Below are 57,671 nucleotides of genomic sequence, written 5' to 3' on the forward strand. Positions count from 1 at the left end.
CGGCCTACAAATGGCACCATCACGAAGGTCGGGTCCGGTGAAGCCGCCACCCGACGTTAACCCAACCGATAGTGCATCAAATAATACTCTCCATCCGGAGAATCACCCGTCGCCTCAATGTGCCAGCCGTGGCGTTGGTAAAACGCAACCGCCCGCGCATTCTTCACCAGACACTTCAGCGCGCCTGTACTGGTAAACGTCTTCTGAACCTGTTCAAGAAGCCGGCTCCCGACCCCGAGATGTTGATACTGCGGGTCGACAAACAGGTTGTGCAGAAAGTTATCGTTTACCCAGACGGAGGCGAAACCCACTCTGTGACCGTCGTGGATCGCAACCCAGATCTGCTCGTCACGCGTTGCGGCGTCAAAATCCTCAAGCTGCCATTCAGAACCGTCCAGCCATGGCCAGGCAGCGCGTCGTGCATGCAGGTACAGCGTGCGCAGAAACGGCCGATCGTCTTCCTGCCAGGGCCGGATCATGGTATCAGCGGTGATAGAAGATATCTCCGTTATAGGCTTTATGGATTTTGCCATCCGCATCGCCAATCAGAACGTAGTTTTCGCCCATGTAGGTCCAGTGCGTACCGGCATCCGGCGCGGGAAGGTTACGCAACTGGTACTGTTTGATGGTGTACTCAGGCGTCTGATACTGCGCGGGCGCCGTATCGCCAATCTTAAATTTGGTGAAGTCGGCGATGAACTCCTGCTCTTCATAAGCCTTAATGCCGGAAGGCGCGGCGGCCGTTTGCGGGGCTGCGAATGCGGAGCCCGCCAGAGACAGTAATACACCCAGAAGCACCAATTTACGCTTAGCCATTTTTTCTCCAGTGATATCGTTACGGATACGCTTGTCTGCGGAGGACAGTGCGGCAGACAGCCCATTTTAAGTATCAAAACAGGGTGTGTTTGAAAAAAAATGTAACAAAAGTGAACGGTTTTGTGTAGTGCCAGCGGTTGTGAGTATTATTGATATGAATGCATGCTGGTGGGAATAATTCATTGTAATTATCGTTTTGCTGAATTAATTCTGAAAATACATTGTTGCCGTAATTTTATAAACTGTAGATCGTGCATTTTTTTACAGCAGGCTTTAAGATTTTCAGGAAGATTATATTTTAATTAATTGCCCGTCACGGATCGGACAATTCGTTACTTCACTTTTAGATTACGTTTAAGTATTCCCTTGAAAAGACAGTTATTTCAAGCGTGGGTTAGCGCAGGGCTGCGCCCCGTCGGGCGTTCGCCACGAGCAGGGATGATAAGTATATATAAATGAAAAACACAACAGCATTATCTGTAATATTCTTAGCAATAAGTCAGTTGGCGGGATGCGTAATTTCTCCTGGCCAAACGTTAAGTTCCGCAGGCAAAAAAATAATCGCGCCGGCCGATCTTAATAATAGCTTAGATAAACAAATCGAAATTTATCCACTTACGCCCGGATTAATTGAGAAACTACGTCCAGCAGCGGCAAAATCTCAGGCAAATCCTAATCTTGATGAGCAGGTCAAAAACTGGGAATACCGTATTGGAATCGGTGACATCCTGACGGTCACCGTCTGGGATCACCCGGAGCTTACTACGCCCGCAGGACAGTATCGCAGCGCAAGCGATACGGGAAACTGGGTCAATGCCGACGGCACGCTCTTTTACCCTTACGTGGGCAAACTGCACGTGGCGGGAAAAACGGTTTCCGAAGTGCGCGAGGAGATCACCGCGCGGCTGGATAACGTCATTGAAAGCCCTCAGGTGGACGTCAGCGTTGCCGCTTTCCGTTCGCAAAAAGCCTACGTCACGGGAGAAGTGGCGAAATCTGGCCAGCAGGCCATCACCAACATTCCGCTGACGGTAATGGACGCCGTTAATGCCGCCGGTGGGCTTACTGCCGATGCGGACTGGCGGAACGTGGTGCTGACTCACAACGGTCAGGACTCCCGACTTTCCCTGTACGCCCTGATGCAGCATGGCGATTTAACCCAGAATAAGCTGCTCAACCCTGGCGACATCCTGTTTATTCCCCGCAACGATGCGCTGAAAGTATTCGTGATGGGCGAGGTTGTTAAACAGAGCACGCTGAAGATGGATCGCAGCGGCATGACGCTGGCCGAAGCGCTCGGCAATGCCGGTGGCCTGGACCAGAATATGGCCGATGCCACGGGTATTTTTGTTATTCGCTCGGTACGCGAGTCCGGGAAAATTGCGAATATCTATCAGCTGAATGCAAAAGACGCTTCGGCCATGGTGCTGGGCACAGAGTTTCAGCTTGAGCCTTATGACATTGTGTATGTCACCACCGCACCGCTGTCACGCTGGAATCGCGTGATAACGCAGCTTGTACCAACGATTAGCGGGGTGCATGACCTCACCGAAACGGTTCGTTACATCAGATCGTGGCCGCAATAATGTTCAAATCGATATTGGTGGTTTGCACCGGAAATATCTGCCGTTCCCCTATTGGAGAACGGCTTTTACGCCAGTACTTGCCCGACAGAGACATCACCTCGGCGGGAATATTTGGCCTTGAGGGTTGCCCGGCGGATGACTGTGCCCAGGACGTAGCATGGCGACACGGGATTTCCCTGGACGGCCATGTGGCACGCAGGTTGACGCCCGGTCTGATGCAGGAGTCCGATCTCATTCTGGTTATGGAGCCGAAACACCTTCACTTTATTTCCGCCATGGCACCGGAGATCAGGGGCAAGTCGCTGCTATTCGGGCAATGGCTGGAGCCGCAGGATATCCCCGATCCCTACCGTAAAAGCCGTGAAGCGTTTGAATATGTGTTCGGACTCTTGGGTAAAGCCAGCCAGGAATGGGCACGTCGATTGGGTCAGAAAGGAATGAAGCATTAATGTCGTCTTACACAACAGACAATTATGGTGCAGCGGCACCGCAACAAAGTGAAATCGATCTTGTCCGGTTGCTCGGCGAAATGATCGACCACCGCGCGATGATTATGTGCGTGACTTTCATTTCTATCTTATGCGCGGGCCTCTATGCCTGGGTTACGCCGCCTGTTTATCAGGCGGATGCCATGGTGCAAATAGAAAGCAAACAGGATAACAGCCTGCTTAAAGGGTTAAGCCAGCTGGGCTCCGCTGTTTCAACGGATGTAGCCCCTGAAATTTTACTGCTGAAATCACGCATGATCCTCGGCGAGACCGTCGACGACTTAGGTTTGACGTTTCAGGCGAAGCAGCGCGTTTTGCCTGTTGTGGGGCGTCTCTGGCAACGCCTGCAAGGGCGGGGGCAGGGCAAAATAACCTTAGGCGAACTCCAGATCCCGCAGGTGGAGGGCAATGCGCAGGAACTCATACTGACCGTACAGGAAGCAGGAAAGTATCACCTGACGGGCGAAAACATTGAGGCTGACGGTTCGGTCGGAAAAATGCTTGTTACGCAAGGGATCGTTTTGCTGGTGACCTCGATTGACGCTGAGCCTGGCACGCAGTTTTCGCTTAAAACGCTGACGCGCCTGGAGACAATCAACGCCCTGAAAAAGAGCCTCACGGTTGCGGAGTCGGTGAAACAGAGCGGTATCGTGACCTTAACCCTGACTGGCGACGATCCTGACAAAATTGCCAGGGTGCTGAATACGATTGCTGAGAATTATCTCCAACAGAATATCGCGCGTCAGGAGGCTCAGGATTCTCGTAGTCTGGCTTTTTTACAAAAGCAGTTGCCCAAGATCAGAACGGAACTGGATCAGGCTGAAGCGCGGCTGAATGCCTACCGGGCGCAGCGCGACTCGGTGGACCTCTCTTTAGAGGCAAAATCCATACTGGATCAGGTTGTTAACGTCGAGAATCAGCTAAATGAGCTGACGTTCCGTGAGGCAGAGATCTCGCAGCTCTTCAAAAAGAATCACCCCACCTACCGTGCATTGCGTGAAAAGAGACAAACCCTTGAGCGGGAACGCGAGCGTCTGAATCAGCGGGTATCAGCAATGCCCTCCACGCAGCAGGAGATTTTACGCCTGAGCCGGGACGTTGAGTCAGGCCGCACGATCTATTTACAGCTACTGACGCGCCAGCAGGAGCTGAATATTTCCCGCTCCAGCGCTATCGGGAACGTGAGGATCATTGATAAGGCGGTTACGCTCCCGGATCCAATAAAGCCGCGAAAAGCGTTAATCATCGTTCTTGGCGCACTGTTCGGGCTCATGCTCTCAATGGGCGGCGTGCTGGTACACATGGCGTTTAAACGTGGGATTATGCTCTCCGAACAGCTGGAAATGCATGGAATTCCGGTTCTGGCTACGTTGCCTCGTTCCCAGTGGCTGTGGAAAAAAACGCATTTGCGCAGAAAAATTCCGTTTACCCGTCACTGGAAGCACAAAACGCTGGACGTGCCGTTCCTGCCTGTCGATCGGCCTGCTGATATGTTTGTCGAAGCGGTTCGGGGGCTGCGCACCAGCCTGCATTTCTCCATGATGGAGGCTGAGAATCGTATCGTGATGATTTCTGGCCCTACTCAGGACTGCGGTAAAACGCTGGTGGGGACGAACCTGGCGGCTATTGCCGGACAGAGCGGTCAGCGGGTGCTGTTTATCGATGCGGATATGCGCCAGGGCTATGTTCATAACATTTTTGGCCTGGATAACCGCCATGGGCTGTCCAGCGTGCTTGAAGGTAAATGCGACTGTACAGAGGTAATTCAGCGCTTCGAGAAGGGGGGAATCGACGTCATTACCTGCGGCCCGGAACCGCTGCGACCGCTGGAGATGTTGTTAAGCGAACGGTTCCTGGCCGTTATGTCATGGGTTAACGAGCATTATGACATCGTCATCATCGATACCCCGCCAGTGCTGGCCGTCACCGATGCGGCGCTGGTTGCCAGAGCAGCCGGAACGACGCTGATGGTGGCCCGTTTCGATAAAACCAGCGTGAAAGAGATGGAGAATACCATTAAACGTCTGCACCGCGTTGGCGTAAAGGTCAGCGGAACCATTCTTAACGATATTGTTAAGTCCGCAGCGCTGTTTTACGGCTCTGAGTGTAGCCAGTATGAATATGGTTATGGTTCGAAGAAAAAGCGGGGCGAGCATTAAGGCAGGGAAAATAATCCCTCTCCCGGGCGGGAGAGGGATAGGCATTACTTCGCCAGGACTTCCTCTGCGGTACGCTCAACCAGAGACAGCAGGACTTTGATGTCCTCCAGCGTCACGGTTGGGTTCAGCAGGGTCAGCTTCAGGCAGGTGACGCCGTTATGCTCGGTCACACCGACGTTTGCACGGCCAGACTCCAGCAGCGCGTCACCAATTTTCTGGTTCAGCAGGGCGATACCCGCGTCGTCCATCTGCACCTGTCCACGGAAGCGGAACAGCACGCTTGCCAGCTGAGGCTGCATCACCAGTTCCAGAGCAGACTGCTCTTTAACATAAGCCGCAACCTGCTGTGCCAGCGTCACGCCGTGGTCGATGATGGCCGCGTATTGCTCCTGACCCAGCGCTTCCAGGCTCATCCACAGTTTCAACGCGTCGAAACGGCGCGTGGTTTGCAGAGACTTGGAGACCAGGTTAGGCACGCCCGCTTCTTCATCGAACTCAGAGTTCAGATAAGCCGCCTGATAGCGCATCAGCTCATAATGACGCGCTTCTTTCAGCAGGAACGCGCCGCAGCTGATGGTCTGGAAGAACTGCTTGTGGAAGTCCAGGGTTACGGAATCCACCAGCTCAATGCCGTCCAGGTAGTGGCGATACTGCTCAGACATCAGCAGCGCGCCGCCCCAGGCCGCATCAACGTGCACCCAGATATTCTGCTTCGCAGCCAGCTCAGCAATGGCACGCAGCGGATCGATAGCACCCGCATCGGTCGTGCCGGCGGTGGCTACAATCGCCAGGATCTGCTCGCCGTTCGCGTTGCACTGCTCAATTTTCGCCGCCAGATCGGAGAGATCCATGCGGGAGAATTCGTCCGTTTTCACCTGCACCACGGACTGGTAACCCAGACCCATCAGCGCCATGTTTTTCTGCACGGAGAAGTGTGCGTTTTCCGAGCACAGGACGCGGATTTTACGCAGATCGCCTACCAGACCGTCCTGCTGAACCGAGTGGCCCTGACGGGCGAAGAACGCGTCGCGCGCCAGCATCAGGCCCATCAGGTTGCTCTGGGTGCCGCCGCTGGTGAAGACGCCCGCGTCGCCAGCCTGATAACCCACGCGGGTACGCAGCCATTCGATCAGTTTGATCTCAATAATGGTTGCGGACGGGCTTTGATCCCAGGAGTCCATACTCTGGTTGGTGGCGTTAATCAGCACTTCCGCCGCCTGGCTAACCACCAGGCTTGGGCAGTGCAGGTGCGCCACGCATTGCGGGTGATGAACGGACAAACTGTCTTTCAGGAAGAACTCCACGGCGCGTTCAATCGCCGCTTCGTTGCCCAGCCCTTTCGGGTTGAAATCCAGCTTAATACGGTCGCGCAGCTCCGCGACCGTTTTGCCCTGATACATCTCAGGCTGTTTCAGCCACTGCATCACAGCCTGAGTGCTTTGTTCAATCGCCTGCTGGTAAGCTTCAATGCTCTGCGCAGAGGAGAACAAAATTGGGTTTGAATCAGACATCGTATTCAACAACTCCGGTTACGCCGGGCGAACGCCCGCAGCAAGCAGCGCCTGCTCGAATTTATCCAGGAAGATTTTCAGCTCTTCGTCGCTGATCAGCAGAGAAGGCAGCAGACGCAGAACGATACCGTTACGGCCGCCACGCTCCAGAATCAGACCGGCTTCGAAGCACTTCTTCTGGATCAGCGCAGACAGCTCGCCGTCGCCAGGGAAGCAGCCCATGTGGTCAGCGGCTTCGTGCGGCTTAACGATCTCGATACCGATCATCATGCCCAGACCGCGAACGTGGCCGATGACCGGATAACGTTTCGCCATCTCTTTCAGCTGGCCCTTCAGCCATTCGCCCTGTGCGGCCACTTTGCCCGCGATGTTCTGGTCTTTCAGGATCTTCAGCGTCGTCAGGCCGGTCGCCATTGCCAGCTGGTTGCCGCGGAAGGTGCCGGTGTGGTGACCAGGTGCCCATGCATCGAACTGCTTCTTGATGCCGAGTACAGCCAGTGGCAGACCACCGCCAACCGCTTTAGACATCACGATGATGTCTGGCTCGATGCCTGCGTGCTCGAAGGCGAAGAATTTACCGGTACGGGCAAAGCCAGCCTGAACTTCGTCGAGGATCAGCAGAATGCCGTGTTCCTGAGTCACTTTACGAATGCGCTGCAACCACTCAGCCGGAGCCGGGTTCACGCCGCCTTCACCCTGAACGGCTTCCAGGATCACCGCAGCAGGTTTACGCACGCCGCTTTCGACGTCGTTAATCAGGTTATCGAAGTAGTAGGTCAGCGCCTTCACGCCCGCTTCACCACCGATACCCAGCGGGCAGCGGTACTCGTGCGGGTAAGGCATGAACTGGACTTCAGGCATCATGCCGTCAACCGCTTCCTTCGGAGACAGGTTACCGGTGACGGACAGCGCGCCGTGGGTCATACCGTGGTAACCACCAGAGAAACTGATGATACCGCTACGACCGGTCACTTTTTTCGCCAGCTTCAGCGCAGCTTCAACGGCGTCAGCGCCGGATGGGCCAGTGAATTGCAGGCAGTACTCTTTGCCCTGACCAGGCAACAGAGAGAGAAGATATTCTGAAAACGCGTCTTTCAACGGCGTGGTCAGATCCAGGGTATGTAACGGCAAGCCGCTGGTAATGACATTTTGGATGCTTTTCAGCACATCAGGATGATTGTGGCCAAGCGCGAGGGTGCCTGCGCCTGCTAAACAGTCAAGGTATTCTTTATTATCTGCATCGGTGATCCACACGCCTTCTGCTTTCGTGATCGCTAAAGGCAGTTTGCGCGGATAACTCCTGACGTTAGATTCAAACTCGGCCTGACGGGCCAGATAGGTTTCGTTGCTTTTGTGGGCATCTACGGTGTCAATACGGACTTTATCCGTCATCATATCACTCCTACAACCGCCGCTTCGTTATGAGCAACGATTGAATAAAAAGTTAAAAAACAGATGGGGCCTGAAAAAAACGCCGCCAATATAGAGCCTTTTGTCACCGGGCTCAATGGTTAATTTGTTTACTGTTTTGTGACACAGGGCACAGGGGAGGGGGTAACCTCATTTTCTGGCAAAAACTTGCAGTTTATAGCGAGTAAAAACAGTGGCTTAGATATGAATTGTCAGCATTGTAAAATCAGACAAAAGAGTGTGGCAAATTGTGCGACTGGCAGGCTAAAAGGAGGCGGGGAGCCTCCTTACGCTGTTTATTTCTGGGTAATGCTTAAAATGCCGTGTTCGCGTCCCTTCGTTTTATTCCACGACGCGTCCGTAATGCCGTTCTCATCCAGGCTTAGCGATATCACAAAACCATTACCGTGAATTTCATAAAAATTGGCGTTCAGGCGTTTAACGCTGGCTTTTTTGGCGCATTTTCCGCTTTGGTTTGCTGATATCACACGAGCCATTGCCAGCGCTCATTTGCGTGCACCCCGAGCGCTCTAACTGAGCGCGATAGTGTGCGCTAATGGCGTGTGTAGGCGAAACTGCTTTAAATACTTATGCATAGTTAGGAAGTTGTTATATGAAGTATAGAGTTTAGAAGAGGGGCCATGATAGCCCCTAAGACTTAGAATTGTCGTGAGAGAATGATGTAACCGTTAAATCTAATGCTACATTCATCCTTGTTCATTAAACTGGATGCAATGAATACATCCTTTTTAGCATCCTTATTGATATATGTGTATTTTGCTGTAATTGTTTTCACGTCGTTTTCAAAATAACTGGGTAAGTAAATTTTTTTATATATAGCTAATGTTTTATCCTTGCTCTGATCTTTAGCATAATCAATTTTTGCTAAAGATTCTGCATAAATTTTTGAGACTGGGGAAACGTCTATCAGTTCTACCTTTGCTTTGGTTTCATCTATAGTACTCGTATCAATTTTTAACTCATTTGATAGAGCATCAAACAAGGTTGATTCCATAAACAAGCCAATTGCAGCACAACCAGGAGATTTGGCATGGACTAAAATAGGTAGTAACATTAATGAAAATATTAACTGTTTTTTGAACATAGTTAATCTTCCACTACTAATATTTTATCTTTGCTTGCTGCAATAATTTTTCTGTACGGAAGATTTAAAACGATACAACCATCTGAAGCTTCTCCCGGATGCGCTGAGCTATCGCCGTGTATCATGAACCCATCACGCCCACACATCTGATTTTCTACATAGGGTGTAAGTCTCATTGTCCAGCCTTTGGTTTTGCGGTGATAGAAAGCCGATCCGAATGCATAAGTTCTATGATTTCAATCGAACCCTCCCGACCTTTTACATCAACAGAGCCTTTAATCTTATTTCCAGTATCGTCTGTTAACCACAGATAAACAGCTACAGCCATTTAAAATCCCTCTTGTTATTTATTGATATTGAACGCCAATCGTACAGCGCGTGACAGAAGGGAGGAAGTAATTTATTCAGTAAAGCATTTATAGTCAAAAGAATGGCTAAATATATCAAGCTTCGATTTAGATCATAAAGTGAATAGGCCGAGAAGTAAGGTTAAGTGAATAAGTGAGCGATAAAGTACATGCATTAAATACTTTCAACAATATTTTAGTACATTGTTATATGTTTTATTTATCTATCGCATCCTAACTGCCTTGCGTAAATCATTTCAAAAAATCTTGCACCTTACCTGCGGCCCCGGTTACACTAAACACCTAAAATTATTTATGATTAAATAATTGTTTTATAAGTAATTTGACTCGGGGTGCCCTTCCTGGTGAAGGCTGAGAAATACCCGTATTACCTGATCTGGATAATGCCAGCGTAGGGAAGTCAGATGCCTACCCGGTCATCGCTTCTTCACGTACGGCAGGAGCGAAACCATGCAGCCTGACCTGCTCGATTCACACGTTTTATTTCAATTCCGAACCCGTTCCCCGCTCACGCACTGTATGACTAACGATGTCGTACAGGCCTTCACCGCCAACGTTCTGCTTGCGCTCGGTGCGTCCCCGGCAATGGTGATCGAAGCCGAGGAAGCGGAACAGTTCGCCACGCTTGCCGATGCTCTGCTCATCAACGTTGGCACGCTCACCGCGCCGCGCGCCCAGTCGATGCGTCGGGCCATTGAGAGTGCGGTTGCTGCGGGCACCCCCTGGGTTCTGGACCCGGTCGCGGCTGGCGCGCTGGCGTTCCGCACCCGTTTTTGCCAGCAAATCGTATCGCTTAAACCTGCTGCCATTCGCGGCAATGCCTCCGAAATCCTGGCCCTTGCCGGGATGAGTGCGGGCGGTCGCGGGGTAGACACCACCGATACGGCTGCAAGCGCCTTGCCCGCCGCGCAGGCGCTCGCCCGCCAGACCCACGCCGTTGTGGTGGTCACAGGGGAAGTGGATTACATCACCGACGGGCAGCGAACCCGTACGGTCGCGGGCGGCGACCCGCTGATGACCCGCGTGGTGGGAACAGGCTGCGCGCTCTCGGCGGTCGTCGCCGCCTGTTGCTCACTGCCTGGCGACAGGCTTGATAACGCGACGGCAGCCTGCGGTTTTATGAAGCGTGCAGGATCGGCTGCTCTGTCTCAAAGCCAGGGGCCCGGCAGCTTTGCCTCTGCGTTTCTGGATGCGCTTTACGCGCTGGAGGCACAGGCATGAATCGCATCAATGCCCTGACTATTGCGGGAACCGATCCAAGCGGCGGAGCGGGGATCCAGGCAGATCTGAAAACTTTCTCTGCGCTCGGCGCTTACGGCTGCTCGGTTATCACCGCGCTGGTGGCGCAAAACACGCGCGGCGTACAGTCGGTGTATCGCATTGAGCCGGATTTTGTTGGCGCGCAGCTGGATTCGGTATTCAGCGACGTACGTATCGACACCACCAAAATCGGCATGCTGGCAGAAGCAGACATTGTTGAAGCGGTTGCTGAACGTCTTAAACATTACCGGATAAAAAACGTAGTGCTCGATACCGTAATGTTAGCCAAAAGCGGCGATCCGCTGCTCTCCGCTTCTGCTGTCGACACGCTGCGTAAAAAGCTGCTGCCGCAGGTGGCGCTGATCACGCCCAACCTGCCCGAAGCCGCCGCGCTTCTGGAAGCGCCGCACGCGCACAACGAACGTGAAATGAAAGAGCAGGGGAATGCGCTGCTGGCGATGGGGTGTAGCGCGGTGCTGATGAAAGGCGGTCATCTTGATGATGCAGAAAGCCCGGACTGGCTCTTCACTCGCGATGGCGCGCAACGTTTCACCGCGCCGCGCGTACAGACGAAAAACACCCACGGCACGGGCTGTACGCTCTCTGCCGCGCTGGCGGCGCTGCGTCCCCGTCACGCGAACTGGGCGGATACGGTGCAGGAAGCGAAGGTCTGGCTCTCGGGCGCGCTGGCAAAAGCCGATTCTCTGGAAGTGGGTCACGGTATTGGGCCGGTTCACCATTTTCATGCATGGTGGTAAGCCGTATACTGGCATGAAACCTCATGCCAGAGAAAAACAGAGATGGAACAAGCGCATACCCGGTTAATTGCCCAGCTCAAGGAACGAATTGCCGCACCGGACAACACGCCGCTGTATCTGAAATTTGCCGAAACGGTCAAAAACGCGGTGCGCAGCGGCGTGCTCGCTCACGGGAATATTTTGCCCGGCGAACGTGACCTGAGCCAGCTTGCCGGCGTATCGCGCATTACGGTGCGTAAAGCGATGCAGGCGCTGGAGGAGGCCGGGGTCGTCACCCGGGCGCGCGGCTACGGCACGCAAATCAACAATATCTTTGAATATTCGCTGAAAGAGGCTCGGGGGTTTTCCCAGCAGGTGGTACTGCGGGGCAAAACGCCCAATACGCTGTGGGTGAATAAACGTGTGGTGAAGTGCCCGGAAGAGATCGCCCGCCATCTTTCCCTTGCGCCGGAAAGCGACGTGTTTCTGCTTAAGCGCATCCGCTATGTGGACGACGATGCGGTATCCATTGAGGAGTCCTGGGTACCGGTAGGGTTAATTCCCAACCCGGACGATATTGGCGTCTCGCTTTATGATTACTTTCGCAGCCAGAATATCTTTCCGCAGCGCACCCGTTCCCGCGTCAGCGCCCGGATGCCGGACAGCGAGTTTCAGACGCATATAAAGATGGACGATAAGATACCGGTGCTGGTGATCAAACAGGTCGCGCTCGATCAACAGCACCGTCCCATTGAGTACAGCATCAGCTACTGCCGCAGCGATCTATACGTCTTTGTGTGCGAGGAGTAGTGCGTCGCGCGTGGGGGCGCAGTCTCCACCGCGATGGCTGACGACCCAGGCGGCTACGGCATTGCCAAGCTGCACCGACTCCGGCAGTGACCATCCCGCTGCCAGCCCGGCAAGTGTGCCTCCCGCATGGCTGTCACCCGCGCCGATGGTATCGACCACATCAGCAGGAAACGCCGGAACGTGTCCGGAGGCGTCACCGTCATACCAGATCGCCCCGTCTTTATCCTGGCGCACGATCAGCGCAGCGCTAAAACGCTGCTGCCACTGTTTGCCGAGCTGCTCCACGTTCACGCCAAGCCATTCAGCGGCAAGCTCTGCCTCCTGACGATTAAGCGAGACAATCGGTTTGCAGGCCATCATCCGCGCCATCAGCGGGTCGGGGATATCCGCAATACGCGGACCGAAATCAATAAAGAGCGTTACATCCTGAAGACTTTCCACCCAGGCCGTCAGCAGCTCGCCGCTGGGCGACGCCAGCTGGTAGCCGGACAAATAGATCAGGCTTTTCTCCGGCACGCTTAACCCGTCCAGCCAGCGCTGCTGCCACTGATTCTCCACGCCGCTGAACGACATAAAGGTGCGTTCACCGTCAGGCTCCACCAGCGCCAGACACCAGCCGTTATCGCCCGTTTCCGCTTCCACGGTGCTGTGCAGATCCTGCTTCGCCATGGCGTTACGGATAATATCGGCCCATACGCCGTGGCCCACGGGAAGCGCGTTTTGCGCAGCAATGCCGAGCCGCTTGAGGGCGATGGCGATATTCAGCGCGCAGCCGCCAATATTCACGCCCTGTTGCTTCAGCTCGATATCACACCCGCGCCAGGGCAGGGCGTAGGCGTCGGCAATCACGTCGATCACCGCCGCGCCCAGCACCGTTACCGGACGCGTGGCGTGAAGCGTTTCGAGACGGCGGGCAAAAGCACTCATACACCCTCCCTTTGCTCCCGGAAGTGCAGCAGCTTGTCGCAGTAGTGGCCGAAATCAAGCCGGTTGACGGCATCCAGTTCGCGCCTGAGCGCCGGATCAATGGCCTGTATACCGTGCAGCGCGCCGCAAATGGCGGTTGCCATCGCGCCGATAGTGTCAGTGTCACCCCCCAGGTTGGCGCATAAAAACGCGCAGCGGTTCGGGTCGGTTCCCGCCAGTTCGACCATCGCAATGGCCGCCGGAACGGACTCCAGGGTACTCGTGCCCGCGCCAATAAGCTGATAGATCTGCTCGCTGGCGGATTCCGTACCGTTGGCTTCGCGCACGGTTTTCAGGGCCAGCTCAATGCGTGCCGAAAGCGAGGCGCTGAAGGTGGTCGTGTTGGCCTCCTGGGCCGCGCGGGCAATACCCGGCAGGGCATCAGCGATGTTCTGCCAGCGCTCGCCGTCGATAGCGCGCGAAACCGCCCACGCGATGACCACCGCACCGGCGATGGCGAGATCCGATTTATGGGTCGGGCTGGAGGCTAACGCAACCTGTTCCACAAAGTGCGTCAGACGCGTAGCCGGCAGCAGACAGCCCAGCGGGGAGGCGCGCATCGCGGCCCCGTTGGTGACGCCGTTATTTTCCAGCTCGCTCACCGGCCTGCCGTCACGGATGGCGTTCAGGGCAATTTTGGAGGTCGGGCCAAGCACATTCTTATTGAATGCGTCGAAATCCAGCGCCCAGTTCAGAATATGCTTACCGATAACGTCAGGATTAATCTCCCCGTCGCATTCGATAATCGCATCGGCCAGGCACAGCGCCATGGATGTATCATCGGTAAACTCCGCCTGCCTGAAGTAGCAGGCGGCATTATTCTCGGCCGGGCCGGGTAAGAAACGGTCGATCCAGCCGAAGTGTGCTTTTACCCGCTTGCGCGGCCACAGCTCCGACGGCATTCCCATCGCATCCCCTAACGCCTGCCCGTAAAGGGCACCGAGAATACGGTCTTGTTTCATTTAACTTCCCCTCGTGTCAGCGCGGTATCGCCATCAACCACCTCAATTGCGGTGATCTCTTTATCCGATTCGCGGAAAAACAGCATAAACAGCACGGCAATCACCACAATCATGATTGCACCAAACGTCCACATTCCGGCCCAGTTGAAGGTCAGCCCATTCACCGGCTCTTTATATGCGAACATTTTTTCCATCATCACGCCGCCGAGACGGTAACCCAGCAGGCTACCAAAGCCCTGACAGCACAGCGTGATCAAGCCCTGCGCCGCGTTGCGCATATGCACGGGCGCTTTTTTATCCACGTAGATGTAGGCGGTGACGTAATAGAAGTCATAGCTCACGCCGTGCAGCAGAATGCCGAGGAACAGCAGGGCGTAGGTGAAGTACTGCTCGGCGCCACCGTAAACAAAGAAGCCGTAGCGAATGGCGGCGGTGATCAGGCCCAGCAGCAAGACCTTCTTAATACCAAAGCGTTTGGTAAAGAACGGCAGGGCGAGCATGAAGAAGATTTCAGAGAACTGGCCGAGGGTCATCCAGCCAGTGGCATTTTTCATCCCCACTTCGGTGAGATAGCCGTTGGCAAAGATGTAGTAGAAGGCCAGCGGCATGGCGAACAGGAACGAGCAGAAGAAGAACACCAGGAAGTTTTTGTCGCGCAGCAGGATCAGCGCGTCCAGCCCCAGCATGACTTTGAAATCCAGCTTGCCGGTGCTCTTCGGCGGGGTATTCGGCAGGAACAGCGCGAAGACGCCGAGCAGAAGGGAGCTGGCTGCGGTCATCAGCAGGGGAATATTGGTGTCGGAGATGTCGCTATAGCCCATCATCTGCGGCAGGAAGCCGCACGCCAGGCCCGAGGCAATCCAGCCGATGGTGCCCATCACGCGGATGCGCGGGAAATCGGCCTCCACGTCATCGACGTTCGCGAAGGCGATACTGTTGGTCAGCGCGATGGTCGGCATATAGGTCAGGGAGTAGGCCAGCAGCAGCGGGAAGAAGGTGCTGAACTGGGTTTGCTGTGCGGCGAAGTACATCAGGATCGCGCCGGCGAACATCAGCACCGCCAGCACCTTCTGGGCGGCGAAGAAGCGGTCCGTCAGCGAGCCGACCAGGATGGGCGAGAGGATCGCGGCGATGGCGGTACAGGCATACGACCAGCCGATTTCGCCGGCAGTAAACCCGCTCTTGCTCAGCCACAGCCACAATGGCACAAACCACGCGCCCCAGATAAACCATTCAACGAACATCATGAATGACAGTTGGACTTTCGTTTTCATTTTTTAATCCTGCATGTCAGAGGTACGCGGTTAACATACCATGTGATAATACCTTTTAAATACCTTTAAGGCGATTGTTTGATCAGTGTAACAAAAATGTTGTACACGAAACGAGCCAGCAGATTGTGCTTAAAAAAGTTGCAAATGGTGGAAAATAGAGTAAGTCGGTACCAGGCTTAGTCTGCCTGCAAAAACGTGGGTTTGGATCACACGCTCCGACATCACGTCGGACTTACGGGAGCATCACTATGACTGATATTGCGCAGTTGCTTGGCAAAGACGCCGACAGCCTTTTACAGCATCGTTGTATGACCATTCCAGCCGACCAGCTTTACCTGCCTGGCCATGACTACGTTGACCGCGTCATGGTCGACAACAACCGTCCGCCTGCCGTACTGCGAAACATGCAGACGCTTTATAATACCGGACGCCTGGGCGGAACCGGGTACCTCTCTATTCTGCCCGTTGACCAGGGCGTTGAACACTCTGCGGGGGCGTCGTTTGCCGCGAACCCGCTCTACTTCGATCCGAAAAACATCGTCGAGCTGGCGATTGAGGCGGGCTGTAACTGCGTGGCCTCCACCTACGGCGTGCTGGCCTCCGTGTCGCGTCGCTATGCCCACCGCATTCCGTTCCTCGTCAAGCTGAACCATAACGAAACCCTGAGCTACCCAACCGAATACGACCAGACGCTGTACGCCAGCGTCGAGCAGGCGTTCAATATGGGCGCGGTGGCGGTCGGGGCGACGATCTATTTCGGCTCTGAACAGTCGCGTCGTCAGATAGAGGAGATCTCCGCAGCGTTCGAGCGCGCCCACGAGCTGGGCATGGTGACCGTGCTGTGGGCCTATCTGCGCAACGGGTCGTTCAAGAAAGACGGCGTGGATTACCACGTGTCTGCGGATCTGACCGGTCAGGCCAACCACCTGGCGGCGACCATCGGCGCGGACATCGTGAAGCAGAAAATGGCCGAGAATAACGGCGGCTATAAGGCGGTGAATTTTGGCTATACCGACGACCGGGTCTACAGCAAGCTGACCAGCGACAACCCGATCGATCTGGTGCGTTACCAGCTGGCGAACTGCTACATGGGCCGCGCCGGGCTAATTAACTCCGGCGGTGCGGCAGGCGGTGAAACCGACCTGACCGATGCGGTGCGCACGGCGGTGATAAACAAACGCGCGGGCGGCATGGGGCTGATCCTCGGCCGTAAGGCGTTCAAAAAATCCATGGCCGACGGCGTGAAGCTGATCAACGCGGTTCAGGACGTCTATCTGGACAGTAAAGTCACGATCGCTTAAGTCTTTTTCCCCTCACCCTAACCCTCTCCCCAACGGGGAGAGGGGACGGTTCCGCGCATACGGGAAATGGGCCGCCACCCGGCAACACATCAGCGCAAAAGTTGACAGTCCGGCGGCAACCGGCACTGCAACGCGCCGGGCAAAACTTCGATGCGGAATCGCTCACCGCTGAGCGGCTCTCCGTCAAGGTTAAAGGTCATGCCGTGGGGGGCGATCACCTCAAACCACGCGGATGTGCCGTCGATGATGTTAGGGCTCTCCTCCGGCTGCGTCAGCGTCGTAAACAGCGCGGGCAGCAGCCCGTCGCCGGTAAAAATGCGCAGCTGAAGTTGACCGTCATTAATCAATGCTTCCGGGCAAAGCTGCTGTCCGCCGCCCGCCTGCCGCCCGTTGCCGATACCAATCACCAGCGCGTTGCCCTGCCAGTGGAAGTTCTCACCGTGGATTTCACAGCTGTCCGGCTTGAGCGTGTCCATGCGCATCAGGCCGTGAATGAGATACGAGACGCCGCCCAGCGCGGCCTTCAGCTTTTCCGGCGTTTCGCTGGTGATCCGCGTGCCGAAACCGCCCGTCGCCATATTGATAAAGCAGGTTTTTTCATTCACCTGAGCGATATCGACGGGGGTCGCTTTACCGAGGATGGCCAGTTGCAGCGCTTTTCCTAAATCCTCAGGTATGCCGGCGCTGGTGGCAAAATCATTGGCGGTACCGAGCGGTAAAATGCCCATCACCGGGCGTTCTGCTGTGTTGAGGTCAATCAGCGCGCCGGCGATTTCGTTGATCGTTCCGTCGCCGCCGCCGGAAATAATGGTTTCAGCGCCTAACCTGATGCCCTCGTCGATATAGCGTGCCGCATCGCCTTTTTCAAAGGTCACCCGCACGTGAATGCGCGCGCCATCTTCACGCAATTCGGTAATCGCCTGGCGCAACAGATCGTTGCCTGCACTTTTGCCGTTGAGAATTAATAAACTGTCTGGATAGGTTGCCATCCGGTTTGCTCCCTTTTTTAACTATAGAAAGAGTGTATCCCAGAGAAGAACAAAGCGGGTAAGAACAGGATGAAAGGCAAAAAATAAGCCCGCGTAAGGGAGATTACGCAGGCTAAGGAGGTGGTTCCTGGTACAGCTAGCATTTATGGGTTATGTTTTTCAGCGGGGGGATAATACCCGTATTGAACGAAGCGGTATGTGATCCGATTCTAAGAATTATCCCAGCGTGAAAAAATCCCGTTGATTGACTATTTGCCGTGTGGATTTCGGGTATTTTCACCTTCAAAATTACGCATCAGCAGCGCAAACTCCAGCTCTACCTCTTCAGGTACCGGCAGCCAGACCACATGGCCATCGCCCGGTGCGACCTCAATCGCCTCACCTTTTTTGTTTTCCAGGTGCTCCAGGCGGAAGTTCATGTTGCCCTGCGGCGTCATCAGCTCCAGGCTGTCGCCTTTGGTGAATTTGTTTTTTACGGCGACGGCAGCCAGCGGGCCTTTACGCTCGCCGGTGAAGTCACCGACAAACTGCTGGCGTTCAGAAATCGAGTAGCCATGCTCGTAGTTCTGGTAGTCGTCGTGGGTGTGACGACGCAGGAAACCTTCGGTATAGCCGCGATGCGCCAGACCTTCCAGCGTTTCCAGCAGGCTGGTGTCGAACGGTTTACCGGCGGCGGCATCGTCGATGGCTTTGCGATACACCTGCGCGGTGCGGGCGCAGTAGTAGTAGGACTTGGTGCGGCCTTCGATTTTCAGCGAGTGCACGCCCATCTGGGTTAAACGCTCCACGTGTGCGATGGCGCGCAGATCCTTCGAGTTCATGATGTAGGTGCCGTGCTCGTCTTCAAAGGCGGTCATGTACTCGCCCGGACGTTTGGCTTCTTCAATCATAAACACGCTGTCTGTCGGCGCGCCGATACCCAGCGTTGGCTCAACGTTGGTGACCGGGATCGGCTCGTGTTTATGCACGATGTTCCCGATCTCATCCTCTTTGCCTTCCTGAACGTTATATTCCCAGCGGCAGGCGTTGGTGCAGGTGCCCTGGTTCGGGTCACGCTTGTTGATATAGCCAGAGAGCAGGCAGCGGCCGGAGTAGGCCATGCACAGCGCGCCGTGGACGAAGATTTCGATCTCCATATCCGGCACCTGGGTGCGGATCTCTTCGATCTCTTCGAGAGACAGCTCGCGAGACAGAATGACGCGGGTCAGCCCCATCTGCTTCCAGAATTTCACCGTCGCCCAGTTGACGGCGTTAGCCTGCACCGAAAGGTGAATGTCCATCTCCGGGAAGTTCTCCCGAACCAGCATGATTAAACCCGGGTCCGACATGATCAGCGCGTCCGGCCCCATCTCCACGACCGGCTTCAGGTCGCGAATGAACGTTTTCAGCTTGGCGTTGTGCGGCGCGATGTTCACCACCACGTAGAATTTTTTGCCCAGGGCATGCGCTTCGTTAATGCCGAGCTGAAGATTCTCGTGGTTGAATTCGTTGTTACGCACGCGCAGCGAGTAGCGCGGCTGGCCCGCGTAGACGGCGTCGGCACCATAGGCGAAAGCGTAACGCATATTTTGCAGCGTTCCCGCCGGGGAAAGGAGTTCCGGTTTAAACATGTTTGTTCTCGTTCTGATGACAGGTCAGATCCGCATACACCTGGTGCAGCGGTAAGGGGAGATCCCCCACTTTAAGGGCGGGCATTGTAGCGCTGCGGGGCGGGGAGGTAAAGTTCTTGTGCCGGGTGACGGCTTCGCCTTACCCGGCCTGGATTGTCCCGCAGCTGACTAGGCAATCCTGCACGCGTCCGCTTCCCATCGATACCCCACGCCGTACACCGCACGAATAAACGACTGGTCGGCATCCAGCGACTCCAGCTTGCGGCGCAGGTTTTTGATGTGGCTGTCGATGGTGCGGTCCGTCACCACGCGGTAATCGTCATACAGATGATTGAGCAGCTGTTCGCGGGAAAACACTTTCCCCGGCTCGTGGGAGAGCGTTTTCAGCAGGCGGAACTCCGCAGGGGTGAGGTCCAGCAGCTTGTTGCGCCAGCTCGCCTGGAAGCGGCTTTCGTCGACAATCAGCGGGCTTTGCGCATCCAGCACCTGCAATTCACGCTGCGGCTTGCAGCGGCGGAGGATGGTTTTCACGCGAGCAACCACTTCGCGCGGGCTGTAAGGCTTGCAGATATAATCGTCGGCGCCGATTTCAAGCCCCAGCAGGCGGTCGATCTCTTCAATTTTGGCCGTCACCATCACGATGGGTACGTCGGAGAAACGACGAATTTCACGGCACAGGGTCAGGCCGTCAGTACCAGGGAGCATCAGATCCAGCAGGATCAGATCCGGCGGCGTCTGGCGCACGTAGGGCAGCACCTGGTCGCCGTGGCTGATAAGCGTGGGCGCGTAGCTCGCGGTACGCAAATAGTCAATCAGCAGTTGCCCCAGTTTAGGTTCGTCTTCCACGATCAAAATGCGCGGTGTGTTGTCGTCAATCGGTAACTCGGTCATGCTTCCCTCGATAAATCCCGTTCCAGAGGTAACTCTACTGTAATGCTAACCCCGCCAAAAGGCGAATGGGCGGCGCGGATGGTGCCGCCGTGGGCTTCCACAATGTTAACGCAAATCGCCAGCCCAAGGCCGGAACCGCCGCTGGCGCGGTTGCGGGAACCTTCGGTGCGATAGAAGCGCTCGAACAGTTTTTCCAGCTGCGCATCCTTCACGCCAGGGGCGGAGTCCGCGAAGGTCAGGGCAAAGCGCCCGTTTTCCTGCTTGCCGGAGATATGCAGCGCGCCGCCGCCGTCGGTATAGCGAAGGCTGTTCTCCAGCAGATTATTGAATAATTGCATCAGGCGATCTTTGTCGCCAAACACCACCGCGCTGTCCGGCAGCGAGAGGTTGATTTTCAGGTCACGGCTGGCGAAGCGTTCGCGGAACGCGCCGGTCACGACTTCAAGAATATTGATCACGTCGATTGGAGCTTTCTGGTAGGCCAGGGCGCCTTCGTCGGACATGGAAAGCTGATGCAGATCGTCCACCAGCTTGGTCAGCGTACCGACTTCCGCCTGTAACGAGGCCACGGACTCGGGAGTGAACTGCCGCACGCCGTCCTGAATCGCCTCCAGCTCGCCGCGCAGCACCGCCAGCGGGGTGCGCAGCTCGTGCGAAATGTCGGCCATAAAGTCGCGGCGCATCTGCTGGTTTTTCTCCAGCGTGCTGGCGAGCTGGTTAAAGTCCTGCGCCAGCTTGCCCAGCTCGTCCTGACTGCGGGTGTCCACGCGGGTCGAGAAATCACCCGCCGCCAGCTTGTGTGTGCCCTCAACAAGGCGCTTAACCGGCGCCAGCAGGCCGCGCGCCAGCGGGAAGGTGGCGAGCGCGGCAAGCAGGGTAGAGAGCGCGACAATCAGCCAGCTGGTCTGACGCTGCTGGCGGTCAAAGTTGATGTCGGTGTTGCGCGTCAGCCGCTCGACCGGCGAGGCGATAACCCAGCCCACCGTGGCACCGTTCGAGGTGATGGCGCGCTTTGTGCCGTCCGGCGGTACCGGCGAGCGCGGGCCAACGAGCACGCGCATCTCCTGATCAATCACCCAGAACTGGGTGCGCCAGCCGTGCGGCGGCATCCCCGGCCCCGGGCGGTCGTCGTCATTATCGTGCTCCAGCGAGCGCAGAATTTGAAATATAAAGCGGTCATTATTGCGCAGAAAACGCCAGTTACCGTGCAGGCTGTACTGCTCGCCCAGCGCGTCGCTTAAGCCCTGTAAGCGCTGTTCGTTACCGTGCTTGATGTAGTCAATAAACCCGCGCTCAAAACTGACCCGCACCGCCCAGTGCATGGTTATCAGCAGGACAATACAGGTGGCGAAAATCGCCACAAAAAGCTTACCGGTGATCCCCGGACGCCAGAATTTCATGGTGCACTCCTTTTGCCGCGTCGGAGCACGACATTTTTGGTCGTGTCATTCGGTACTCTGGCAAAGATAAAAGCGGGCAGGGCGACGATCGCCGCCATGCTGAGGTAGGTGTATAAAAAGACCTGATGCGCGACGGGGGTGTCGACGCTGAGGTGGTGCTGGCCGTACATGCCGAGCAGCAAGCCGGCCACCGTGACCCCCACGCTCATGGAGAGCTGCATGATCATCGACAGCAGGCTGTTACCGCTGCTCGCCAGCTCGTCCGGCAGATCTTTCAGCGTGAGGGTGTTCATCGACGAGAAGCGCATGGAGTTGACGATCCCCTGGCAGAACAGCACCAGCGGCAGGACGTAGTACCAGCCCATCAGCGCCACGGTCATAAACAGCAGGGTGACCAGCGCCAGCCCGAGCGTGGCGGCCACCAGCACGCGGCGGTAGCCAAAGCGGTTTACCACCTGCACCACTATACGCTTCATCCCCATGCTGCCGAGCACCATCGGGATCATCATCAGCCCCGCGTGGAACGGCGAAAAGCCCATCCCAATCTGTAAAAATACCGGCGTCATAAACGGCAGCATGCCGCTGCCGATACGTCCGGCGAAGCTGCCCAAAAGCCCCAGACGGTAGGTTGGGGTGTTAAACAAGTTCAGGCTGAACAGCGCCCTGTCGTTGCCTCTGGCATGCCACAGATACCAGAGAATAGCGGTGACACCCAGCGCCACCAGCAGGGCGAGCGACAGGGACGAAATCCCCAGCCCTTTTTGCCCGTCCAGCGCCAGGGTGAGCGTCGCCATGCCGGCGGCCAGCAGGATGAAGCCAAAGAAATCAAAGCGCCGGGTCTGCATTTTATAGTTCGGCATCAGCGTCAGGGTGGCAATCGCGCCGATGATACCGACCGGCAGGTTAATCAGGAAGATCCAGTGCCAGGAAGCGTACTCCACCAGAATACCGCCCAGCGCCGGGCCAAGCAGCGGGCCGACCTGACCGGGCAGGGTGACAAAGGTCATCGCTGCCATATACTGCGCGCGCGGAACAATTTTCATCACCGTTAGCCGCCCGACGGGCACCATCATTGCGCCGCCGACGCCCTGTAGCACGCGCGCCATCACCAGCTGGTCAAGAGTATTGGCCTGAGCGCAAAACAGCGACCCGGTGGTAAACAACACGATGGCGGTGAAGAAGATGTTCCGCACGCCGACCTTATCCGCCAGCCAGCCGCTGGCGGGCAGCATCACGGCGACCGTCAGCACGTAGGCGACAATCACCATATGCATATGCAATGGGCTCTCCCCCAGGCTTTTTGCCATCGAGGGGAGGGCGGTGTTCACGATAGTCGTGTCCAGCGACTGCATAAAGAAGCCGAACGCGACTATCCACAACTGCCAGCGAACGTTACCGGGAAGGTCGGTCATTTACTCGGTCACCGTGGTTCTCTTTTTACGCGAAAAACGCAGCCGCAGCCGGTCGAAGAACAGATAGACCACCGGCGTGGTGTAGAGCGTCAGGAGCTGGCTCATCACCAGGCCACCGACGATCGTGATCCCCAGCGGCTGACGCAGTTCAGAGCCGTCGCCGCCGGAAATGACCAGCGGCAGCGCGCCGAAGAGTGCCGCCAGCGTGGTCATCATAATCGGGCGAAAACGCAGCAGACAGGCCTGGAATATCGCCTCGTCCGGCGTCAGGTTGCCGTTGCGCTGGGCGTCCAGCGCAAAGTCGACCATCATTATCGCGTTTTTCTTCACGATGCCAATCAATAGCATGATCCCGATGAGCGCGATAAGACTGAATGGGGCACCGAACAGCTCCAGCGCCAGCAGTGCCCCCACGCCCGCAGAGGGAAGCGTGGAGAGAATGGTCAACGGATGCACGTAGCTTTCATACAGCACGCCCAGCACGATATACACCGTGGCAATGGCCGCCAGAATCAAAATGACCTGCGAATTCATGGTGTCCTGGAACACCTGCGCTGTACCGGCAAAACTGCCGCGCACGGAGGAGGGTACCCCGAGCTGGGTCATGGCGCGGTTAATGGCATCGCTGGCCTCAGACAGCGACGAGCCGGTTGGCAGGTTAAACGAGACGGTCGAGGCGGCGGAAAGCCCCTGGTGGTTCACCGACAGCGGCGCGTTCGAGGGCTGCCAGCTGGCGAAGTACGACAGCGGTATCGCCTTACCGTCATCATTGATCACAAACATCTTATCCAGCGCGCTGATGTCCTGGGTGTAGCGCGGATCCACCTCCATCACCACCTTGTACTGGTTCATCGGCTGATAGATGGTGGAGACTTCACGCTGCCCGAAGGCGTTGTTCAGCAGGCTGTTGGCCGCCTCCACGTTAATGCCCAGGCGGGCCATGGTTTCACGATCGTAGGTGAGCGCCATCTCCGCACCGTTGTTTTGGCTGTCAGAGTTCACGTCAGCCAGCTGCGGCAGAGCGGCCAGCGCTTTTCGGATCTTCGGCTCCCACTCGCGCAGGGCAGCTAAATCGTCCGAGAGCAGGGTGTACTGATAGCTGGCGTTGGCCTGTCGTCCGCCGACGCGGATATCCTGAACGGCCATCAAAAACAGGTTCGCCCCCGGCTCTTTGGCGAGCTTCACCCGCAGACGGTCAATGATCTGCTGCGCCGTTTCGTGACGTTCACCGCGCGGCTTAAGGGTAATAAACATCATCCCGCTGTTAACGCGCGAGCCGCCGGTAAAGCCGGTGACGTTGTCTACGGCCGGATCCTCACGGATGATTTTCATAAAGTCCTGAAGCTTGCCGCGCATCGCCTGGAACGAAATGCTCTGGTCCGCCTGAATACCCCCCATCAGCACGCCGGTATCCTGCTCCGGGAAAAAGGTTTTCGGGATGGTGATGTACATCCAGACGTTGAGCACGATGGTGCCCATCAGCACCAGCCCGACAATACGCGTGTGGTTCAGCACCCATTTCAGCGATTTGCCATAGCCTGACTGCATTGCCATCAGGACGCGGCCAAAGCCTTTCCGGCGCGGCTGCGAGTGCGGTTGGCTGCGCTTGAGCATCCAGCCGCACATCATTGGCGTCAGCGTTAGCGAAATCACCAGTGAGATACCGATGGCGACGGAAAGCGTGACGGCAAATTCGCGCAGCAGTCGTCCCGGCAGGCCGCCCATCAGCAGCAGCGGCAGGAACACCGCCACCAGCGACAGGCTCATGGACAGTACCGTAAAGCCCACTTCACGCGTACCCTGAAGCGCCGCCTGGAGCGGCTTCATGCCCGCTTCCAGATGGCGCGAGATATTTTCCAGCACCACGATGGCGTCATCCACCACAAACCCGGTGGCAATCGTCAGCGCCATCAGCGACAGGTTGTTAAGGCTGAAGCCGCACAGGTACATGGCGGCAAAGGTGCCAATCAGCGACACCGGGACCGCCACCGCCGGGATCAGCGTGGCGCGACCCGATCGCAGGAACAGGAACACCACCAGGATCACCAGCGCGACGGAAATAATCAGGGTCTGCTCCACCTCTTCGAGCGAGGCGCGGATGGTAGGGGAGCGGTCCTGCGCAATCTGGAGATCGATCGCCGCCGGAATGGTTTCCTGAAGCTCCGGCAGCCGCTCGCGGATGCTGTTCACCGTCTGGATGATGTTGGCTTCCGGCAGCTTGCGGATCATCAGCAAAATGGCCGGTTTGGCGTTGGTCATCCCGGCGTTGCGCACGTCCTGCACCGAATCGGTAACGCTGGCGACGTCGCTCAGGCGCACCGCCGCGCCGTTGTTGTAATGAATAATCAGCGGCTGATACTCGGCGGCGGTTTTCAGCTCGTCGTTGGTCTGGATCTGCCAGCGGTGGCTGCTGTCCTCAATCGCCCCCTGCGGTTTACGCACGTTGGCGTTGCTGATGGCGGAACGCACGTCGTCCAGCGACACGCCCTGGTTAAAGAGCGCCTGCGGATTCAGGCCCACGCGCACGGCGGGCAGAGAGCTGCCGCCGACGTCCACGTCGCCCACGCCGTCAATCTGGGCAATGGTCTGCGCCAGTTGCGTGGAGGCAAAATCGTACAGCTCGCCCTGGGAGTAGGTCTCCGACGTGAGCGTCAGGATCATGATCGGCGCATCGGACGGGTTGGCCTTGCGGTAGGTCGGACGGCTCGGCATGCCGCTCGGCAGCAGGCTTTGGGCGGCGTTAATCGCGGCCTGCACGTCACGCGCCGCGCCGTTGATGTCCCGGTCGAAGTTAAATTCCAGAATGATGCGCGTGCTGCCCAGCGAACTGCTGGAGGTCATCTCGTTAACCCCGGCAATTCGCCCAAGCGATCGCTCAAGCGGCGTGGCCACCGATGAGGCCATGGTTTCCGGCGATGCACCCGGCAGCGAGGCGCTGACCATGATCACCGGGAAATCCACCTGCGGCAGCGGCGCCACCGGCAGCAGGCGGAAGCCCAGCACGCCGCACAGGGTGATGGCGACGGAGAGTAAAATCGTCGCCACCGGACGGTAAATGAAGAGGGCGAAAAACTTCACTTACGCCTCCTCTTCACGTTTCGGGAAGCGGCTTTTCGTCCACAGCGCCAGACGGTCGAACAGCAGGTAGATGACCGGCGTGGTAAACAGCGTCAGCACCTGGCTGACCAGCAGGCCGCCCACCATGCCGATACCCAGCGGACGGCGCAGCTCTGCCCCCACGCCGGTGCTCAGCATCAGCGGCAGGGCGCCCAACAGGGCCGCCAGGGTGGTCATCAGGATCGGACGAAAACGCAGCAGGCAGGCCTGGAAAATGGCCTCGCGCGGCGCCATACCCTGTTCGCGCTCGGCGGCCAGCGCAAAGTCGATCATCATGATGGCGTTTTTCTTCACGATCCCGATAAGCAGGATGATGCCAATGATCGCAATCACGTCCAGCTCGCTCCCCGCCAGCATCAGCGCCAGCAGCGCCCCCACGCCCGCCGTCGGCAGGGTGGAGAGGATGGTGATCGGGTGGATAAAGCTTTCATACAGCACGCCAAGCACGATATACATCGCCACCACCGCCGCGACGATCAGCCAGACGGTGCTGCCCAGCGCGGCCTGGAACGCCAGCGTACTGCCCTGGAACTGGGTCTGAATATCGGACGGGAAGCTCAGTTCCTTCTCCGCGCCCAGAATGGCCTCCACCGCTTCGCCCAGGGAATAGCCGTCCGGCACGTTGAACGAAATGGTGGTAGACGGGAACTGATCGAGATGGTTAATCGACAGCGGGGCGTGACGCTCTTCCACCGTGGCAATCGCGTTGAGCGGCACAATACCGCCATCTTTGCTGGTCAGGCGCACCGAGTCCAGGGCGGCCAGCCCCGGCGTGTTCTCGGTGTTGTGTTCCAGCACCACGCGATACTGATTCGCCTGGGTGTAAATGGTGGAGATCAGACGCTGGCCAAAAGCGTTATACAGCGCGTTATCCACGTCGGACATGGTAATGCCCAGACGGCTGGCGGTGTCGCGGTTGACGTTCACGTACGCCGCCAGCCCTTTGTCCTGCCAGTCGCTGCTGACGTCAGAAACCTGCGGCAGCGCTTTCAGCTTGTCCACCAGCTGCGGCACCCAGGTGCTGAGCGCATCAAGCGAGGTGGCCTGAAGCGTGAACTGGTACTGCGTGCGGCTCACCTGCGTATCAATGGTTAAATCCTGAATCGGTTGCAGGTACAGCTGAATGCCCGGCACGCGCGCCACGGCGCGTTGCAGGCGCTCGATCACCGCGTTGACGCGATCGTCGCGGTCATCAAGCGGTTTGAGGTTAATTTGCAGGCGGGCGCTGTTAAGTGATGGGTTGGTGCCGTCCACGCCCACGTAGGCGGTCAGGCTTTCCACCGCCGGATCTTTCATGATGATTTCCGACACCTGCTGCTGGCGCTGCGCCATATTCGCGAAGGAGACCGACTGCGGGGCCTGGAGCGTGCCCTGAATAATGCCGTTGTCCTGAATCGGGAAGAAGCCTTTCGGAATGAAAATCCACAGCATGACGCTGAGCGCCAGCGTGCCGAGGGCCACGCCGAGCGTCGCCCACGGATGGTTCAGCACTTTTGCCAGCACGCGACCGTAGGCGGCAATGATGCGCTCGAACATCCGCTCGGAGGCGCGGGAGAAGCGGTTTTGCTTGCGCAAAGAGTCATGGCTCAGCATGCGGGCGCACATCATCGGCGTCAGCGTCAGCGACACCACGGCAGAGATCAGAATGGCGACGGCCAGCGTCACGGCAAATTCGCGGAACAGGCGACCTACGATATCCCCCATAAACAGCAGCGGGATCAGCACCGCAATCAGCGAAAAGGTCAGCGAGATGATGGTAAAGCCAATTTCTCCCGCGCCCTTCAGCGCGGCGGCTAACGGCTTTTCACCTTTTTCGATATAGCGCGAGATGTTCTCGATAACGACGATGGCATCGTCCACCACGAACCCGGTGGCGATGGTGAGCGCCATCAGCGTCAGGTTGTTAATCGAAAAGTCGAGAAATACCATTACCGCGAACGTTCCCACCAGCGAGAGCGGCACGGCAACGGCGGGAATGATGGTTGCCGGAACGTTGCGCAGGAACAGGTAGATGATCATGACCACCAGCGCAATCGCCAGCATCAGCTCGAACTGCGTGTCCGATACCGAGGCGCGAATGTTGGTGGTGCGATCCGACAGCACCTTCACGCTGACCGATTTCGGCAGGCTTTCCACCAGCTGCGGCAGCATGGTGCGAATGCTGTCGGCAGTATCAATAATGTTCGCGCCCGGCTGGCGCTGAACGTTCATGACGATCGCCTGCTGCTTATTGGCCCACGCCCCGAGCCAGCTGTTTTCAGCCCCTTGCTCAACGGTGGCAACGTCCCCGAGGCGGATTGGCGCGCCGTTTTGATAGGCCACAATCAGCTGGCGGTATTCATCGGCGGACTGCATCTGGTCGTTGGCGGAGAGCGTGACCGCGCGGGTTGGGCCGTCCAGCGAGCCCTTCGCTGAGTTAACGTTGGCGCTGCTGATGGCGGTGCGAATGGTTTCACTGGTTAACCCCAGCGCGGCAATGGCCTGGGCATTAAGCTTAACGCGCACGGCGGGGCGTTGTCCCCCTGCGAGCGTCACCAGCCCGACGCCGGTCACCTGCGAAATCTTTTGCGCCACGCGGGTTTCGACCATGTCCTCCACCTGCGTCATCGGCATGGCGGAGGAGGTGACGGCAAGCGTCATGATCGGCGGGTCTGCCGGGTTCACCTTGCTGTAAACCGGCGGGTTCGGCAGGTCAGACGGCAGCAGGTTGGTGGCGGCGTTAATGGCGGCCTGCACCTCCTGTTCCGCGACGTCCAGCGACAGCGCGAGCTGGAACTGAAGCGTGACGACGGAGGCGCCGCCGGAGCTCTGGGAGGACATCTGCTTCAGGCCAGACATCTGGCCGAACTGACGCTCCAGCGGGGCGGTGATTGCGGACGTCACCACGTCCGGACTGGCGCCCGGATAGAGGGTGACAACCTGAATCGTCGGGTAGTCTACTTCCGGCAGCGCCGACACGGGCAGAAAACGGTAGCCAATGATCCCGGCCAGCAGGATCGCCACCATCAACAGGGTCGTCGCAACCGGACGTAAAATGAACAGGCGTGATGGCCCACCTGTAGAGCTCGGCGGCATCACCTGCATCAGGCTTTTGCTCCTGTAGTCTGAGCTTCCACCACCTCGACCTGCGCCCCTTCGGTCAGACGGTCAATACCGTCGGTCACGACGCGGTCGCCTGCGGACAGCCCGGCGTCGATCACCACCGTCTGGCTGTCCTGGATGCCGGTTTTCACCAGGTGTTTGCTGACCTTGTTTTCACTGTTCAGCACCCAGACAAAGTTGCCTTCACTGCCCATTTGCAGAGCCGCCGTCGGGATCACTACCGCGTTTTCTTCGGTCGCGACCAGCATACGCGCGTTGACGAACTGATTCGGGAACAGGGCATCGTCCTGATTGTTGAAGCGCGCCTTCAGCTTGATGGTGCCGGTGGTGGTGTCGATCTGGTTATCCAGGCTCAGCAGCGAACCTTCGCTCAGCTTCTGCTTGTTGGTGCGATCCCAGGCCTCCACGACCAGCCCTTTACCGGCTTTCTGCGCCTGGACCACCGTCGCAATGTCGCTTTCCGGCAGGGTAAAGACGAGATCGATAGGGTGCGTCTGGGTGATCACCACAATGCCCGTGGTGTCGCCGCTTGAGATTTGGTTGCCGATGTCCACCTGCCTGAGGCCGACGCGCCCGTCGATGGGGGCAACGATCCGGCTCCAGTCCAGCTGGAGCTGGGCGCTGGCGACCGCGGCTTCGTCGGCTTTAATGGTGCCCTGCGATTCGCTGACCAGCGACTGCTGGGTATCCAGCTCCTGGCGCGACACGAGGTTGGTTTTTACCAGCTGCTGATAGCGGGTTAAATCGCGGCGGGCGTTGGCGAGGGTGGCTTTGTCTTTCGCGAGCTGCCCCTGCGCCTGCGCCAGGGCCACCTTAAACTGGCTTGGGTCGATTTCCGCCAGCAGATCGCCGGCTTTGACCTGCTGCCCTTCCTGGAAATGAATGGCCATCAGCTGACCGTCCACGCGGCTGCGCACCGTCACGGTGTTAGCGGCGGTGATGGTTCCCAGCCCGGAGAGATAACGAGGTACCGCTTTAGTCACCGCCGTTGCCGCCTGCACCGGCGCCAGCGCGCCGCCGCGCATGCCGTGGCGACCACTGCCCGCAGGGCGCTGTGAGGGGCTACTGGCGCCAGCCGGTGCCGGGGAATTCGCGGACTGACTATGCCAGTACCAGGCGGCGGCAAGGACCACCACAATCAGACCAGCGGCGATTGCCCAGCGGGATTTGTTACTGCCTTTCATCGTTATACGTTCTCATCCTGAAACTCTTTCGGGGAATGATACTAGTTTAGTCAGCTAACACAGCGGAAAAATGAAGGAAATATGGAAGACTGTCAGGAATGGTCTGAGTGTGGCGCGCTGTTTCGCCGGGTGGCGGCTTCGCCTTACCCGGCCTACAAGATCCTCGAAACGTAGGCCGGGTAAGCGCAGCGCCACCCGGCACAACCGCATTAGCTAAACACCACCTGCGCCCAGCGCGCCAGCCCTGCCGTAACGGAGCCAAAGTCATCGCCGCCGGCAATGGGGATCCCCGGCAGCTGTTCCGCCAGCGCCTTCTTGATCAGCGGTGAACGGGCGCTACCGCCGGTCAGGTAAATCACGTCCGGTTTCTCTTTGCCGTTCTCCAGCGCCAGCTGTACCTGCTCCAGAATACGCTGTAGCGGCTGGGCCAGCGCCAGTTCCAGCCCTTCCCGGGTAATGGTCGTTGCCAGATTGTCGCTAATAAACGGCAATGAAACGGCCTGCTTCGGACGATCGGAAAGGGCAATTTTGCTCTCTTCTGCGGTGCGCACGACCCGATAGCTCAGGCGCTGGCGCCACACTTTATAGAGCAGGGCGACCTTCCCGGCATCCTGTGCGTCGCGCACCAGATCGTTGAGGTAACGGCCATTCGCGGTGCTGTAAAAATCACTCTGCGCAGGGACGTCGTTGATGGCAATCGCGTTCCACCACGGCAGGATCGGCAGGGCGATGCCTTTCTCGGTTTGTCCGCCCATGCCGAGCAGCGGCATCAGGCTCTTGAACGCCAGGGCGATATCCAGATCGTTACCGCCGACGCGGCAGCCGCTGTGCCCCAGCAGGCTGTTTTCACGATCGCGACGGTGATGCCATTGCGGCCCCATGAGCAGCAACGAACAGTCCGTCGTACCGCCGCCGATGTCCACTACCAGCACCCGCTTCTCTTCCGTCAGCGTGGCCTCAAAATCCAGCCCCGCCGCAACCGGCTCATACTGGAACACCACGTCGCTAAAGCCCGCCCGGTGCGCCGCACGCTCGAGGATCCCCTGCGCCTGCTGGTTGGCTTCATCACCGCCCAGCCCCTGGAAGTTGATCGGGCGACCAATCACCGCCTGGGTGATGGTCTCCGGCACCTGCGACTGCGCCTGATTGCGGATATGCAGCATCATCGCGCAGACCAGATCTTCAAACATCGCCACCTGCTGCGGCTTCAGGCCGCTGGCGCCGAGAAAGGATTTAGGCGATTTAACGAAGTAAATCTCTTCCGGATCGTCAATGTACTGCCCGAGCGAAGAGAGGCCGAACTGCACGCTGGAAGGGGTAACGTCGATATCTTCCTCGCGGTTAAAACTGACCGCACGGCGCAGCAGCGCCTGTGATTCTGCCGCCGTGGCCGGAACCTGATGATGGCGGAACAGCCACTCGCTCACCGCTTCACGCGTGGGCGCGCAGAGCATTGACGGCAACAGCGTACTGCCGTTTTCCATTTTCAGGAGCTGCGGTTGTCCGTTTTGCATTATCGCAACCGAGCAGTTTGCGGTGCCGTAGTCGAATCCAATAAACACAATAAATCCCCATGCCGGTGAGAAGGGGCGAGACTTTAGCGAAATGTCTGCCAGGCGACAACAGGAATATGAAAGCAAGGCGCAACGCTATCTTTCGGTTTATGCTGAGATAAATAAAAAAGGAGAGACGATGTACACCCTGAACTGGCAACCGCCCTACGACTGGCAGTGGATGTTTGGCTTTCTTGCCGCGCGTGCGGTCACCGGGGTAGAGACCGTCACGGAGGCTTACTACGAGCGCAGTTTTGGCTATGCGGGGCAGCAGGGCGTTTTTCGGGTTACGCCGGACAGCGCAACCCATACGCTGGCGGTGTCGCTCAGCCCTGGCCTGATCCCAGTGGCGGACATCTGTCTCGACCGCATTGCCCGCCTGTTCGATCTTGATTGCGATCCGCAGCAAATTGCGCAGACGCTGGGCGATCTCGGCGCGGCGCGTCCGGGGTTACGTTTGCCGGGGGCGATGGATGCATACGAACAGGGCGTGCGCGCCATTCTCGGGCAGCTGGTGAGCGTGGCGATGGCGGCAAAACTGGCGTCGCGGGTGGTGGCGCTGTGCGGTGAACCCATCGAGGATGCGCCGGGCTACCTGTGCTTTCCTCCGCCAGAAGCGCTGGCCGCGGCAGATCCGCTGGCGTTAAAAGCCCTCGGGATGCCGCTCAGGCGTGCGGAGTCGCTGATTCATCTGGCGCAGTCGGTGGTGGACGGGGAATTCCCGCTGTTCCCGCCTGCGGACGTGGAGGCCGGGATGAAGGCGCTACAGCAGCGGCCCGGCATCGGACGCTGGACCGCTAACTATCTGGCCCTGCGCGGCTGGCAGGCAAAGGACGTTTTCCTGCCGGATGATTATCTGATTAAGCAGCGTTTTGCCGGCATGACGCCCGCGCAGATCCGTCGCTATGCCGAGCGCTGGCAGCCGTGGCGCTCGTACGCGCTATTACATATCTGGTACACCGACGGCTGGTCGCCGTCAGTTGATGGCGAAATAGCTGGTATTCAGCAGTAAATCGAGCGGCTGCGCTTCCCCGATGGTATCGCCGTAAATAAAGTCAACGCCGATGCCCGACAGCGTATCCATCATGATCGACTGGTGGCACGGCCCGGCAATGGTTTTTAGTCCCAGACGCCGGGCGTGGCCCTGAATGATAGTTACCATCATCTCGTCCATCAGATTGCCGTGGACGTTGGTCACCACGTCTGCATCCAGCAGCAAATAATCAGCGGTGGTGGCGCTGAGCTGACTGAAGACGTTCATGTCGCGTCCGACGCGGGTCAGCACCACGCGGCAGCCGGCATGACGAAGCTTTTGCAGACCCTGCTGCACGTTTTCATCCGTGTTGTTCAGCACATCGACGGCGATTGCCAGATGCAGCAGCCGCGCCGGCATCGGGCCTTTGGTAATCAGGTCGAGCAGTTCATTTACCAGCGTGACGCTGGCTAACCCCGCCTCTGAGAGCGGCAGCGCGACGCCCATACCTTTGGCCGCCACCTGCGCGGCATAGGTACGGAAAAACTCGCTGAATATCCGTCGGTCAAGGGCGTGCAGCAGCTCCGCCTCTCCGAGCCCGGCGCGGAAGGCATGCTCTTCCAGCACTTCTCCCTGGCTGGTCCACAGCCGCAGGGAAATCAGCCAGAAGCTGCTGCTCTCGGGAATGCGCGGCGAGGCGACGCTGCGCGCGATCATCAGCAGATGATTATCTTTAATCATGTGCCACTGCTCATCCAGCGACATCATGCTGCGCGTGCTGTGGATCCGCTCCTGCTGGGGTTCATAGACGGTGACCACGCCGCGCCCGCTGTTTTTCGAGGCGTAACAGGCAATGTCGGCCTGAGACATCACTTCCGCAGCCTGATAATTGCTGTCGTCAATCAGCGTGATCCCCGCGCTGGCGCCAATGCGGTGCAGGCGTCCTTCCCAGGAAAAATGGTAACTGTTGATGGCGTCAATCAGCCGGCCCGCAATGTAGCGTGCACTTTCGACGTTGCAGTCCGGCAGCAGCAGGCCAAACTCGTCGCCGCCCAGACGCGCCAGCACGTCGCTGGAGCGCAGCATGGTCAGCATTAGCGAAGAAAGCTCGCGCAGGAGGGCGTCGCCCGCCGCGTGGCCTGCCGTATCGTTTACCGCCTTAAAGCGGTCAAGGTCGAAAAAGACCAGCGCGTGACGCTGGTGGGTCTCCTGGACCGTCTGCAACAGGCGCTTCAGGTGATTTTCGAAGCTGACGCGGTTCGCCAGGTGGGTAAGGGCATCATGGGAGGCGCTGTAGCTCAGCTGGCGCAGCATTTTGCGCGATTCGGTTACGTCCTGAATCACCAGCACCGAGCCGATAGTATGGCCGTCCAGGGTGCTGAGCGGGGTAATGCTGTAGTGAATGTCGAAACTGCCGCCGTTCCGGCAGTTAAGCACCACGTCCTGTTCGATATCGGTACGGGACATGTCGCCGCTGTGGATGTTTTCCATTAACGGTCCCTTCTCGCCGAAGGTAATGTGCAGCACCTCCAGAACGGGCTGACCCAGCGCTTCGCTTTGCGACCAGCCGCTCATCTTTTCGGCGACCGGGTTCATAAAGGTGATGTTCATGTCGACGTCGGTACACAGCACCGCTTCGCCGATGGAGTCGAGGGTGATATGCAGGCGCTCTTTTTCCTGGAACAGCGCCTCGTTCAGCTGCTTCACCTCGGTCATATCCATGTTGATGCCTAACAGCCGCTCCACTTCGCCCTGTTTGTTCAGCACCCGGTTTGCCAGGGAACGAATGTGGCGAATGCCATCCTTGACGCGAATGCGAAATTCCAGCTTGAAGGGCACCCTGGCCTGGAGTGATTCACGCAGCACCCGTTCGGCGTTCGCGCGATCTTCAGGCACGATGGCGTCATGCCAGAGCTGCCAGGAGGGCTTTATGTGCGCAGGGATCTCGTACAGCTCAAACATTCGTTTATCCCAGCTAATCACGTCTGGCTCAAGATCCCACTCCCAGATGCCAATCCCACCGGCTTCGTTAGCGAGGGTGATACGTTCCATCAGGCGCTTATTCACCCACTCGGTCTGTTTCAGGTCGTTAATGTCTTCAATCTGAGCAATAAAGTAGAGCGGCGTACCGTCGGCATGTCGCACGACGGAGACGGCCAGCAGCGCCCAGACCACCTCGCCGTTGCGGGTGTAGTAACGTTTTTCGAGGCTGTAGGTGTTGATCTCGCCGTGGATCAGCTGTTCGAGCTGTTCCAGGTCGGTATTTAAATCTTCCGGCCAGGTTAACTGCTGGAACGTGAGCGACTGGAGCTCCGACTGGCTGTAACCGAGGAAATTGCACAGCGCCTTGTTGGCCTGGAGCCACTGGCCCTCAATGCTCACCAGCGCCATGCCTATCGCGGAATATTCCATCGCATTACGAAAACGCTCTTCGCTTTCCGTGATGTGTTTACGCTCGGCCCGGAAGGCATACATCACCATCGTCATAATGTTGGCGGGAAGCAGCATCATCAGGAAGGGGAGCCAAGGCGCGTTGAAGGTGACGATCATGCTGGAGGGCGTCATGGAGAGCGGGTTTCGCGCCATCATCAGGGATACCATCATGATGGTGAATAAAAAGATCAGGAACGCTTCCATACGCGGCAGGCGCACCGCGCTCCACATCAAAAGAACGATGATGCAGGTGAACGGCCACGGCAGCCAGGTAATTGCCGTCCAGCTCAGAACCAGCGTAACGACCAGGGTCACCAGCGTTTCCAGCAGCAGTTTTGGGTTGCGATGGCGCAGCAGATAATGCGGCTTAAACAGCAGACCTAACGGCACCAGCGCCAGTGCGCCAATGGATTCTGAGAGAACCCAGAAAAGAAAATTACGCAGCGGCTCTGCGCTCGGCACCAGAAAATGCACCAGAATGCCGCCCACCAGCGGCGGCACCACGGCACTGCCGAGGGCGAGTCGGACCCAGTCGTTGAGGTTTTGCAGCGGGTTATACCACGGGAGAAGCTTACGCAGTAACAGCGCGCCGATTGTGGCTTCAATGATATTGATCGCCGTGTAGGTGATGCTGATCGATTCCCATGAGAACAGCATCCACGAGGCAAAAATATTGCCAAAGGAGCAGGCGAGCGCAATGCCGGGCCACATTTTTCCCGCGTGGCGGTAAAACGCCACCATCATGATTGAGGTCGGAAACCACAATGGCGCCAGCAGCGTACCGAAGCGAGTCAGTTCAAGGGAAAATAAGGTGAAGATGAACGTGACCAGACCCAGACAGACAAGCCGCAGTAAAGGATGTGGGGTAGTGACCAAAACCCGCTGGTATTGTTTATTCATTACCGCTCTATCCAGGGACGCCGTGTTGTCAGGAGCCAGGTCCGGACGCGTAAAAGTAATAATTTGGTTTATGCTAGTACAAACATTTTACAATTCATATGCTGAGTGCTCAGATTTTGACTTCATAGACTTATAAAATAGTGACTCTGCGAAGAAGGGGGTGGAAATGGCGATTAAACGCGCGTAAAAATTTCGCTAAAGGCGAGAAGGGGCGCTTTTCAGCCCGCCTCGCATAACCTGCGCATTCGACTGGTATCACGCCCCCGAAATCCCTATAATTGCCGCGTTTGACGCTCCGGCGTCGTCCTTCCTTACATCCAGGTTAATCAGGTCGCTAAATTTATGACTGATAAGTCTCATCAGTGCGTCATCATAGGCATCGCCGGCGCATCGGCTTCAGGTAAAAGTCTTATTGCCAGTACGCTTTATCGCGAACTGCGTGAACAAGTGGGTGATGAGCATATCGGTGTTATTCCCGAAGACAGCTATTACAAAGATCAATCCCATCTTTCGATGGAAGAGCGCGTAAAAACCAACTACGACCATCCCAGTGCGATGGATCACAGCCTGCTGTTCCAGCATCTGGAAGCGCTGAAGCGCGGCGAGGCGATTGAACTGCCCGTCTACAGCTACGTGGAACATACCCGCACTCAGGAAACGATCCGCATCGAGCCCAAGAAAGTCATTATCCTTGAAGGGATTTTGCTGCTCACCGACGCCCGTCTGCGCGAATCAATGAACTTCTCGATTTTCGTCGACACCCCGCTGGATATCTGCCTGATGCGGCGTATCAAACGCGACGTTAACGAACGCGGCCGTTCCATGGACTCGGTGATGGCGCAGTATCAGAAAACCGTTCGCCCGATGTTCCTGCAATTTATTGAGCCTTCAAAACAATACGCCGATATTATTGTTCCTCGCGGCGGTAAAAACCGTATTGCTATTGACATCTTAAAAGCGAAAATCAGTCAGTTTTTTGAATAAGCCGCGTGAATTGTGTACCGTTCAGAGATAACCTGGTTTTGCCCTGATGCCGTAAAGCTTCAGGGCGCGATGCACGAAAGGAGAAAGTGCCATGCGTCTTTGTGACCGCGATATAGAAGCCTGGCTGGATGAAGGCCGCCTGTCTATCACCCCGCGTCCGCCGGTTGAGCGTATTAACGGCGTGACCGTCGATGTGCGTCTGGGGAATAAATTCCGCACCTTCAGCGGCCACACGGCACCGTTTATCGACCTCAGCGGGCCGAAAGACGAAGTCAGTGCGGCGCTGGATCGCGTCATGAGTGACGAAATCGTCATTGAAGAAGGCGAGGCGTTTTATCTCCATCCTGGCGAACTGGCGCTGGCGGTGACCTTTGAGTCCGTCACGCTGCCGGCGGATCTGGTGGGCTGGCTTGACGGACGCTCTTCCCTGGCGCGTCTGGGCCTGATGGTGCACGTTACCGCGCACCGTATCGATCCGGGCTGGTCTGGCCGTATCGTGCTGGAGTTCTTTAACGCCGGTAAACTGCCGCTGGCGCTTCGCCCGGGTATGATGATTGGTGCGTTGAGCTTCGAACCGCTGACCGGCCCGGCAGACCGTCCTTATAACCGCCGTCAGGACGCAAAATATCGCGACCAGCAGGGTGCGGTTGCCAGTCGTATCGATAAAGACTGATCTGTGAGTTCACTGAGGAAGCCATGAGAAGAGTTCTGACAACGCTGATGATTTTGCTGGTGGTGCTGGTGGCTGGCCTTTCAGCGTTGGTGCTGCTGGTTAACCCGAACGACTTCCGGGCCTATATGGTGCGACAGGTTGAAGCGCGCAGCGGGTATGAACTCAAGCTGGACGGGCCGCTGCGCTGGCACGTCTGGCCTCAGCTCAGCATTCTCTCCGGACGCATGTCACTTACCGCGCCGGGCGCCGCGCAGCCGCTGGTGACCGCGGATAACATGCGTCTTGATGTCGCGCTCATCCCGCTCTTGTCCCATCAGCTCCAGGTCGAACAGGTGATGCTGAAGGGCGCGGTGATCCAACTTACGCCACAAACCGAAGCCGTTCGTCAGGCGGATGCCCCGGTCGAACCGCATGAAAACACCTTGCCTGACGTCCCGTCTGACGCTGGCTGGTCGTTCGATATTGGTAGTCTGAAGGTCGCTGACAGCGTGCTGGTTTTCCAGCATGAGGACGACGAGCAGATCACCGTACGCAATATCAACCTCAGGATGGAGCAGGACGCCAGCCATCACGCCACCGTGGAGTTCTCCGGGCGGATCAACCGCAATCAGCGCGATCTCAACCTGTCGATGAACGCGAACGTAAACGCTTCGGACTACCCGCATCAGCTGACGGCGGATATTCAGCAGCTCAACTGGCAGCTGACCGGCGCGGATTTACCCACAAAAGGGATCGCTGGCCAGGGTACGATGCAGGCGGTCTGGCATGAAGAGCGCAAACAGCTGGAACTGAACGCGCTAAACCTCCAGGCGAACGACAGTACTCTTAAAGGACAGGCGAGCGTTACGCTTGATGAAAAACCTAAGTGGGTGCTGGATCTGCAATTCGACAGGCTGAACCTTGAGAATCTGCTCCCGTCGCAACCGGTGAACGCAGCCGATGAGGGAGTCACGCAGGTAGGGCAAAGCCAGGTCACGCAAACGCGTCCGGTGATCTCCTCCAATCTCGATCGGCCTGACTACAACGGCCTGCGAGGCTTTACCGCCGACATCCTGCTAAAAGCGAATAGCGTGCGCTGGCGTGGGATTGATTTTACCGACGTCAGCAGCCAGATGTTCAACCACAATGGCCTGCTGGTTATCTCTGAGCTCAGCGGAAAAATGGGGGCCGGGAATCTCTCCCTGCCGGGCACGCTGGACGTACGCAAAGACGTTGCCAGCGCCGCGTTCCAGCCGCGTCTGGAAAACGTTGAGATTGGCACCATCCTGAAAGCCTTTAACTATCCGATTGCCCTGACGGGGCAGCTGTCGCTGGCGGGGGATTTCTCCGGCACGAAGATCGATGCGGACGCCTTCCGCCGGAGCTGGCAGGGGCGGGCGCACGTTGAGCTGAAAGATTCGCGCATGGAAGGGCTGAACTTCCAGCAGCTGGTGCAGCAGGCGGTAGAGCGCAGCAGCAGCGTGAAGGCAAATGAAAACTACGACAGCGCCACCCGTCTCGACAGCTTTACCAGCGAGCTTGCCCTCGACAACGGTCAGCTCTCGCTCGACGAGATGCAGGGAACCTCGTCTCTGCTGGCGCTGACCGGAAACGGTGCGCTGGATCTGGTGAAAGAGACGGCTGACACCCGCTTCAACGTCCGCGTGAAGGCCGGCTGGGAAGGTGAAGGCCAGCTTGTTGAGTTCCTGAAAGAGACGCCAATACCGCTGCGCGTCTACGGAAAGTGGCAGGCGCTGAACTACAGTTTGCAGGTCGATCAGATCCTGCGTAAGCATCTTCAGGATGAAGCGAAACGTCGGCTGAATGACTGGGCGGACCGCAATAAAGAGTCCCAGTCAGGTAAGGACGTGAAAAAGCTGCTCGATAAGCTCTGATGCCTGTTGTGCCGGGTGGCGGCTTCGCCTTACCCGGCCTACAAAAGCCAGACACCGTAGGCCGGGTAAGCGAAGCGCCACCCGGCTTTTTTACACCTCAAAATCCCTCTCATCGTCACCGCGCAGCGGGATCAGCTGCACCTTCTGCACGCGATGGCTTTCCACCTGCAAGGTTTTAATCATGTAATCCCCCACCTGAACCTCTTCGCCCGGCTGCGGAATACGTTGCAGATATTCCATCAGCAAACCGGCGATGGTGTGGTATTCGCGCTTCTCGTCCAGCGGAAGCGGAACGAACTGCACCAGATCTTCAAGCGGCATGTGGCCGTTAGCGGTCCAGCTGCCGTCGGCGTTTTTCTGAATATCGTGGCGCGCGTCGATCTCATCCACCTCATTTGGCAGATTACCGGCGATGGTTTCCATAACGTCGCTGAGCGTCACCAGCCCTTCCACAGAGCCAAATTCATCCACGACAAATGCGAAGTGGGTACGCGCGTTACGGAACTGTTCCAGCGCGGAGAGCAGCGGCAGCGCTTCCGGGAAAACCAGCGGCTGGCGGACCAGCGCGCGCAGGTTGAGCGGCTCACCGTGAAGCTGCTGTTGCAGCAGGTCGATCACGTGCACCACGCCCAGCAGCTCTTCTTCCTCGTCCCCGCCGGTGACGACCACGCGGGTGTGCTGGTTTTTATCCAGCAGGGCGCGGATCTGCTCTTCCGGCGCCGTCAGATCTATATGCTCAATGTCGTGACGGGAGGTCATGATGCTGCTGACGGAGCGCTGGTTGAGATTGAGCACGCGCTCTATCATCCGGCGCTCCTGCGGGTTGAAGATCTGCCCGTCGCTATGGTCGGCAAGCATCGCCGCGGACTCGGCGTCCAGCTCGGCATCCTCTTTCCTGCCGCTCAGCAGGCGCATCACCGTATCGGCGGTGCGCTGTCGCAGCGTCTGGTTTGCGGAGAGAAAGCGGCGGCGGTTGAAGATGGCCAGCTGGTTCAGGAACTCTATCAGCACCGAGAAGCCAATTGCGGCGTACAGGTAGCCTTTCGGGATATGGAAGCCGAAGCCATCCGCAACGAGGCTAAAGCCAATCATCAGCAGGAAGCTGAGGCACAGGATCACGATGGTCGGGTGGCTGTTTACAAATCGCGTCAGGGCCTTGCTGGCGAGCACCATCAGGGTGATGGCGATGATCACGGCGGCCATCATCACGGCCAGGTGGTCAACCATCCCGACGGCGGTGATCACCGAGTCGAGAGAGAAGACGGCGTCCAGCACCACGATTTGCGCGACCACCGGCCAGAATTTGGCGCCGCGTCGCTGGGTGGGGTTTTCGCTGTCTTTCCCCTCCAGCCGCTCGTTAAGCTCAACGGTGGCCTTGAACAGCAGGAACAGCCCGCCGAAAAGCATGATCAGATCGCGGGCGCTAAAGCTCAGGCTCTGAACGGTGAAAAGGGGTTTGGTCAGCGTGACCAGCCAGGAGATAGAGGCCAGCAGCAGCAAACGCATCACCATGGCGAGCAGAAGGCCCGTCACGCGGGCGCGGTCGCGCTGCGAGGGAGGCAATTTATCCGCAAGGATGGCGATAAACACCAGGTTATCAATCCCGAGCACTAATTCAATGACGACGAGCGTCACCAGCCCGGCCCAGATTGATGGATCGGCAATCCATTCCATAGTAAACGCAATACCTTCTGTTATATGACGAATGTCACACTTCGATCATGGATAAAGCCGACCAAAATTGCAATGCCGGGGTGAGATTTCTCTTAATGCTACACTGAGGTAAAACCGCTTTAGGGCGCGCTGTAAATAAGTTAATTGCGAAGATTTAATTACAATGAACGATATTTAGGATATATCGCAGTAAATGGTTTGGCGCGCAATTTTGTCAATATAAAGAAAATCCGAAAACCTCAAAACTTTGCTCTTAATATTAATCTTAAAAACGAATATTAGGACGGTTGTCTCCTTGCCTGCTATTAGGTTAGCTGCAACAATTCTCCCAGCATCAAATGTTAAATTTCCTTGTTGCTATTTTTGTTTCGGTCTTTAGTGAAGGTAATTCATTATCAACCGTGCCTTTGACGTGGTTGATATATTCTACAAAAGGCCATGTTCAGAAGGGTGTCTATCCATAACGCATTGTTTAGTCAGTGTATTGGTAACTGAAAGCCAAGGGCGGTAGCGTGCCTGAAAGCGTGTGAATCAGCCTCAATTATTCTGTCAATAGCCAACAGATGAATAAGCTTACTTTAGGACTGATGCCAGTTATATTGCTAAATGATTAACTGCATTCTGATTGTCACCACGACCCGCGCTTATTTAAATTGCACAGGATAATTACTCTGCCAAAGTGATAAATAATCAATGATGAAATCCAAAATGAAATTGATGCCATTATTGGTGTCTGTGACCTTGATGAGTGGTTGCACGGTCTTTCCCGGCAGCAATATGTCAACAATGGGCAAGGATGTGATTAAGCAGCAGGACGCTGACTTTGATCTCGACAAAATGGTGAATGTTTACCCATTAACCCCACGTCTGGTAGAACAATTGCGCCCGCGTCCAAACGTTGCTCAGCCAAATATGTCGCTGGACCAGGAAATTGCCTCTTACCAGTACCGCGTGGGGGCGGGTGACGTTATTAACGTGACCGTCTGGGATCACCCGGAACTGACCACGCCTGCGGGCCAGTACCGCAGCTCAAGCGATACCGGTAACTGGGTCCAGTCCGATGGCACCATGTTCTATCCGTACATTGGTAAAGTGCACGTTGCGGGCAAAACGCTTGCTGAGATCCGTAGTGATATTACCGGCCGCCTGGCGCAGTACATTGCTGACCCGCAGGTGGACGTTAATATCGCCGCGTTCCGCTCCCAGAAAGCGTATATCTCCGGCCAGGTTAACAAATCCGGCCAGCAGGCTATCACCAACGTACCGCTCACCGTTCTGGACGCGATCAACGCCGCGGGTGGTTTAACCGACGGCGCCGACTGGCGCAACGTGGTGCTGACCCACAACGGCAAAGAGCAGCGCATTTCGCTTCAGGCGCTGATGCAGAACGGCGACCTGACCCAGAACCGCCTGCTTTATCCGGGCGACATTCTTTACGTGCCGCGCAATGACGATCTCAAAGTGTTCGTGATGGGCGAAGTGAAGAAACAGAGCACCCTCAAGATGGACTTCAGCGGTATGACCCTGACCGAAGCGCTGGGCAATGCGGAAGGCATCGATCTGACCGCCTCCAACGCCAGCGGCATCTTCGTGATCCGTCCAATCAAAGGCGAGAACGCGAAGGGCAAGATTGCCAATATCTACCAGCTGGACATGTCCGACGCGACGTCTCTGGTCATGGCAACGTCGTTCCGTCTCCAGCCATACGATGTGGTCTACGTCACCACCGCGCCGGTTGCCCGCTGGAACCGTCTGATCAACCAGTTGCTGCCTACCATCAGTGGCGTTCGCTACATGACGGATACGGCGAGCGACATTCATACCTGGTAAGCCGCGATGTTTAACAAAATTCTGGTGGTGTGCGTGGGGAACATTTGCCGTTCCCCCACGGCTGAAAGGCTGCTGAAGAATTACCAGCCTGCGTTAACGGTCGACTCCGCAGGGCTTGGCGCGCTGGTTGGAAAAGGTGCCGACGAGCGTGCATCGAGCGTAGCCCTTGAACATAACCTCTCACTCGACGGGCACGTTGCCCGTCAGGTCTCTGGTCGGATGTGCCGGGAATATGACCTGATCCTCGCGATGGAAAAACGCCACATTCACGCGCTGTGCGATATCGCACCGGAGATGCGCGGCAAGGTGATGCTGTTCGGTCACTGGGATGGTGAGCGCGAAATTCCCGATCCGTATCGCAAGAGCCGCGAGGCCTTTGAGGCGGTATACACCTTACTAGACCAGTCTGCCCGCCAGTGGGCGCAGGCACTGAAAGCTCAGCAGGGATAACAATGACAGAAAAAACAAAACCTTCTGCCGCCCCGACGTCGGGCAGTGATGAAATCGATATCGGTCGTCTTGTCGGGACCGTTATTGAAGCGAAATGGTGGGTGCTGGGTATTACCGCCGTTTTTGCCGTGGCGGCGATCGTTTATACGCTGTTCGCGACGCCGATTTATAGCGCCGATGCGCTGGTGCAGATCGAACAAAACACCGGTAACTCACTGGTTCAGGATATCGGCTCGGTGCTGGCCAATAAGCCACCGGCGTCGGAAGCCGAAATTCAGCTGATCCAGTCGCGCCTGGTTCTGGGCAAAACGGTTCACGATTTGGGGCTGGATATTGCGGTCACCAAAAATACCTTCCCGGTGTTTGGCGCAGGCTGGGATCGCCTGATGGGGCGCAGTAACGATACGGTAAAAGTCACCGACTTCGTGATTCCCAAAGGGGCAGGGGACCAAACCTTTACCCTGACCGTGCTGGGACCGAAACAGTATCAGCTGACCAGCGACGCGGGCTTGAGCGTGCGCGGTGAGGTGGGGCAGATGCTGACCAAAGACGGCGTGAGCATCCGGGTTGGCGCCATCCACGCGCACGAGGGCGGTGAGTTTACGGTCACCAAGTTCTCCACGCTCGGGATGATCAACAATCTGCAAAACAACCTGACCGTTACCGAAAACGGCAAGGACACCGGTGTTCTGAGCATGACCTTCACCGGTGAAGATAAGGATCAAATCCGCGACATCCTGAACAGCATCACCCGCAATTATCTTGAGCAGAATATCGAGCGCAAGTCTGCGGAGGCCGCGAAAAGCCTGGCGTTCCTCAGTAAACAGCTGCCGGAAGTGCGCGCCCGTCTGGACGACGCCGAGAACAAGCTGAACGCGTACCGTCAGGATAAAGACTCCGTCGACCTGCCGCTGGAGGCGAAATCGGTTCTCGACTCCATGGTCAATATCGACGCGCAGCTGAACGAGCTGACCTTCAAAGAGGCGGAAATTTCCAAGCTCTACACCAAGCGTCACCCGGCGTACCGCACGCTGCTGGAGAAACGCCGCACGCTGGAAGAAGAGAAGGCGAAGCTGAACGACCGCGTGACCGCGATGCCGAAGACGCAGCAGGAAATCGTGCGTCTGACGCGTGACGTGGAATCTGGCCAGCAGGTGTATATGCAGCTGCTGAACAAACAGCAGGAGCTGAAAATCACCGAAGCCAGCACCGTCGGCGACGTGCGTATCGTTGACCCGGCGATCACCCAGCCGGGCGTGCTGAAGCCGAAGAAGGCGCTGATTATCTTCGGCAGCATTATTCTCGGCCTGATGCTCTCCATCGTCGGCGTGCTGCTGCGCTCCCTGTTCAACCGCGGTATCGAAAGCCCGCAGGTGCTGGAAGAGCACGGTATCAGCGTTTACGCCAGCATCCCGCTCTCCGAGTGGCAGAAGTCGCGTGACAACGTCAAAACCGTTAAGGGCGTGAAGCGTTACAAACAGAGCCAGCTGCTGGCCGTGGGTAACCCGACCGACCTGGCGATTGAAGCGGTGCGCAGCCTGCGTACCAGCCTCCACTTCGCCATGATGCAGGCCAAAAACAACGTCCTGATGATGACCGGTGTGAGCCCGTCAATCGGTAAAACCTTCGTCTGCGCCAACCTGGCGGCGGTGGTGAGCCAGACCAACAAGCGCGTGCTGCTGATCGACTGCGATATGCGTAAGGGCTACACCCATGAGCTGCTGGGGACCAACAACGTTAACGGCCTGTCCGAAATCCTGCTCGGGAAAGGGGAAATCAGCGAGAGCGCCAAGCCGACGTCGATTCCGAAATTTGACCTGATCCCGCGCGGTCAGGTGCCGCCGAACCCGTCTGAACTGCTGATGAGCGAGCGCTTCACGCAGCTGATCGAGTGGGCGAGCAAAAACTATGACCTGGTGCTGATCGATACCCCGCCAATTCTGGCCGTCACTGACGCCGCCGTCGTGGGGCGTCATGCGGGCACCACGCTGATGGTTGCACGCTATGCGGTGAACACCCTGAAGGAAGTGGAAACCAGCCTGAGCCGCTTCGAGCAGAACGGCATTGAGGTGAAAGGGGTCATCCTGAACTCCATCTTCCGCCGCGCGACCGGGTATCAGGATTACGGCTATTACGAGTACGAATACAAGTCTGACTCTAAATAACAAAACACACCCCACACCCCACACCCCTCACCCCGGTCCTCTCCCCTCAGGGGGGAGGGTTAGGGTGAGGGGTGGGGGCAGGAGGAATACATGAGCACACAACGCCCTTTGATTTCTATCTATATGCCGACATGGAATCGTCAGCAGCTGGCGATCCGCGCGATTAAATCGGTCCTGCGTCAGGATTACGATAACTGGGAACTGATTATCGTGGATGACTGTTCCTCCTCTTACGAACAGCTGCAAAAATTTGTTGAAGACCTTAACGATCCGCGCGTGGTGTACACGCACAACGCCATCAACTCCGGGGCGTGCGCGGTGCGCAATCAGGCGATTATGCAGGCGAAAGGGCAGTATCTCACCGGTATCGACGACGATGACGAATGGACGCCAAACCGCCTGTCGATTTTCCTGTCGCACAAGGCGCAGCTGGTGACTCACGCGTTTCTCTATGCCAACGACTACGTCTGTCAGGGCGAGGTGTATTCGCAGCCGGCCAGCCTGCCGCTGTATCCGAAATCACCCTATTCCCGCCGCCTGTTCTACAAGCGCAACATTATCGGTAATCAGGTGTTTACCTGGGCCTGGCGCTTTAAGGAGTGCCTGTTCGATACCGAGCTGAAGGCCGCGCAGGATTACGACATCTTCCTGCGCATGGTGGTGGAGTACGGCGAGCCGTGGAAGGTGGAAGAGGCCACGCAGATCCTGCACATCAACCACGGGGAGATGCAGATCACCTCGTCACCGAAAAAATTCTCGGGCTACTTCCATTTTTACCGCAAGCACAAGGACAAGTTTGACCGTGCCAGCCGGAAGTATCAGCTCTTTACCCTCTATCAGATCCGCAATAAGCGCATGAACTGGCGCACGCTGCTGACGCTGCTGTCGGTGCGTAACGGCAAGCGTCTGGCTGACGGGCTTCGGGGGAAATAATGTTTCTGGAAGATTGCCGCGCAAACAGCTGGAGCCTGCGTCCGTGCTGCATGGTTCTGGCCTACCGTATTGCGCACTTTTGCTCGGTGTGGCGCAAGAAAAACGTACTGAACAATATCTGGGCCGCGCCGGTGCTGGTGCTGTATCGCATCATCACCGAATGCTTTTTTGGCTATGAAATTCAGGCCGCGGCCACCATTGGTCGCCGCTTTACCATTCATCACGGCTATGCGGTCGTCATCAACAAATTCGTGGTCGCGGGTGATGATTTCACCATTCGCCACGGGGTGACCATCGGCAACCGCGGGCCGGACAGCCTGGCCTGCCCGGTCATCGGCAATAACGTCGAGCTGGGGGCGAACGTGGTGATGATTGGCGATATTAGCGTAGGCAATAACGTGACGATTGGCGCAGGCAGCGTGGTGCTGGACAGCATTCCGGACAACGCGCTGGTGGTGGGTGAAAAAGCCCGCGTGAAGGTGATTAAATGAACATTCTGCAATTTAACGTGCGCCTCGCAGAGGGCGGGGCGGCAGGCGTAGCGCTGGATCTGCACCAGCGTGCGCTGCAAAAAGGACTCCAGTCGCGCTTCGTTTACGGTTACGGCAAGGGCGGCAAGAAAAGCGTCAGCCATGATAACTATCCGCAGGTGCTGAAGCAGACGCCGCGTCTGACCTCCATCGCCAATATTGCGCTGTTCCGCCTGTTTAACCGCGATCTGTTTGGCAACCTGAATAATCTTTACCGCACCGTCACCCGCACCAGCGGCCCGGTTGTGCTGCACTTCCATGTGCTGCACAGCTACTGGCTGAATCTGGATGAGGTGGTGGCGTTTTGCGGCAAGGTGAAGGCGCACAAGCCGGATACCCGGTTCGTCTGGACGCTGCACGACCACTGGAGCGTGACCGGACGCTGCGCGTTCACCGACGGATGCGAGGGCTGGAAAAACGCCTGCCAGAAATGCCCCACGCTCAGCAACTACCCGCCGGTGAAGGTGGATCGCGCGCATCAGCTGGTTGAGGGCAAGCGTCAGCTGTTCCGCAATATGCTTTCGCTCGGCTGCACGTTTATCTCTCCAAGCCAGCACGTGGCGGATGCTTTTAACAGCCTTTACGGGGCAGGGCGCTGCAAGATCATCAACAACGGTATTGATGTGGCGACGGAAGAGATCCTGGCCGAACTGACGCCCGTGGCCGTTACCGCCGGCAAGCCGAAAATTGCGGTCGTCGCCCATGATCTGCGCTACGACGGCAAAACCAACCAGCAGCTGGTGCGCGACATGATGGCGCTCGGCGACAAAATTGAACTGCATACCTTTGGCAAATTCTCGCCGTTCGAAGGCGCTAACGTGGTGAATCACGGGTTTGAAACCGACAAGCGCAAGCTGATGAGCGCCCTTAACGGCATGGACGCGCTGGTGTTCAGCTCCCGCGTGGACAACTACCCGCTGATCCTGTGCGAAGCGCTCTCCATTGGCGTGCCGGTGATTGCCACCCACAGCGACGCGGCGCGGGAAGTGCTGGAGAAATCGGGCGGTAAAACGTTCGCCGAGCAGGAGGTGCTGCCGCTGGTGCAGCTGTCGAAGGCCGATATTGCGCAGGCCGTTTTTGGCACGGACCTGGAATCGTTCCGCAACCGCAGCCGCAAGGCATACAGCGGACAACAGATGCTGGAGGAGTATGTCTCGTTCTATCAGAATCTGTAGTTATCTGCTGCTGCCGCTGATCTACCTGCTGGTCAACGTTAAGATTGCCCAGCTCGGTGAAAGCTTCCCGATCACCATCGTCACCTTCCTGCCGGTTCTGCTGCTGCTGTACGTTGACAAGCTTAACCTCAAAAAGCTGATGATTGCGCTGGGGATCGGGTTTGGCCTGACAGCGTTTAACTACATCTTTGGTCAGTCGCTGGATGCCAGCAAATATGTCACCTCCACCATGCTGTTTGTTTATATCGTTATCATTATTGGCATGGTATGGAGTATTCGCTTTAAAACTATTTCTCCGCACAATTATCGGAAAATCCTCAGGTTCTTTTATATTGCCGTTGGGCTGATTGTTATGCTTGCGGCAATGGAGATGGCGCAAATTATTCTCACGGGCGGCAGTAGCCTGATGGAAATAATTTCGAAATATCTTATATACAGTAACAGCTATGTACTGAACTTCATTAAGTTTGGTGGCAAGCGTACTACCGCGCTCTATTTTGAACCGGCGTTTTTTGCTCTGGCATTAATCTCAATTTGGCTCAGCATCAAACAGTTCGGTATCAAAACCCCCAAGACCGATGCTATGATTCTTGCAGGAATCGTTCTGTCTGGGTCGTTCTCAGGGGTAATGACGTTTATCCTGTTTTACCTGCTTGAATGGGCGTTCCAGTACCTGAACAAAGAGGCGATTAAGAAAAAACTGCCGCTGGCGATAATCTCTCTGACGGTATTTTTAGTGGGCGTCATATTCGCGTTTCCGTACATTTCAGAACGTCTGGGTGATTTGGGAACGGAAGGTTCGTCGTCCTATTATCGCATCGTGGGTCCACTGGTGATGGTGGGTTATTCCTTAACCCATATTGATGGCGTAGTAAGATTCGGCTCACTTTACGAATATGTTGCATCATTCGGAATCTTTAACGGTGCGGACGTCGGAAAAACCATAGACAATGGTCTGTATCTGTTAATTATTTATTTTTCCTGGTTCGCCGTACTATTGACACTGTGGTATCTGTTTAAAGTTTTCAAAATGATGATTAACGCGTTTGGTGATAACCAGAACTTTCGCGTGCAACTTTATCTGTTCACACCGGTGTCGCTGTTTTTTACCGGGTCAATATTTAGCCCGGAATATGCTTTCTTAATTGTCTGTCCGTTTATTTTGCGCAAAGCGCTCAATATTACGCGCGTATGACGAAATGAGGTGATTTATGTTTCTTAGCGTCATTACTGTCGCCTTTCGTAACTACGAAGGGGTGGTAAAAACCTGGCGCTCGCTGCGCAACCTGGCGCGCGATCCGAGCCTCACGTTTGAGTGGATCGTGGTCGATGGCGGCTCGAACGACGGCACGGCGGAGTTTCTGGAAAAACTCAACGGCGAGTTCAACTTACGTTACATCAGCGAGAAAGATAAAGGCATTTACGATGCGATGAATAAAGGCATCAGCATGGCGCAGGGGCGCTACGCCATTTTCCTTAATTCCGGCGACGTGTTCCATGAGGATGTGGCGCTGTTTGCCCGCCAGCTGGCGCGCCAGAAAGAAGATGCGATGTTTATCGGCGATGCGCTGCTTGATTTCGGTGAAGGGAAAAAAGTGCTGCGCGGCGCGAAGCCAGGCTGGTATATCTACCACAGCCTGCCGGCCAGCCATCAGGCTATTTTCTTCCCGATGAGCGGCCTGAAAAAACAGCCTTACGATTTGCGCTATAAAGTGTCATCAGATTATGCCCTGGCCGCCAGCCTGTACAAATCCGGCTACCCGTTCCGTCGAATTAAAGGACTGGTATCTGAATTTTCAATGGGCGGCGTGTCAACTTCAAATAATCTGGAATTGTGTCAGGATGCCAAAAACGTGCAGCGTAAAATATTACGCGTGCCGGGGTTCTGGGCGGAATTATCTTATTTCTTACGTCTGAAAACGACGGGTAAAGCGAAAGCCTTATATAACAAAGCCTGAGATATAAGGAAACGTAATGCAGGAATTAAATGGATTCTCCGTGCCGAAAGGTTTTCGGGGCGGGAGCGGTATTAAGGTTCAACTGTGGTGGGCCGTTCAGGCAACGTTATTTGCCTGGTCCCCGCAAATACTGTACCGCTGGCGCGCATTTTTACTGCGCCTGTTTGGGGCAAAAATAGGAAAAAACGTAGTCATTCGTCCTTCGGTGAAAATTACTTATCCCTGGAAATTAACGCTTGGGGATTACGCCTGGGTAGGGGATGACGCAGTGTTATATACCCTTGGCGAGATTACGATTGGCGCAAATTCGGTGGTGTCACAGAAGTGTTATTTGTGCACCGGCAGCCACGATTTTATGAGCCCGCATTTTGATATTACCGCTACGCCTATTGTAATCGGTGAAAAATGCTGGCTGGCAACGGATGTTTTTGTTGCACCCGGTGTTTCTGTTGGCGATGGCACGGTAGTCGGTGCCCGCAGCAGCGTTTTTAAATCGCTACCGGCAAATAAAGTTTGCCGTGGCAACCCCGCAGTGGTGATACGCGAACGCGTTGAAACTGAAAAACTTTGATAAGTACAGAGGAATATAAACATGTCTAAAGTCGCTCTCATCACCGGCGTTACCGGACAAGATGGTTCTTACCTGGCAGAATTGCTGCTGGAAAAAGGGTATGAAGTTCACGGTATTAAGCGTCGTGCCTCTTCATTCAACACCGAGCGTGTCGATCACATTTACCAGGATCCGCATGCGGCAAACCCGAAATTCCATCTGCACTACGGCGACCTGACCGATACCTCCAACCTGACCCGCATCCTGCAAGAAGTGCAGCCGGATGAAGTGTACAACCTGGGGGCGATGAGCCACGTTGCGGTTTCTTTCGAGTCCCCGGAATACACCGCCGACGTGGATGCGATGGGTACGCTGCGTCTGCTGGAAGCGATTCGCTTCCTCGGTCTTGAGAAGAAAACCCGCTTCTACCAGGCATCCACTTCCGAGCTGTACGGCCTGGTGCAGGAAATCCCGCAGAAAGAGACCACGCCGTTCTACCCGCGTTCCCCGTACGCTGTGGCGAAACTGTACGCTTACTGGATCACCGTGAACTACCGTGAATCCTACGGCATGTACGCCTGTAACGGCATTCTGTTTAACCACGAATCTCCGCGTCGCGGCGAAACCTTCGTGACCCGCAAAATCACCCGCGCAATCGCCAACATCGCTCAGGGCCTGGAGTCTTGCCTGCACCTCGGCAACATGGATTCCCTGCGTGACTGGGGCCATGCGAAAGACTACGTGAAAATGCAGTGGATGATGTTGCAGCAGGAGCAGCCAGAAGACTTCGTGATTGCGACCGGCGTGCAGTACTCCGTACGTCAGTTCGTTGAGATGGCTGCGGCACAGCTGGGCATCAAGCTGCGCTTCGAAGGCACCGGCGTGGAAGAGAAGGGCATCGTTGTTTCCGTGACCGGCCACGACGCACCGGGCGTGAAGCCAGGCGACGTGATTGTCCAGGTTGATCCGCGCTACTTCCGTCCTGCTGAAGTGGAAACCCTGCTGGGCGACCCAACCAAAGCGCACGAGAAGCTGGGCTGGAAACCAGAAACCACCCTGCAAGAAATGGTATCCGAGATGGTGGCCAAAGATCTTGAAGCAGCGAAAAAACACTCCCTGCTCAAGTCTCATGGCTACGAGGTTGCCATCGCGCTGGAGTCCTGAGAATGACAAAACAACGTATTTTTGTCGCCGGTCATCGCGGAATGGTGGGTTCCGCGATTGTTCGCCAGCTGGAACAGCGCGGCGACGTCGAGGTGATTGTTCGCACGCGCGACGAGCTGAACCTGCTTGACAGCAAAGCGGTGGAGGATTTCTTCGCCAGCGAACGTATCGACCAGGTGTATCTGGCGGCGGCGAAGGTGGGCGGCATTGTCGCTAACAACACCTACCCGGCAGATTTCATCTACGAGAACATGATGATTGAGAGCAACATCATTCACGCGGCGCATCTGCACAACGTGAACAAGCTGCTGTTCCTCGGTTCATCCTGTATCTACCCGAAGATGGCGAAGCAGCCGATTGCCGAAAGCGAACTGTTGCAGGGCACGCTGGAAGCCACTAACGAGCCGTATGCGATTGCCAAAATTGCCGGGATCAAGCTGTGTGAATCCTACAACCGTCAGTATAACCGCGACTATCGCTCGGTGATGCCGACCAACCTGTACGGACCGCACGATAACTTCCACCCGAGCAATTCCCACGTGATCCCGGCGCTGCTGCGTCGCTTCCACGAGGCGACTGCCGAAAACGCCCCGGACGTGGTGGTGTGGGGCAGCGGGACGCCAATGCGCGAGTTCCTGCACGTGGACGACATGGCGGCTGCCAGCATTCACGTGATGGAGCTGGATCGCGAGGTGTGGCAGGAAAACACCGAGCCGATGCTGTCGCACATTAACGTCGGGACCGGCGTGGACTGCACCATTCGCGAGCTGGCGCAGACCATCGCGCAGGTGGTGGGCTACAAGGGCCGCGTGGTGTTTGACGCGACCAAACCGGACGGCACGCCGCGCAAGCTGCTGGACGTGACCCGTCTGCATCAGCTGGGCTGGTATCACGAGGTCTCACTGGAGCAGGGGCTGGCCAGCACCTACCAGTGGTTCCTGGAAAACCAGCACCGCTTCCGGGGGTAATGATGTTTTTAAGTCAGGAAGATTTTGCCACGGTGGTGCGTTCCACTCCGCTCATCTCAATTGATTTGATCGTGGAGAACGAACGCGGCGAGTTCTTGCTGGGGAAACGAACCAATCGTCCTGCACAGGGCTTCTGGTTCGTGCCCGGCGGGCGCGTGCAGAAGGATGAGACGCTGGCAAATGCCTTCGGGCGTCTCACTCTGGCGGAACTGGGCCTGCAACTGCCGATGGCAGCGGGCCAGTTTTACGGGGTCTGGCAGCACTTCTATGACGACAACTTTTCAGGCACCGGCTTCACCACGCACTACATCGTGCTGGGGTTCCGCCTGAAGGTGAGTGAGGCAGACCTGCGTCTGCCTGATTCTCAGCATGACGATTACCGCTGGTTAACGCCAGAGGCGCTGCTGGCAAGCGACAACGTCCATGACAACAGTCGGGCGTACTTCCTCGCGGAACGTCAGGCCGAGGTGCCAGGCCTATGAAAATCCTCGTCTACGGAATTAACTACTCGCCGGAATTAACCGGTATCGGGAAATACACCGGCGAGATGGTCGAGTGGATGGCGAGCCAGGGACATGACGTGCGGGTGATTACCGCCCCGCCGTACTACCCGGAGTGGAAGGTAGGCGAACGCTATTCCAGCTGGCGCTATCGCCGCGAAGAGGGGGCCGCGACCGTCTGGCGCTGCCCGCTCTACGTGCCGAAACAGCCCTCGACGCTGAAACGTTTAATTCATCTGGGCAGCTTTGCCCTGAGCAGTTTCTTCCCGCTGATGGCGCAGCGTCGCTGGAAGCCGGATCGCATCATCGGCGTGGTGCCGACGCTGTTCTGCACGCCGGGCATGCGCCTGCTGGGAAAACTCTCCGGCGCGCGCACCCTGCTGCACATTCAGGATTATGAAGTGGACGCCATGCTCGGTCTGGGGATGGCCGGGAAAGGCAAGGGCGGCAAGGTGGCGAAGCTCGCTAGCGCCTTTGAGCGCAGCGGCCTGCACAACGTGGATTATGTTTCGACCATCTCGCGCTCGATGATGAACAAGGCGCAAGAGAAGGGCGTCCCGGCGGAAAAGGTGATCTTCTTCCCGAACTGGTCCGAAGTGGCGCGCTTCCGCGATGTAACAGAACACGATGCGCAGGCGCTGCGCGCGAAGCTCGGCTTGCCTGCGGAACAAAAAATTATTCTTTACTCAGGCAACATCGGTGAAAAACAGGGGCTGGAGAGCGTGATTGACGCCGCGCTTCAGCTGAGCGAACACCCGTGGATGTTTGTGATTGTCGGGCAGGGCGGCGGTAAGGCGCGGCTGGAGAAAATGGCCAGCGAGCGCGGACTGACCAACATCCGCTTCTTCCCGCTTCAGTCTTATGACGCGCTGCCCGCGCTGCTGAAAATGGCGGATTGCCATCTGGTGGTGCAAAAACGCGGCGCGGCGGATGCGGTGCTGCCGTCCAAGCTGACCAATATTCTGGCAGTGGGCGGAAACGCGGTGATTACGGCAGAAGCCGGAACCGAATTAGGCCAGCTGTGCAACAGCTACCCGGGCATTGCCGTTTGCGTGGAGCCGGAATCGGTCCCTGCGCTGGTAACCGGAATTGAGCAGGCACTCGCCATGCCAAAAGAGAACACGGTGGCACGTGAATATGCCGAACGCACGCTCGAGAAAGAGAACGTGCTGAGCCAATTTATTGCAGATATACGGGGATAAATCATGAGTCAAACCACTTTGTATCCGGTCGTAATGGCGGGTGGATCCGGGAGCCGGTTGTGGCCACTGTCCCGCGTGCTTTATCCAAAACAATTTCTGTGCCTGAAGGGCGACCTCACCATGCTGCAAACGACGGTTAACCGTCTGCACGGCGTGGAGTGCGAAAGCCCGGTGGTGATCTGCAACGAACAGCACCGCTTTATCGTTGCCGAGCAGCTGCGCCAGCTGAACAAACTGACCGAAAATATCATTCTGGAGCCTGCCGGTCGTAACACCGCGCCCGCTATCGCCCTTGCGGCGCTGGCGGCGAAACGCAGCAGCCCGGACTGCGATCCGCTGATGCTGGTGCTGGCGGCTGACCACGTTATCCAGCAGGAAGACGCCTTCCGCGACGCGGTTCGGGCGGCCATTCCTTATGCAGAAGACGGCAAGCTGGTGACCTTCGGCATCGTGCCGGACCTGCCGGAAACCGGCTATGGCTACATTCGCCGCGGCAGCGTAACGCCGGGCGAGGGCGACAGCGTGGCCTTTGACGTGGCGCAGTTTGTCGAGAAACCTAATCTGGAAACCGCGCAGGCGTACGTGGCCAGCGGTGAATACTACTGGAACAGCGGCATGTTCCTGTTCCGCGCCGGGCGCTATCTGGAAGAACTGGAAAAATACCGTCCGGATATCTTAAGCGCCTGCGAAAAAGCGATGGCGGTGGTGGATCCGGACCTCGATTTTATCCGCGTGGATGAAGACGCCTTCCTCGCCTGTCCGGAAGAGTCCATCGACTATGCGGTGATGGAACGCACGGCAGATGCGGTAGTGGTGCCGATGGATGCGGGCTGGAGCGACGTCGGCTCCTGGTCATCACTGTGGGAGATCAGCGCGCATACCCCGGAGGGTAACGTCCATCACGGTGATGTTATCAGCCACAAAACGGAAAACAGCTACGTTTACGCCGAGTCTGGCCTCGTCACCACGGTCGGGGTGAAAGATTTGGTCGTGGTGCAGACCAAAGACGCGGTGCTGATTGCCGACCGTAACGCCGTGCAGGACGTGAAAAAAGTGGTGGAGCAGATCAAGGCCGACGGCCGTCACGAGCACCATATCCATCGGGAAGTCTACCGTCCGTGGGGGAAATATGACTCCATCGACGCGGGCGAACGTTACCAGGTGAAGCGCATTACCGTGAAGCCGGGTGAGGGCCTGTCGGTGCAGATGCATCATCATCGCGCCGAACACTGGGTCGTGGTGGCGGGTACCGCCAAAGTGACCATCGACGGTGAGGTGAAGCTGCTCGGCGAAAACGAGTCCATTTATATTCCGCTGGGGGCAACGCACTGCCTGGAAAACCCGGGGAAAATTCCGCTCGACTTAATTGAGGTGCGCTCCGGCTCCTATCTGGAGGAGGACGACATCATCCGCTTCCAGGATCGCTACGGGCGCGTGTAGCACTCCGCATCATGCCCGGTGGCGCTGCGCTTACCGGGCCTACGAATGACAAAAATAAATTTGGCCATTAATTGGTCAGGGCCAACTGTTGCCTGAAAAAGGGGTCATCATGGAAAAATTAACCTGTTTTAAAGCCTACGACATTCGCGGCAAGCTGGGCGAAGAGCTGAATGAAGACATTGCGTGGCGCATCGGCCGCGCCTACGGCGAATACCTGAAGCCACAAACTATCGTGCTGGGCGGCGACGTGCGTCTGACAAGCGAATCCCTGAAGCTGGCGCTGGCGAAAGGGCTACAGGACGCGGGCGTCGACGTGCTGGATATCGGCCTTTCCGGAACCGAAGAGATCTATTTTGCCACCTTCCACCTCGGCGTGGACGGCGGTATCGAAGTGACGGCCAGCCATAACCCGATGGACTACAACGGCATGAAGCTGGTGCGCAAGGGCGCGCGTCCTATCAGCGGCGACACCGGCCTGCGCGACGTGCAGCGTCTGGCCGAGGCCAACGACTTCCCGCCGGTGAATGAAGCCAGCCGCGGCAGCTATAAGCAGATCAACCTGCAAAAAGAGTACATCGACCACCTGCTGGGCTACATCAACGTGGCAAACCTCAAGCCGCTGAAGCTGGTGATCAACTCCGGCAACGGCGCGGCAGGCCCGGTTGTCGATGCACTTGAAGCCCGCTTCAAGGCGCTGAACGTGCCGGTAACGTTCGTCAAAGTGCACAACACGCCTGACGGCAACTTCCCGAACGGTATTCCTAACCCGCTGCTGCCGGAGTGCCGCGACGACACCCGCAACGCGGTGATCGAGCACGGTGCCGATATGGGTATCGCCTTTGACGGCGACTTCGACCGCTGCTTCCTGTTCGACGAAAAAGGGCAGTTTATCGAAGGCTACTACATCGTTGGCCTGCTGGCGGAAGCGTTCCTTGAGAAAAACCCGGGCGCGAAGATCATTCACGATCCGCGTCTTTCCTGGAACACCGTTGACGTGGTGAAGGCCGCGGGCGGCGAGCCGGTGATGTCCAAAACCGGTCACGCGTTTATCAAAGAGCGCATGCGCGAGGAAGACGCCATCTACGGCGGCGAGATGAGCGCGCACCACTATTTCCGTGATTTTGCCTACTGCGACAGCGGGATGATCCCGTGGCTGCTGGTGACCGAACTGCTGTGCCTGAAAGGGCAGAGCCTGGGTGAGCTGGTGCGCGACCGCATGGCGGCATTCCCGGCCAGCGGCGAGATCAACAGCAAGCTGGCACAGCCCGCCGAGGCCATCGCCCG

The 57,671-nt window shown here is 57.0% G+C and carries 45 protein-coding genes, 2 pseudogenes and 1 riboswitch (1 of these 48 running past the window's edge); of the genes and pseudogenes, 26 read left to right on the top strand and 21 right to left on the bottom strand.

The features are described 5' to 3' along the window. Window positions 1-56 precede the first annotated feature (56 nt). A complete protein-coding gene (locus E0L16_RS18500) occupies window positions 57-533 on the bottom strand; it encodes a GNAT family N-acetyltransferase (protein ID WP_112791526.1) in 477 nt (158 codons plus the stop codon). Beyond that, window positions 484-816, bottom strand: coding sequence for an RcnB family protein (locus E0L16_RS18505; protein ID WP_063868328.1), 333 nt, complete (start codon window positions 814-816; stop codon window positions 484-486). Before E0L16_RS18505 ends, E0L16_RS18500 begins: the two co-directional genes overlap by 50 nt. Before the next feature lie 455 nt (window positions 817-1,271). Between E0L16_RS18505 and E0L16_RS18510 the strand changes: the two genes are divergently transcribed. From E0L16_RS18510 to E0L16_RS18520, 3 genes are read left to right on the top strand one after another with little or no spacing between them, the layout of a single operon-like run. Next, window positions 1,272-2,402, top strand: coding sequence for a polysaccharide export protein (locus E0L16_RS18510; RefSeq protein WP_107533375.1), 1,131 nt, complete (start codon window positions 1,272-1,274; stop codon window positions 2,400-2,402). Beyond that, window positions 2,402-2,851: an arsenate reductase/protein-tyrosine-phosphatase family protein gene (locus E0L16_RS18515; RefSeq protein WP_107533374.1), complete on the top strand. Its 450-nt coding sequence runs from the start codon at window positions 2,402-2,404 to the stop codon at window positions 2,849-2,851. The genes E0L16_RS18510 and E0L16_RS18515 overlap by 1 nt, the downstream gene beginning before the upstream one ends. After that, window positions 2,851-5,049: a polysaccharide biosynthesis tyrosine autokinase gene (locus E0L16_RS18520; RefSeq protein WP_112792437.1), complete on the top strand. Its 2,199-nt coding sequence runs from the start codon at window positions 2,851-2,853 to the stop codon at window positions 5,047-5,049. Before E0L16_RS18515 ends, E0L16_RS18520 begins: the two co-directional genes overlap by 1 nt. Before the next feature lie 44 nt (window positions 5,050-5,093). Here E0L16_RS18520 and E0L16_RS18525 read toward each other — a convergent pair whose 3' ends face one another. The 5 genes and pseudogenes from E0L16_RS18525 to E0L16_RS22250 all read right to left on the bottom strand — a co-directional run. Then, a complete protein-coding gene (locus E0L16_RS18525) occupies window positions 5,094-6,560 on the bottom strand; it encodes a pyridoxal phosphate-dependent decarboxylase family protein (protein WP_102749971.1) in 1,467 nt (488 codons plus the stop codon). A gap of 18 nt (window positions 6,561-6,578) precedes the next feature. Continuing rightward, on the bottom strand, window positions 6,579-7,955 hold the full coding sequence (locus E0L16_RS18530) for a diaminobutyrate--2-oxoglutarate transaminase (RefSeq protein ID WP_014884533.1): 1,377 nt from the start codon (window positions 7,953-7,955) through the stop codon (window positions 6,579-6,581). 311 nt (window positions 7,956-8,266) lie between these two features. After that, window positions 8,267-8,546, bottom strand: a pseudogene (locus E0L16_RS18535) (hypothetical protein); the annotation flags it as partial. Window positions 8,547-8,628: 82 nt separating this feature from the next. Beyond that, the gene (locus tag E0L16_RS18540) at window positions 8,629-9,075 is read right to left on the bottom strand and encodes a Shiga toxin A subunit (protein ID WP_165498425.1); all 447 of its coding nucleotides are present in this window, start codon (window positions 9,073-9,075) and stop codon (window positions 8,629-8,631) included. A gap of 217 nt (window positions 9,076-9,292) precedes the next feature. After that, window positions 9,293-9,403, bottom strand: a pseudogene (locus E0L16_RS22250) (type VI secretion system tube protein Hcp); the annotation flags it as partial. A gap of 358 nt (window positions 9,404-9,761) precedes the next feature. Then, a riboswitch (TPP riboswitch) is annotated at window positions 9,762-9,858 on the top strand. Between the two features lie 35 nt (window positions 9,859-9,893). On the opposite strand from E0L16_RS22250, the gene thiM reads away from it, so the two are divergent. Genes thiM through E0L16_RS18560 form a run of 3 tightly spaced genes read left to right on the top strand, consistent with a single transcriptional unit; the run spans window position 9,894 to window position 12,250 of the window. Next, entirely contained in the window at window positions 9,894-10,664 is a 771-nt protein-coding gene (gene thiM, locus E0L16_RS18550; RefSeq protein ID WP_131637746.1) for a hydroxyethylthiazole kinase, read from the top strand. Then, window positions 10,661-11,461: a bifunctional hydroxymethylpyrimidine kinase/phosphomethylpyrimidine kinase gene (thiD, locus tag E0L16_RS18555; RefSeq protein ID WP_131637748.1), complete on the top strand. Its 801-nt coding sequence runs from the start codon at window positions 10,661-10,663 to the stop codon at window positions 11,459-11,461. Before thiM ends, thiD begins: the two co-directional genes overlap by 4 nt. Window positions 11,462-11,503: 42 nt before the next feature. Then, the gene (locus E0L16_RS18560; protein WP_112792434.1) at window positions 11,504-12,250 is read left to right on the top strand and encodes a GntR family transcriptional regulator; all 747 of its coding nucleotides are present in this window, start codon (window positions 11,504-11,506) and stop codon (window positions 12,248-12,250) included. On the opposite strand, the gene E0L16_RS18565 is transcribed toward E0L16_RS18560, so the two are convergent. From E0L16_RS18565 to E0L16_RS18575, 3 genes are read right to left on the bottom strand one after another with little or no spacing between them, the layout of a single operon-like run. Further along, window positions 12,224-13,177 carry a PfkB family carbohydrate kinase gene (locus E0L16_RS18565; RefSeq protein ID WP_131637750.1) on the bottom strand — a complete coding sequence of 318 codons (954 nt, stop codon included), beginning with the start codon at window positions 13,175-13,177 and terminating at the stop codon, window positions 12,224-12,226. The genes E0L16_RS18560 and E0L16_RS18565 overlap by 27 nt on opposite strands. Next, window positions 13,174-14,178: an ADP-ribosylglycohydrolase family protein gene (locus tag E0L16_RS18570; protein ID WP_131637752.1), complete on the bottom strand. Its 1,005-nt coding sequence runs from the start codon at window positions 14,176-14,178 to the stop codon at window positions 13,174-13,176. Before E0L16_RS18570 ends, E0L16_RS18565 begins: the two co-directional genes overlap by 4 nt. Further along, window positions 14,175-15,452, bottom strand: coding sequence for a nucleoside permease (locus tag E0L16_RS18575; protein ID WP_003859236.1), 1,278 nt, complete (start codon window positions 15,450-15,452; stop codon window positions 14,175-14,177). Before E0L16_RS18575 ends, E0L16_RS18570 begins: the two co-directional genes overlap by 4 nt. A 248-nt stretch (window positions 15,453-15,700) precedes the next feature. Between E0L16_RS18575 and fbaB the strand changes: the two genes are divergently transcribed. Next, window positions 15,701-16,753, top strand: a complete 1,053-nt coding sequence (gene fbaB / locus E0L16_RS18580; protein WP_022648654.1) for a class I fructose-bisphosphate aldolase — start codon at window positions 15,701-15,703, stop codon at window positions 16,751-16,753. A gap of 89 nt (window positions 16,754-16,842) precedes the next feature. Here fbaB and yegS read toward each other — a convergent pair whose 3' ends face one another. The 9 genes from yegS to yegD form a co-directional block, all read right to left on the bottom strand. Beyond that, window positions 16,843-17,742, bottom strand: coding sequence for a lipid kinase YegS (yegS, locus tag E0L16_RS18585; protein WP_131637754.1), 900 nt, complete (start codon window positions 17,740-17,742; stop codon window positions 16,843-16,845). A gap of 248 nt (window positions 17,743-17,990) precedes the next feature. Then, on the bottom strand, window positions 17,991-19,352 hold the full coding sequence (gene trhP / locus E0L16_RS18590) for a prephenate-dependent tRNA uridine(34) hydroxylase TrhP (protein ID WP_063868340.1): 1,362 nt from the start codon (window positions 19,350-19,352) through the stop codon (window positions 17,991-17,993). A 168-nt stretch (window positions 19,353-19,520) separates the two neighbouring features. Beyond that, window positions 19,521-20,243 carry an envelope stress response regulator BaeR gene (gene baeR / locus E0L16_RS18595; RefSeq protein ID WP_063450271.1) on the bottom strand — a complete coding sequence of 241 codons (723 nt, stop codon included), beginning with the start codon at window positions 20,241-20,243 and terminating at the stop codon, window positions 19,521-19,523. Beyond that, window positions 20,240-21,643 (bottom strand): envelope stress sensor histidine kinase BaeS, encoded by a 1,404-nt coding sequence (gene baeS / locus E0L16_RS18600; RefSeq protein WP_063450270.1) that lies wholly within the window; start codon window positions 21,641-21,643, stop codon window positions 20,240-20,242. Before baeS ends, baeR begins: the two co-directional genes overlap by 4 nt. Next, window positions 21,640-23,055 (bottom strand): MFS transporter, encoded by a 1,416-nt coding sequence (gene mdtD, locus E0L16_RS18605; RefSeq protein ID WP_063450269.1) that lies wholly within the window; start codon window positions 23,053-23,055, stop codon window positions 21,640-21,642. Before mdtD ends, baeS begins: the two co-directional genes overlap by 4 nt. Further along, window positions 23,056-26,133, bottom strand: coding sequence for a multidrug efflux RND transporter permease subunit MdtC (gene mdtC, locus E0L16_RS18610; RefSeq protein WP_063868343.1), 3,078 nt, complete (start codon window positions 26,131-26,133; stop codon window positions 23,056-23,058). It abuts the gene before it with no gap. After that, window positions 26,134-29,256, bottom strand: a complete 3,123-nt coding sequence (locus E0L16_RS18615; protein ID WP_107533364.1) for an MdtB/MuxB family multidrug efflux RND transporter permease subunit — start codon at window positions 29,254-29,256, stop codon at window positions 26,134-26,136. Further along, a complete protein-coding gene (locus E0L16_RS18620) occupies window positions 29,256-30,458 on the bottom strand; it encodes an MdtA/MuxA family multidrug efflux RND transporter periplasmic adaptor subunit (protein WP_131637756.1) in 1,203 nt (400 codons plus the stop codon). Before E0L16_RS18620 ends, E0L16_RS18615 begins: the two co-directional genes overlap by 1 nt. Window positions 30,459-30,667: 209 nt before the next feature. Continuing rightward, on the bottom strand, window positions 30,668-32,020 hold the full coding sequence (yegD, locus tag E0L16_RS18625) for a molecular chaperone (protein ID WP_131637758.1): 1,353 nt from the start codon (window positions 32,018-32,020) through the stop codon (window positions 30,668-30,670). Between the two features lie 130 nt (window positions 32,021-32,150). On the opposite strand from yegD, the gene alkA reads away from it, so the two are divergent. Next, entirely contained in the window at window positions 32,151-33,023 is an 873-nt protein-coding gene (gene alkA, locus E0L16_RS18630; protein ID WP_131637760.1) for a DNA-3-methyladenine glycosylase 2, read from the top strand. On the opposite strand, the gene E0L16_RS18635 is transcribed toward alkA, so the two are convergent. Continuing rightward, window positions 32,988-36,317 (bottom strand): diguanylate cyclase, encoded by a 3,330-nt coding sequence (locus tag E0L16_RS18635; protein ID WP_131637762.1) that lies wholly within the window; start codon window positions 36,315-36,317, stop codon window positions 32,988-32,990. The genes alkA and E0L16_RS18635 overlap by 36 nt on opposite strands. Before the next feature lie 342 nt (window positions 36,318-36,659). Here E0L16_RS18635 and udk point away from each other — a divergent pair, with 342 nt between their 5' ends. The 3 genes from udk to asmA all read left to right on the top strand — a co-directional run bounded on the left by udk (window position 36,660) and on the right by asmA (window position 39,848). Further along, a complete protein-coding gene (udk, locus tag E0L16_RS18640) occupies window positions 36,660-37,301 on the top strand; it encodes a uridine kinase (RefSeq protein WP_000130320.1) in 642 nt (213 codons plus the stop codon). Window positions 37,302-37,392: 91 nt separating this feature from the next. Beyond that, window positions 37,393-37,974: a dCTP deaminase gene (gene dcd, locus E0L16_RS18645; protein ID WP_006811250.1), complete on the top strand. Its 582-nt coding sequence runs from the start codon at window positions 37,393-37,395 to the stop codon at window positions 37,972-37,974. 23 nt (window positions 37,975-37,997) lie between these two features. Next, complete coding sequence (gene asmA, locus E0L16_RS18650; protein WP_131637764.1) at window positions 37,998-39,848, top strand: outer membrane assembly protein AsmA; 1,851 nt, start codon at window positions 37,998-38,000, stop codon at window positions 39,846-39,848. Between the two features lie 90 nt (window positions 39,849-39,938). Here asmA and E0L16_RS18655 read toward each other — a convergent pair whose 3' ends face one another. Then, window positions 39,939-41,522, bottom strand: coding sequence for a TerC family protein (locus tag E0L16_RS18655; protein WP_063868350.1), 1,584 nt, complete (start codon window positions 41,520-41,522; stop codon window positions 39,939-39,941). Between the two features lie 693 nt (window positions 41,523-42,215). Between E0L16_RS18655 and E0L16_RS18660 the strand changes: the two genes are divergently transcribed. The 15 genes from E0L16_RS18660 to cpsG form a co-directional block, all read left to right on the top strand. Then, window positions 42,216-43,352: a polysaccharide export protein gene (locus E0L16_RS18660; protein WP_131637766.1), complete on the top strand. Its 1,137-nt coding sequence runs from the start codon at window positions 42,216-42,218 to the stop codon at window positions 43,350-43,352. Window positions 43,353-43,358: 6 nt separating this feature from the next. Beyond that, window positions 43,359-43,802 (top strand): low molecular weight protein-tyrosine-phosphatase Wzb, encoded by a 444-nt coding sequence (gene wzb / locus E0L16_RS18665; protein WP_063450260.1) that lies wholly within the window; start codon window positions 43,359-43,361, stop codon window positions 43,800-43,802. Between the two features lie 2 nt (window positions 43,803-43,804). Beyond that, the gene (gene wzc / locus E0L16_RS18670) at window positions 43,805-45,967 is read left to right on the top strand and encodes a tyrosine-protein kinase Wzc (RefSeq protein ID WP_131637768.1); all 2,163 of its coding nucleotides are present in this window, start codon (window positions 43,805-43,807) and stop codon (window positions 45,965-45,967) included. Window positions 45,968-46,057: 90 nt separating this feature from the next. Further along, window positions 46,058-46,900 carry a colanic acid biosynthesis glycosyltransferase WcaA gene (wcaA, locus tag E0L16_RS18675; protein ID WP_006811246.1) on the top strand — a complete coding sequence of 281 codons (843 nt, stop codon included), beginning with the start codon at window positions 46,058-46,060 and terminating at the stop codon, window positions 46,898-46,900. Further along, a complete protein-coding gene (wcaB, locus tag E0L16_RS18680) occupies window positions 46,900-47,391 on the top strand; it encodes a colanic acid biosynthesis acetyltransferase WcaB (RefSeq protein WP_063866528.1) in 492 nt (163 codons plus the stop codon). The genes wcaA and wcaB overlap by 1 nt, the downstream gene beginning before the upstream one ends. Then, complete coding sequence (gene wcaC, locus E0L16_RS18685; protein ID WP_131637770.1) at window positions 47,388-48,605, top strand: colanic acid biosynthesis glycosyltransferase WcaC; 1,218 nt, start codon at window positions 47,388-47,390, stop codon at window positions 48,603-48,605. Before wcaB ends, wcaC begins: the two co-directional genes overlap by 4 nt. After that, the gene (gene wcaD, locus E0L16_RS18690) at window positions 48,580-49,800 is read left to right on the top strand and encodes a colanic acid polymerase WcaD (RefSeq protein WP_063450255.1); all 1,221 of its coding nucleotides are present in this window, start codon (window positions 48,580-48,582) and stop codon (window positions 49,798-49,800) included. The genes wcaC and wcaD overlap by 26 nt, the downstream gene beginning before the upstream one ends. 16 nt (window positions 49,801-49,816) lie before the next feature. Then, window positions 49,817-50,563: a colanic acid biosynthesis glycosyltransferase WcaE gene (wcaE, locus tag E0L16_RS18695; protein ID WP_063450254.1), complete on the top strand. Its 747-nt coding sequence runs from the start codon at window positions 49,817-49,819 to the stop codon at window positions 50,561-50,563. 16 nt (window positions 50,564-50,579) lie between these two features. After that, window positions 50,580-51,134 carry a colanic acid biosynthesis acetyltransferase WcaF gene (gene wcaF, locus E0L16_RS18700; protein ID WP_063450253.1) on the top strand — a complete coding sequence of 185 codons (555 nt, stop codon included), beginning with the start codon at window positions 50,580-50,582 and terminating at the stop codon, window positions 51,132-51,134. A 21-nt stretch (window positions 51,135-51,155) separates the two neighbouring features. After that, on the top strand, window positions 51,156-52,277 hold the full coding sequence (gene gmd, locus E0L16_RS18705; RefSeq protein WP_003863514.1) for a GDP-mannose 4,6-dehydratase: 1,122 nt from the start codon (window positions 51,156-51,158) through the stop codon (window positions 52,275-52,277). Between the two features lie 2 nt (window positions 52,278-52,279). Next, window positions 52,280-53,245 (top strand): GDP-L-fucose synthase, encoded by a 966-nt coding sequence (gene fcl / locus E0L16_RS18710; protein ID WP_063450251.1) that lies wholly within the window; start codon window positions 52,280-52,282, stop codon window positions 53,243-53,245. 2 nt (window positions 53,246-53,247) lie between these two features. Beyond that, a complete protein-coding gene (locus E0L16_RS18715) occupies window positions 53,248-53,727 on the top strand; it encodes a GDP-mannose mannosyl hydrolase (RefSeq protein WP_131637820.1) in 480 nt (159 codons plus the stop codon). After that, window positions 53,724-54,947 carry a colanic acid biosynthesis fucosyltransferase WcaI gene (gene wcaI / locus E0L16_RS18720; protein ID WP_112793236.1) on the top strand — a complete coding sequence of 408 codons (1,224 nt, stop codon included), beginning with the start codon at window positions 53,724-53,726 and terminating at the stop codon, window positions 54,945-54,947. The genes E0L16_RS18715 and wcaI overlap by 4 nt, the downstream gene beginning before the upstream one ends. 3 nt (window positions 54,948-54,950) lie before the next feature. Further along, window positions 54,951-56,387 carry a mannose-1-phosphate guanyltransferase gene (gene cpsB / locus E0L16_RS18725; protein ID WP_063450248.1) on the top strand — a complete coding sequence of 479 codons (1,437 nt, stop codon included), beginning with the start codon at window positions 54,951-54,953 and terminating at the stop codon, window positions 56,385-56,387. A gap of 109 nt (window positions 56,388-56,496) precedes the next feature. After that, window positions 56,497-57,671: the 5' portion of a colanic acid biosynthesis phosphomannomutase CpsG gene (cpsG, locus tag E0L16_RS18730; RefSeq protein ID WP_063450247.1), read on the top strand. 196 nt of this gene lie beyond the right edge of the window; 1,175 of the gene's 1,371 nt are visible here — the first part of the coding sequence; the start codon lies at window positions 56,497-56,499; its stop codon lies off the right edge, out of view.

This window comes from Enterobacter quasihormaechei (assembly GCF_004331385.1).
Taxonomy (GTDB): Bacteria; Pseudomonadota; Gammaproteobacteria; order Enterobacterales; family Enterobacteriaceae; genus Enterobacter; species Enterobacter quasihormaechei.

Coding starts and splice junctions, on each gene's coding strand:
- asmA (WP_131637764.1), top strand. CDS start 37,998: ATGAGAAGAGTTCTGACAACGCTGATGATTTTGCTGGTGGTGCTGGTG.
- E0L16_RS18635 (WP_131637762.1), bottom strand. CDS start 36,317: ATGAATAAACAATACCAGCGGGTTTTGGTCACTACCCCACATCCTTTA.
- E0L16_RS18565 (WP_131637750.1), bottom strand. CDS start 13,177: ATGAGTGCTTTTGCCCGCCGTCTCGAAACGCTTCACGCCACGCGTCCG.
- yegS (WP_131637754.1), bottom strand. CDS start 17,742: ATGGCAACCTATCCAGACAGTTTATTAATTCTCAACGGCAAAAGTGCA.
- E0L16_RS18525 (WP_102749971.1), bottom strand. CDS start 6,560: ATGTCTGATTCAAACCCAATTTTGTTCTCCTCTGCGCAGAGCATTGAA.
- fcl (WP_063450251.1), top strand. CDS start 52,280: ATGACAAAACAACGTATTTTTGTCGCCGGTCATCGCGGAATGGTGGGT.
- E0L16_RS18500 (WP_112791526.1), bottom strand. CDS start 533: ATGGCAAAATCCATAAAGCCTATAACGGAGATATCTTCTATCACCGCT.
- alkA (WP_131637760.1), top strand. CDS start 32,151: ATGTACACCCTGAACTGGCAACCGCCCTACGACTGGCAGTGGATGTTT.
- trhP (WP_063868340.1), bottom strand. CDS start 19,352: ATGTTTAAACCGGAACTCCTTTCCCCGGCGGGAACGCTGCAAAATATG.
- thiD (WP_131637748.1), top strand. CDS start 10,661: ATGAATCGCATCAATGCCCTGACTATTGCGGGAACCGATCCAAGCGGC.
- fbaB (WP_022648654.1), top strand. CDS start 15,701: ATGACTGATATTGCGCAGTTGCTTGGCAAAGACGCCGACAGCCTTTTA.
- E0L16_RS18510 (WP_107533375.1), top strand. CDS start 1,272: ATGAAAAACACAACAGCATTATCTGTAATATTCTTAGCAATAAGTCAG.
- wzb (WP_063450260.1), top strand. CDS start 43,359: ATGTTTAACAAAATTCTGGTGGTGTGCGTGGGGAACATTTGCCGTTCC.
- E0L16_RS18575 (WP_003859236.1), bottom strand. CDS start 15,452: ATGAAAACGAAAGTCCAACTGTCATTCATGATGTTCGTTGAATGGTTT.
- wcaA (WP_006811246.1), top strand. CDS start 46,058: ATGAGCACACAACGCCCTTTGATTTCTATCTATATGCCGACATGGAAT.
- E0L16_RS18515 (WP_107533374.1), top strand. CDS start 2,402: ATGTTCAAATCGATATTGGTGGTTTGCACCGGAAATATCTGCCGTTCC.
- E0L16_RS18715 (WP_131637820.1), top strand. CDS start 53,248: ATGTTTTTAAGTCAGGAAGATTTTGCCACGGTGGTGCGTTCCACTCCG.
- gmd (WP_003863514.1), top strand. CDS start 51,156: ATGTCTAAAGTCGCTCTCATCACCGGCGTTACCGGACAAGATGGTTCT.
- E0L16_RS18530 (WP_014884533.1), bottom strand. CDS start 7,955: ATGATGACGGATAAAGTCCGTATTGACACCGTAGATGCCCACAAAAGC.
- mdtD (WP_063450269.1), bottom strand. CDS start 23,055: ATGACCGACCTTCCCGGTAACGTTCGCTGGCAGTTGTGGATAGTCGCG.
- E0L16_RS18520 (WP_112792437.1), top strand. CDS start 2,851: ATGTCGTCTTACACAACAGACAATTATGGTGCAGCGGCACCGCAACAA.
- baeS (WP_063450270.1), bottom strand. CDS start 21,643: ATGAAATTCTGGCGTCCGGGGATCACCGGTAAGCTTTTTGTGGCGATT.
- E0L16_RS18660 (WP_131637766.1), top strand. CDS start 42,216: ATGATGAAATCCAAAATGAAATTGATGCCATTATTGGTGTCTGTGACC.
- wzc (WP_131637768.1), top strand. CDS start 43,805: ATGACAGAAAAAACAAAACCTTCTGCCGCCCCGACGTCGGGCAGTGAT.
- cpsB (WP_063450248.1), top strand. CDS start 54,951: ATGAGTCAAACCACTTTGTATCCGGTCGTAATGGCGGGTGGATCCGGG.
- wcaE (WP_063450254.1), top strand. CDS start 49,817: ATGTTTCTTAGCGTCATTACTGTCGCCTTTCGTAACTACGAAGGGGTG.
- E0L16_RS18615 (WP_107533364.1), bottom strand. CDS start 29,256: ATGCAGGTGATGCCGCCGAGCTCTACAGGTGGGCCATCACGCCTGTTC.
- wcaI (WP_112793236.1), top strand. CDS start 53,724: ATGAAAATCCTCGTCTACGGAATTAACTACTCGCCGGAATTAACCGGT.
- dcd (WP_006811250.1), top strand. CDS start 37,393: ATGCGTCTTTGTGACCGCGATATAGAAGCCTGGCTGGATGAAGGCCGC.
- E0L16_RS18560 (WP_112792434.1), top strand. CDS start 11,504: ATGGAACAAGCGCATACCCGGTTAATTGCCCAGCTCAAGGAACGAATT.
- baeR (WP_063450271.1), bottom strand. CDS start 20,243: ATGACCGAGTTACCGATTGACGACAACACACCGCGCATTTTGATCGTG.
- thiM (WP_131637746.1), top strand. CDS start 9,894: ATGCAGCCTGACCTGCTCGATTCACACGTTTTATTTCAATTCCGAACC.
- wcaF (WP_063450253.1), top strand. CDS start 50,580: ATGCAGGAATTAAATGGATTCTCCGTGCCGAAAGGTTTTCGGGGCGGG.
- wcaB (WP_063866528.1), top strand. CDS start 46,900: ATGTTTCTGGAAGATTGCCGCGCAAACAGCTGGAGCCTGCGTCCGTGC.
- E0L16_RS18505 (WP_063868328.1), bottom strand. CDS start 816: ATGGCTAAGCGTAAATTGGTGCTTCTGGGTGTATTACTGTCTCTGGCG.
- E0L16_RS18540 (WP_165498425.1), bottom strand. CDS start 9,075: ATGTTCAAAAAACAGTTAATATTTTCATTAATGTTACTACCTATTTTA.
- E0L16_RS18620 (WP_131637756.1), bottom strand. CDS start 30,458: ATGAAAGGCAGTAACAAATCCCGCTGGGCAATCGCCGCTGGTCTGATT.
- udk (WP_000130320.1), top strand. CDS start 36,660: ATGACTGATAAGTCTCATCAGTGCGTCATCATAGGCATCGCCGGCGCA.
- E0L16_RS18570 (WP_131637752.1), bottom strand. CDS start 14,178: ATGAAACAAGACCGTATTCTCGGTGCCCTTTACGGGCAGGCGTTAGGG.
- wcaC (WP_131637770.1), top strand. CDS start 47,388: ATGAACATTCTGCAATTTAACGTGCGCCTCGCAGAGGGCGGGGCGGCA.
- E0L16_RS18655 (WP_063868350.1), bottom strand. CDS start 41,522: ATGGAATGGATTGCCGATCCATCAATCTGGGCCGGGCTGGTGACGCTC.
- wcaD (WP_063450255.1), top strand. CDS start 48,580: ATGTCTCGTTCTATCAGAATCTGTAGTTATCTGCTGCTGCCGCTGATC.